The organism is Mediterraneibacter sp. NSJ-151 (assembly GCF_022487435.1).
GTDB classification, from domain to species: Bacteria; Bacillota; Clostridia; order Lachnospirales; family Lachnospiraceae; genus Schaedlerella; species Schaedlerella hominis.
Genome location: NZ_JAKVPP010000013.1, coordinates 1 through 57,671, shown reverse-complemented (window position 1 = coordinate 57,671; position 57,671 = coordinate 1). Strand labels below are relative to the sequence as shown.

Annotated in this window: 57 protein-coding genes and 1 pseudogene (1 of these 58 running past the window's edge); 30 read left to right on the top strand and 28 right to left on the bottom strand. The window is 44.0% G+C overall.

Annotation, left to right across the window (positions count from 1 at the left end):
• The 5 genes in view from LQE94_RS12390 to LQE94_RS12370 are tightly spaced (at most 34 nt apart) and all read left to right on the top strand, a layout consistent with a single transcriptional unit that may run on beyond the window.
• On the top strand, window positions 1-131 hold the final stretch of the coding sequence (locus LQE94_RS12390; RefSeq protein WP_201311772.1) for an ABC transporter permease. It extends 634 nt beyond the left edge of the window; 131 of the gene's 765 nt are visible here — the last part of the coding sequence; its start codon lies beyond the left edge, outside the window; its stop codon occupies window positions 129-131.
• A 5-nt stretch (window positions 132-136) separates the two neighbouring features.
• Complete coding sequence (locus tag LQE94_RS12385) at window positions 137-433, top strand: hypothetical protein (RefSeq protein WP_201311773.1); 297 nt, start codon at window positions 137-139, stop codon at window positions 431-433.
• A 10-nt stretch (window positions 434-443) separates the two neighbouring features.
• Complete coding sequence (locus LQE94_RS12380) at window positions 444-935, top strand: anti-sigma factor (protein WP_201311774.1); 492 nt, start codon at window positions 444-446, stop codon at window positions 933-935.
• Window positions 936-948: 13 nt separating this feature from the next.
• Entirely contained in the window at window positions 949-1,302 is a 354-nt protein-coding gene (locus LQE94_RS12375; protein WP_240577848.1) for a response regulator, read from the top strand.
• Window positions 1,303-1,336: 34 nt separating this feature from the next.
• Window positions 1,337-1,753, top strand: a complete 417-nt coding sequence (locus LQE94_RS12370; protein WP_240577847.1) for a winged helix-turn-helix domain-containing protein — start codon at window positions 1,337-1,339, stop codon at window positions 1,751-1,753.
• Between the two features lie 74 nt (window positions 1,754-1,827).
• On the opposite strand, the gene LQE94_RS12365 is transcribed toward LQE94_RS12370, so the two are convergent.
• Window positions 1,828-2,142: a type II toxin-antitoxin system RelE/ParE family toxin gene (locus LQE94_RS12365; RefSeq protein ID WP_087162295.1), complete on the bottom strand. Its 315-nt coding sequence runs from the start codon at window positions 2,140-2,142 to the stop codon at window positions 1,828-1,830.
• Window positions 2,123-2,395: a type II toxin-antitoxin system Phd/YefM family antitoxin gene (locus LQE94_RS12360; RefSeq protein ID WP_240577846.1), complete on the bottom strand. Its 273-nt coding sequence runs from the start codon at window positions 2,393-2,395 to the stop codon at window positions 2,123-2,125. The genes LQE94_RS12365 and LQE94_RS12360 overlap by 20 nt, the downstream gene beginning before the upstream one ends.
• 236 nt (window positions 2,396-2,631) lie before the next feature.
• Between LQE94_RS12360 and LQE94_RS12355 the strand changes: the two genes are divergently transcribed.
• A complete protein-coding gene (locus LQE94_RS12355) occupies window positions 2,632-3,147 on the top strand; it encodes a helix-turn-helix domain-containing protein (RefSeq protein ID WP_087317301.1) in 516 nt (171 codons plus the stop codon).
• A 59-nt stretch (window positions 3,148-3,206) separates the two neighbouring features.
• Here the strand turns inward: LQE94_RS12355 and LQE94_RS12350 are convergent, their stop codons facing one another.
• From LQE94_RS12350 to LQE94_RS12285, 14 genes are all read right to left on the bottom strand, one after another.
• Window positions 3,207-3,644 (bottom strand): hypothetical protein, encoded by a 438-nt coding sequence (locus tag LQE94_RS12350; RefSeq protein WP_087317300.1) that lies wholly within the window; start codon window positions 3,642-3,644, stop codon window positions 3,207-3,209.
• A 17-nt stretch (window positions 3,645-3,661) separates the two neighbouring features.
• Window positions 3,662-4,345: a cell division protein gene (locus tag LQE94_RS12345; RefSeq protein ID WP_240577845.1), complete on the bottom strand. Its 684-nt coding sequence runs from the start codon at window positions 4,343-4,345 to the stop codon at window positions 3,662-3,664.
• Window positions 4,346-4,365: 20 nt separating this feature from the next.
• Entirely contained in the window at window positions 4,366-4,941 is a 576-nt protein-coding gene (locus LQE94_RS12340) for a sigma-70 family RNA polymerase sigma factor (RefSeq protein ID WP_240577844.1), read from the bottom strand.
• Between the two features lie 15 nt (window positions 4,942-4,956).
• On the bottom strand, window positions 4,957-5,370 hold the full coding sequence (locus tag LQE94_RS12335; protein WP_240577843.1) for a DUF3268 family zinc-finger domain-containing protein: 414 nt from the start codon (window positions 5,368-5,370) through the stop codon (window positions 4,957-4,959).
• 163 nt (window positions 5,371-5,533) lie between these two features.
• Window positions 5,534-5,812 (bottom strand): hypothetical protein, encoded by a 279-nt coding sequence (locus LQE94_RS12330; RefSeq protein ID WP_087282307.1) that lies wholly within the window; start codon window positions 5,810-5,812, stop codon window positions 5,534-5,536.
• 492 nt (window positions 5,813-6,304) lie between these two features.
• Window positions 6,305-10,321 carry a VaFE repeat-containing surface-anchored protein gene (locus LQE94_RS12325; protein WP_240577842.1) on the bottom strand — a complete coding sequence of 1,339 codons (4,017 nt, stop codon included), beginning with the start codon at window positions 10,319-10,321 and terminating at the stop codon, window positions 6,305-6,307.
• Window positions 10,322-10,411: 90 nt separating this feature from the next.
• The gene (locus LQE94_RS12320) at window positions 10,412-13,720 is read right to left on the bottom strand and encodes a TraG/VirB4 family ATPase (protein WP_240577841.1); all 3,309 of its coding nucleotides are present in this window, start codon (window positions 13,718-13,720) and stop codon (window positions 10,412-10,414) included.
• Window positions 13,717-14,373, bottom strand: a complete 657-nt coding sequence (locus tag LQE94_RS12315) for a DUF5038 domain-containing protein (protein WP_240577840.1) — start codon at window positions 14,371-14,373, stop codon at window positions 13,717-13,719. The genes LQE94_RS12320 and LQE94_RS12315 overlap by 4 nt, the downstream gene beginning before the upstream one ends.
• A 10-nt stretch (window positions 14,374-14,383) precedes the next feature.
• Window positions 14,384-16,180 carry a lysozyme family protein gene (locus LQE94_RS12310; protein WP_240577839.1) on the bottom strand — a complete coding sequence of 599 codons (1,797 nt, stop codon included), beginning with the start codon at window positions 16,178-16,180 and terminating at the stop codon, window positions 14,384-14,386.
• The gene (locus LQE94_RS12305; protein WP_240577838.1) at window positions 16,181-17,098 is read right to left on the bottom strand and encodes a hypothetical protein; all 918 of its coding nucleotides are present in this window, start codon (window positions 17,096-17,098) and stop codon (window positions 16,181-16,183) included.
• Window positions 17,099-17,113: 15 nt separating this feature from the next.
• Entirely contained in the window at window positions 17,114-17,824 is a 711-nt protein-coding gene (locus LQE94_RS12300; protein ID WP_240577837.1) for a conjugal transfer protein TrbL family protein, read from the bottom strand.
• 21 nt (window positions 17,825-17,845) lie between these two features.
• Complete coding sequence (locus tag LQE94_RS12295) at window positions 17,846-18,223, bottom strand: fimbrial protein (protein WP_106789441.1); 378 nt, start codon at window positions 18,221-18,223, stop codon at window positions 17,846-17,848.
• 360 nt (window positions 18,224-18,583) lie between these two features.
• Window positions 18,584-18,838, bottom strand: a complete 255-nt coding sequence (locus LQE94_RS12290; protein ID WP_054352600.1) for a helix-turn-helix domain-containing protein — start codon at window positions 18,836-18,838, stop codon at window positions 18,584-18,586.
• A gap of 154 nt (window positions 18,839-18,992) precedes the next feature.
• Window positions 18,993-19,334, bottom strand: a complete 342-nt coding sequence (locus LQE94_RS12285) for a helix-turn-helix domain-containing protein (protein ID WP_240577836.1) — start codon at window positions 19,332-19,334, stop codon at window positions 18,993-18,995.
• A 133-nt stretch (window positions 19,335-19,467) separates the two neighbouring features.
• Between LQE94_RS12285 and LQE94_RS12280 the strand changes: the two genes are divergently transcribed.
• The 10 genes from LQE94_RS12280 to LQE94_RS12235 all read left to right on the top strand — a co-directional run bounded on the left by LQE94_RS12280 (window position 19,468) and on the right by LQE94_RS12235 (window position 29,153).
• Window positions 19,468-20,172 carry a hypothetical protein gene (locus LQE94_RS12280; protein ID WP_240577835.1) on the top strand — a complete coding sequence of 235 codons (705 nt, stop codon included), beginning with the start codon at window positions 19,468-19,470 and terminating at the stop codon, window positions 20,170-20,172.
• 96 nt (window positions 20,173-20,268) lie between these two features.
• Window positions 20,269-20,526 (top strand): helix-turn-helix domain-containing protein, encoded by a 258-nt coding sequence (locus tag LQE94_RS12275; RefSeq protein ID WP_227708683.1) that lies wholly within the window; start codon window positions 20,269-20,271, stop codon window positions 20,524-20,526.
• A 46-nt stretch (window positions 20,527-20,572) separates the two neighbouring features.
• Window positions 20,573-21,280 carry a hypothetical protein gene (locus LQE94_RS12270; protein WP_087314327.1) on the top strand — a complete coding sequence of 236 codons (708 nt, stop codon included), beginning with the start codon at window positions 20,573-20,575 and terminating at the stop codon, window positions 21,278-21,280.
• Between the two features lie 82 nt (window positions 21,281-21,362).
• Window positions 21,363-22,112: a GNAT family N-acetyltransferase gene (locus tag LQE94_RS12265; RefSeq protein WP_240577834.1), complete on the top strand. Its 750-nt coding sequence runs from the start codon at window positions 21,363-21,365 to the stop codon at window positions 22,110-22,112.
• A gap of 787 nt (window positions 22,113-22,899) precedes the next feature.
• On the top strand, window positions 22,900-23,730 hold the full coding sequence (locus tag LQE94_RS12260) for a class I SAM-dependent methyltransferase (protein ID WP_240577833.1): 831 nt from the start codon (window positions 22,900-22,902) through the stop codon (window positions 23,728-23,730).
• Window positions 23,731-24,233: 503 nt separating this feature from the next.
• Window positions 24,234-24,728: a hypothetical protein gene (locus tag LQE94_RS12255; RefSeq protein ID WP_240577832.1), complete on the top strand. Its 495-nt coding sequence runs from the start codon at window positions 24,234-24,236 to the stop codon at window positions 24,726-24,728.
• Between the two features lie 463 nt (window positions 24,729-25,191).
• Window positions 25,192-25,974, top strand: coding sequence for a non-homologous end joining protein Ku (gene ku / locus LQE94_RS12250; protein ID WP_240577831.1), 783 nt, complete (start codon window positions 25,192-25,194; stop codon window positions 25,972-25,974).
• Between the two features lie 32 nt (window positions 25,975-26,006).
• Entirely contained in the window at window positions 26,007-26,900 is an 894-nt protein-coding gene (locus LQE94_RS12245) for an ATP-dependent DNA ligase (RefSeq protein WP_240577830.1), read from the top strand.
• Between the two features lie 164 nt (window positions 26,901-27,064).
• The gene (locus LQE94_RS12240; RefSeq protein ID WP_240577829.1) at window positions 27,065-28,453 is read left to right on the top strand and encodes an ATP-binding protein; all 1,389 of its coding nucleotides are present in this window, start codon (window positions 27,065-27,067) and stop codon (window positions 28,451-28,453) included.
• A complete protein-coding gene (locus LQE94_RS12235) occupies window positions 28,446-29,153 on the top strand; it encodes a hypothetical protein (RefSeq protein WP_240577828.1) in 708 nt (235 codons plus the stop codon). The genes LQE94_RS12240 and LQE94_RS12235 overlap by 8 nt, the downstream gene beginning before the upstream one ends.
• 215 nt (window positions 29,154-29,368) lie before the next feature.
• Here LQE94_RS12235 and LQE94_RS12230 read toward each other — a convergent pair whose 3' ends face one another.
• A complete protein-coding gene (locus LQE94_RS12230) occupies window positions 29,369-30,745 on the bottom strand; it encodes an AAA family ATPase (RefSeq protein WP_240577827.1) in 1,377 nt (458 codons plus the stop codon).
• A gap of 280 nt (window positions 30,746-31,025) precedes the next feature.
• Between LQE94_RS12230 and LQE94_RS12225 the strand changes: the two genes are divergently transcribed.
• From LQE94_RS12225 to LQE94_RS12215, 3 genes are read left to right on the top strand one after another with little or no spacing between them, the layout of a single operon-like run.
• Complete coding sequence (locus LQE94_RS12225; protein ID WP_240577826.1) at window positions 31,026-31,892, top strand: MBL fold metallo-hydrolase; 867 nt, start codon at window positions 31,026-31,028, stop codon at window positions 31,890-31,892.
• Window position 31,893: 1 nt separating this feature from the next.
• Window positions 31,894-32,334: a hypothetical protein gene (locus LQE94_RS12220; protein ID WP_240577825.1), complete on the top strand. Its 441-nt coding sequence runs from the start codon at window positions 31,894-31,896 to the stop codon at window positions 32,332-32,334.
• A gap of 10 nt (window positions 32,335-32,344) precedes the next feature.
• Complete coding sequence (locus tag LQE94_RS12215) at window positions 32,345-33,052, top strand: hypothetical protein (RefSeq protein ID WP_240577824.1); 708 nt, start codon at window positions 32,345-32,347, stop codon at window positions 33,050-33,052.
• Window positions 33,053-33,125: 73 nt separating this feature from the next.
• Here the strand turns inward: LQE94_RS12215 and LQE94_RS12210 are convergent, their stop codons facing one another.
• From LQE94_RS12210 to LQE94_RS12190, 5 genes are all read right to left on the bottom strand, one after another.
• A complete protein-coding gene (locus LQE94_RS12210) occupies window positions 33,126-34,052 on the bottom strand; it encodes an RNA-binding protein (protein ID WP_240577823.1) in 927 nt (308 codons plus the stop codon).
• A 20-nt stretch (window positions 34,053-34,072) separates the two neighbouring features.
• Window positions 34,073-36,073 carry a VirD4-like conjugal transfer protein, CD1115 family gene (locus LQE94_RS12205; protein WP_240577822.1) on the bottom strand — a complete coding sequence of 667 codons (2,001 nt, stop codon included), beginning with the start codon at window positions 36,071-36,073 and terminating at the stop codon, window positions 34,073-34,075.
• On the bottom strand, window positions 36,063-37,169 hold the full coding sequence (locus tag LQE94_RS12200) for a hypothetical protein (RefSeq protein ID WP_330638942.1): 1,107 nt from the start codon (window positions 37,167-37,169) through the stop codon (window positions 36,063-36,065). Before LQE94_RS12200 ends, LQE94_RS12205 begins: the two co-directional genes overlap by 11 nt.
• 141 nt (window positions 37,170-37,310) lie before the next feature.
• Window positions 37,311-37,964 carry a DUF6100 family protein gene (locus LQE94_RS12195; protein ID WP_227060808.1) on the bottom strand — a complete coding sequence of 218 codons (654 nt, stop codon included), beginning with the start codon at window positions 37,962-37,964 and terminating at the stop codon, window positions 37,311-37,313.
• Window positions 37,965-37,985: 21 nt separating this feature from the next.
• Entirely contained in the window at window positions 37,986-38,510 is a 525-nt protein-coding gene (locus tag LQE94_RS12190; protein WP_240577821.1) for a DUF5697 family protein, read from the bottom strand.
• Between the two features lie 332 nt (window positions 38,511-38,842).
• On the opposite strand from LQE94_RS12190, the gene LQE94_RS12185 reads away from it, so the two are divergent.
• A complete protein-coding gene (locus LQE94_RS12185; protein WP_240577820.1) occupies window positions 38,843-41,281 on the top strand; it encodes a hypothetical protein in 2,439 nt (812 codons plus the stop codon).
• On the top strand, window positions 41,268-41,843 hold the full coding sequence (locus tag LQE94_RS12180) for a hypothetical protein (protein WP_240577819.1): 576 nt from the start codon (window positions 41,268-41,270) through the stop codon (window positions 41,841-41,843). The genes LQE94_RS12185 and LQE94_RS12180 overlap by 14 nt, the downstream gene beginning before the upstream one ends.
• A gap of 128 nt (window positions 41,844-41,971) precedes the next feature.
• Here the strand turns inward: LQE94_RS12180 and LQE94_RS12175 are convergent, their stop codons facing one another.
• Together LQE94_RS12175 and LQE94_RS12170 are read right to left on the bottom strand one after the other, a co-directional pair.
• Entirely contained in the window at window positions 41,972-42,502 is a 531-nt protein-coding gene (locus LQE94_RS12175; protein WP_240577818.1) for a hypothetical protein, read from the bottom strand.
• Window positions 42,489-43,823 carry a MarR family transcriptional regulator gene (locus LQE94_RS12170; RefSeq protein ID WP_240577817.1) on the bottom strand — a complete coding sequence of 445 codons (1,335 nt, stop codon included), beginning with the start codon at window positions 43,821-43,823 and terminating at the stop codon, window positions 42,489-42,491. The genes LQE94_RS12175 and LQE94_RS12170 overlap by 14 nt, the downstream gene beginning before the upstream one ends.
• A gap of 437 nt (window positions 43,824-44,260) precedes the next feature.
• On the opposite strand from LQE94_RS12170, the gene LQE94_RS12165 reads away from it, so the two are divergent.
• The 4 genes from LQE94_RS12165 (at window position 44,261) to LQE94_RS12150 (ending at window position 48,111) form a co-directional block, all read left to right on the top strand.
• Entirely contained in the window at window positions 44,261-44,491 is a 231-nt protein-coding gene (locus tag LQE94_RS12165) for a hypothetical protein (RefSeq protein WP_022075835.1), read from the top strand.
• Between the two features lie 465 nt (window positions 44,492-44,956).
• Window positions 44,957-46,909 (top strand): threonine--tRNA ligase, encoded by a 1,953-nt coding sequence (gene thrS / locus LQE94_RS12160; RefSeq protein ID WP_022075834.1) that lies wholly within the window; start codon window positions 44,957-44,959, stop codon window positions 46,907-46,909.
• 323 nt (window positions 46,910-47,232) lie between these two features.
• Window positions 47,233-47,628, top strand: coding sequence for a hypothetical protein (locus tag LQE94_RS12155; protein WP_240577816.1), 396 nt, complete (start codon window positions 47,233-47,235; stop codon window positions 47,626-47,628).
• Window positions 47,629-47,856: 228 nt separating this feature from the next.
• Window positions 47,857-48,111 carry a PRC-barrel domain-containing protein gene (locus LQE94_RS12150; protein WP_022075833.1) on the top strand — a complete coding sequence of 85 codons (255 nt, stop codon included), beginning with the start codon at window positions 47,857-47,859 and terminating at the stop codon, window positions 48,109-48,111.
• Window positions 48,112-48,234: 123 nt separating this feature from the next.
• On the opposite strand, the gene LQE94_RS12145 is transcribed toward LQE94_RS12150, so the two are convergent.
• A complete protein-coding gene (locus LQE94_RS12145) occupies window positions 48,235-49,263 on the bottom strand; it encodes a LacI family DNA-binding transcriptional regulator (protein WP_240577815.1) in 1,029 nt (342 codons plus the stop codon).
• 323 nt (window positions 49,264-49,586) lie between these two features.
• Here LQE94_RS12145 and LQE94_RS12140 point away from each other — a divergent pair, with 323 nt between their 5' ends.
• From LQE94_RS12140 to LQE94_RS12130, 3 genes and pseudogenes are all read left to right on the top strand, one after another.
• A complete protein-coding gene (locus LQE94_RS12140; protein ID WP_240577814.1) occupies window positions 49,587-49,829 on the top strand; it encodes a hypothetical protein in 243 nt (80 codons plus the stop codon).
• Window positions 49,830-49,868: 39 nt separating this feature from the next.
• Window positions 49,869-51,386 (top strand): annotated as a pseudogene (malQ, locus tag LQE94_RS12135) (4-alpha-glucanotransferase); the annotation flags it as partial.
• Window positions 51,387-51,576: 190 nt separating this feature from the next.
• Window positions 51,577-52,749: an iron-containing alcohol dehydrogenase gene (locus LQE94_RS12130; RefSeq protein ID WP_240577812.1), complete on the top strand. Its 1,173-nt coding sequence runs from the start codon at window positions 51,577-51,579 to the stop codon at window positions 52,747-52,749.
• A 56-nt stretch (window positions 52,750-52,805) separates the two neighbouring features.
• On the opposite strand, the gene LQE94_RS12125 is transcribed toward LQE94_RS12130, so the two are convergent.
• From LQE94_RS12125 to LQE94_RS12115, 3 genes are all read right to left on the bottom strand, one after another.
• Window positions 52,806-53,396, bottom strand: coding sequence for a 50S ribosomal protein L25 (locus tag LQE94_RS12125; RefSeq protein WP_022075824.1), 591 nt, complete (start codon window positions 53,394-53,396; stop codon window positions 52,806-52,808).
• 196 nt (window positions 53,397-53,592) lie between these two features.
• Entirely contained in the window at window positions 53,593-54,378 is a 786-nt protein-coding gene (locus LQE94_RS12120; protein ID WP_186865287.1) for a hypothetical protein, read from the bottom strand.
• A 197-nt stretch (window positions 54,379-54,575) separates the two neighbouring features.
• Entirely contained in the window at window positions 54,576-55,418 is an 843-nt protein-coding gene (locus LQE94_RS12115; RefSeq protein WP_240577811.1) for a LysR family transcriptional regulator, read from the bottom strand.
• A 129-nt stretch (window positions 55,419-55,547) separates the two neighbouring features.
• On the opposite strand from LQE94_RS12115, the gene LQE94_RS12110 reads away from it, so the two are divergent.
• Window positions 55,548-56,921, top strand: coding sequence for an MATE family efflux transporter (locus tag LQE94_RS12110; RefSeq protein WP_240577810.1), 1,374 nt, complete (start codon window positions 55,548-55,550; stop codon window positions 56,919-56,921).
• Entirely contained in the window at window positions 56,914-57,585 is a 672-nt protein-coding gene (locus LQE94_RS12105; RefSeq protein WP_240577809.1) for a GDSL-type esterase/lipase family protein, read from the top strand. The genes LQE94_RS12110 and LQE94_RS12105 overlap by 8 nt, the downstream gene beginning before the upstream one ends.
• Window positions 57,586-57,671 lie beyond the last annotated feature (86 nt).

Below are 57,671 nucleotides of genomic sequence, written 5' to 3'. Positions count from 1 at the left end.
TCCATGATTTTACAGCAGAAGCTTCAGACGCTGCTTTTTCAATGTTTCCGTTCCTGCCCTGCGCGATTATCGTGTTCGGTCTGTTTCTCGCGCTGGCTGTCACCCGATTTGGGAAAAAAGAAATGAGGTAAATACTATGGAAAAGAAAAAACTTCAATCAATCAGTATAGCTGCACTCATTGTGAGCATCCTGCCGCTGGCAACCCTTATCCCGTCCTTTCTGCACCTCTCGCTGTCGGACGGCATCCGAACTGTTTGGGCCGGAGCTAATATCGTTTTTGTTCTGCTGGGCCTGATTCTTTCGGTAATTTGTGTGCGTAACAGGGAAAGCCGCAGCGTTATCAATATCGTATCAACAGCAATCAGTGCTTTTTGGTTGTTGCTGATGGTGGGAATTGTTGCACTCGCTTTGTTCCTTACTTTCGTTCAGTGAGGAAATGGTTATGCACAAAATTGGAAAAATCTTTGGATGTTGTCTGATTGCTGTTACTTTGCTGGCCTGTACTGCCTGCTCCGGCCTCGAAAGATTAAGTGATAATTTGAAGGTCGGGGCAGAACAACTCAGTGACGATGTTGTGATCGGGAAAAGCAACGCGCTGATAACGCCTTATCAGTCCTTTAAGGGAAGCCGTACTTCGGATGGCGATGCTTTTCAGGCCAATTATAATGCTTCTGTAATGGGATTCGATGGACAGGATATTTTGGTAGCTGATACCGACCTCAAAGAAAATGAGTGTCGGGAAGTCAACATCCAATATAGTTTTGATGTTCAGTCTGGAAACTGCCAGCTCATTTACATTTCCCCAGAATTGGAGGAAAAAGTGCTTTCTGAATCCAACAGCGGGAGCGTTATCGTCCAACTTCAAGCGGGAGCTAACTATATTGGGATCATCGGTACGGACTATTCAGGCGTTATCCAGATTACCGTGGAATAGATGGCAGAAAGATATGAAACGAATATTAGTAGTAGACGATAACACGGAATATTTACAAGTCCTGTCAAATGTGTTATCAAATGATTTCGATACAATTAAGGCCACAGGCGTCAAGGATGCATTGGATATTCTTCAAGCAATTACAGTAGATGCGATATGTTCCGATTATAATATGAAGGATGGCACAGGATTGGAATTGCTCGAAGACATTCGTCAAAAAGGCATTAACGTTCCCTTCCTACTTATGTCCGGGGATGACGATTACCTGCTTGAACAAAAAGCGAAACTTTGCGGGGGAGTATTTTGCTCCAAGACCGATTGTGATTTGATTGGAAAAATAAAAGAATTGATTAACTCTGAAACGTAATAATGTCTTTCAACTCTTGAACAGGTGGTGAGTAATGGAGCAAATTGAAATCATCCTCCGAACCACGGATCCAACTGGAAAAGTGACGGAGCAGCTTCTGGCGAAATTCGATACAGAGAAACCAGCGACAGAGAGTGATGAGGTTCTTCAGTATTCGGATCTTTGTATTGATCCTGTTCAACATCAGGTTTCTTATCAGGAAAAGGCGGTTCCGCTTACGGAAACGTATGAATTTCAGACGTTTGTCTATCTTGCCAGTCAGCCAGGAAGAGTTTTCACGAAAGAGCAGATCTATCGGGCAGTCTGGAAGGAGGAGCCGGTGGATGTAAACAGTGCGGTATTCTGTATCATCAGGAATATCCGCCAGAAACTGCGAAAGGTAACAACAAAAGAATATATCCAGACCGTGTGGGGAGTTGGATACAAGTTTGTGGATATCCCAGGGGAGTGAGTCCCTGAAAAAGGAGACTGTAAAGCCAAGTACCCCGGTCTGTCTCATGGAATGAGAAGATCGGGGTACTGATCTTAAAGTTGTTCTTTCCAATTCCGGCGGTTATACAAGATCCGTCGTACTTCCATAATGTTTCCAATCACCACATAGAAAACGGTGAAGTTCCGCACCTGGATGCGATAATATGGATATTGACGTTCTCGTGCCGAGTGAAAAGGCTCGAAGGATTCTGCACAGGGAAGCCTTTCTAAAATGGCTGTTTCCACATCGTCCACCAGTCGTTCTGCTGCAGCGGGATTTCTCAGCCGATAGGTAATGTAGTCTACGATTTCATTGAGGTCATCTTCAAATAGAGGGAGAAACCGCAGGTCATAATGCTTTTCGTTCACGGATGCGCCTCCTCACCCGACCAAAAACCTCGTCGGCAGAATAGCGTGTGTCAGAGAGGTCAGCGGCGCGGTCCGCTTCATCCAACGCCAGCTCCACATCATTCGTCAGTTCTTCGTATTGCTCCAGACTGAGCAGAACCATAGAACCGTAACCGTTTTTGGTAAGAAAAACCGGTTCACTTTTGGACAGGACATCCTCTTCAACTTCAGAAAAGCGATTGCGCAGATCTGAAACAGGACGAATATTGAGCATAGTATCGCCTCCTTTATGGCGTTATTTTATCATAATTTTATCACAAAAGCAAGAAACTTATTCGTTGACTGCGATTCTTTTATCTTAAAGTGTAGCAGGAAGAATACTTATTTGGTATATTTGAGGTATCAATAGATTAACATTTGTAGTAATAATGGAAATGTTAATTTGTGTTGCTTGTGGCAACGGTGCTTTTGATATTTAATAGTTGTATCAAAACAAAGGAGGCACAGGTTATGCTGAATGAAAATATTAAAAATCTCCGAAAGGCAAAAGGATTATCGCAAGAAGAACTTGCCGTAAAACTGAATGTAGTAAGGCAGACGGTATCGAAATGGGAAAAAGGTCTATCGGTTCCTGACTCAAATATGCTCATTTCGTTAGCAGACGAATTGGATACTTCAGTAAGTATACTGTTAGGAGAAACCGTACAGGAGCCATGTGTGAATGAGTTGGATCTCAAAAGTATTTCTGAAAAACTGGAAAAAATTAACCTCCAATTTGCTAAAAGAAGTAAGATGAGGATTCAGACAATCCGCTATCTGCTTTTTGCGTTGTGTGCGGTTATCATAGTCGTATTTGTTGCTTTTGCAGCTATGCAGAGCGAATATTTGAACTGGGATTACAATGATCCGGAGCTTGCAGTTGCAGGGACCATCCTGCATGGCGTTGAATTTTTGTTTGTAAGACTGGCGCCATTCGCTCTTATTGGCTCTATCATTGGGATTATCTTCACCTATAAAAACAGATAACTTTCATCGCTAAAAAGTGTCCTGTACACCTGATTGATTCCAGTTGTACAGGACATTTTTTATTCTTCTGCAGATACTTCCGTCAGTTCTTCGTAACCGATCAGCGCCGGAGTATGTAGCAGATCCCCAGCTTTTTCTTCCAAACGGTTTTCTTTTTTAAAATAGAGCCGGTAGCTGTGGCCAGCCAGAAGCCGGGTGTGTTTTTCCAGGCTGAAACGGTATTCTTTTCCGTCCGAGGTACGGAACAGCACCTGCTGATTCCGAGTGAGGGGCGATTTTTCCCGCTTAACGCAGATACCCTCCAGAACCCGATAGTTCTCTGCTTTTACAGCCTGGTATAAAAGGAGGAAGCGTATGATGCAGCACACGCCAAGAAGCAGGCTCATGACCAGCAGGATGGTATCCTTCTGAGACAGGGCATAAACGCACCCAAACAGGACACAGAAAAGGCCGACTGCACAGATGGCAGCCAGCCGGGTAAATAATGGTTTCGGCATAGGTTTCTCCTTTCGGATTAAATCTTCTGGAATAGGATTTTCTGGTTCAGGTACAGGTTGCTGACCGCTTGCAGGACTGGATACTGGGCGTGAGTGATCTGCACGGTATCCGTAAGTGTGCTGCAGGTGTCTTCCGGCGAGGTGTAGAGCTTCTCCAGGATATCCTCTTCCTTGCGGATCAGGATGCCCCGCTCCATGCTGAGCAGCAGCTCTGCTGTGGACAGGGACGCTTTCCCGGCAAGAGCCAGGACTTCCCGCTCCGTGGGCGTGCATTTTGTTTTGCGCAGGAGCCGGGGAATGTCCTTTAGCTGCACCTGCCCTTTGGTGTAGAGCAGGAATACACTGGCAAGCCGGGGAAGAAAACGGTCCTCAACGGGTGTGATGATCAGCGTCCCCAAAAGCCGGTACAGGGCATCCACGGCGCTTACCCCCATCCCTTTTACCAGAAGCCCCCGCAGGAGCAGACGGTTCAGGTAATGGGACAGCGGCAGGGAGATGGACTGGCCAGAGGTTGCACAGTTTTTTTCAAACAGACGCTCCAGTTCCGGATAGGTCAGGATCTGGAAGGCCAGGCAGCTCCACACCAGAAGCTCCTCTTTGGACATCCCGTATTCCTTCTGATTATTGATCACATGGGGGACCGGTTTCCCGTTCACATTTACAAACTGAAGACTGCCGACAGCGGTATAGAGCGTAAGCATAAAAGTTCCTCCTTTATCGTTCAGGATAACAGAGCGCACAGCGCTGCATCCTGCTGTAAAAATCTGCGGGCTTTGCTCAGCCAGGCCCGGATATGGTTGGAAGGCACCTGGTAGTGAGCGGACAGTTCTTTGGTCGAGTAGCCTTCAAGCTGGAAGCAGAGGGCCTCGATGCCTTTTTGGATGGTGCTGCACTGTGAGGCTTTGAGTGTCTCCAGATAAGCACCTGCCGCCGTATCCTTCAGTGCCAGGGGCGCTGCATCCGGGCCGGTTTCCAGTTGCTGGCCAATCTGCAGGGACGCTGTAGCATCCAGCAGATCTTCCTGCAGCGGGCAGAAAAGATCTTTTTCCCGGATTTCGTGGCGCCAGAAGTCAAAAATGGCATTGCGGATCGCAGCTGCAGCGTATGGAGCGAAGGGAAACCCTTCCCCGCAGGAGACGGCTGCCCGGCACAGGGCCAGGTATCCGATCTGGCAAAGTTCCTGCCGCTGCTCGCTGGTTAAAGGGCTTCCGTTTGTCATTGAGCGGATGATCTTTGGGACCAGATCCATATGCTCTTCCGCCAGCTGCTTCTGGGCGGGCGTCATAGGCTTTAACATCACATTTCCCTCCCTTCAGAGTGCCGCCTGGAGGCGGGGCCGCTGGTGTGCCAGAAGTTTCCTGGACTCCCGGATCACCTGGTCGCACATATAGTTCCCGAACATCCCGATGTGCGCCTGCTCATCGGAGAGGCAGAACTTGTCCGCCATCCAGTGATAGGCGTCGGGGCGGCTCAAGATTCCCCTCAGCCAGATCTGGTCAAAGATCTGATGTGCCAGCATCCGTTTCTTCCGAAGTTCCTGGTCTGCCAGCGTGCCTTTGGGGATCCGGGTTCCGGGATGGACTCCTACATAGGCGTCGCACCTGGGATAGTTGCTGCATACATAAACCTTGCCGCCGTAGGACTTCTTCCCGTAGACGAAGGAAGCGTCCCGAAGGATGGCAGTGCCGCCGCAGTATGGGCAGCGGATGGATTTCTTCTGTTTCATAGTCTGTTCACCTCAATTTCATACGTATGGCATAAGTACGGCATACGTTTATCATTCTCTACGTATTGCTTACTTATAGTGTAAGGATAAAGGTGACAGATGCCCATAGGATGAATGCCGAAACTGGTCCCAGATCCGGACCAAATGGCACGTTTCACCATTTTTACGGCCAGTCAGAGTAAAAGATGGCCTTGATCAGCGGAAACAGGCCGCTGTCCGTGAAGCGCTCATAGTTGACTGGTGTGAAGATGAATCCGGCGCAGAAGATACGCACCAGAAACAGGATCACCAGAACCTTGCAGACCAGGTACAGCCGCATGGTGCGGGGCGTCCAGGGCTTTGTGGGGCGGAACTTCCGGTACAGGATATACAGCATGGGGAGAAAGATCAGGGTGGTAAATGTCCTGTCGATCCAGCAGATAATCAGAATCAGATAACTCATGTGATGCTCCTCCTTTCGTTTTCTTACTTATCCCATACGTAGAAGCCCCGCAAAACGCAACTTTACCAGTCATAGCAGGCTGCCTCCTGGAGACGCAGCAGTGCCTCCGGAAGACAGGGGGCTTCAAGCAGCCCTTCTTTTTCCAGATAGGGCCGGTACAGGGAGGTAAACTGCTCCATGGTCAATGCGCCGGCGCACTCGGTGGGCTCTGGAAGCCGAGCGAAAAGAAGCCTGGCATCCCTCATGAGGAGGACACAGGGCTTCCCCTCCGGATCCGGATGGTATAAAAAGTCCGGCTGTCTGAAATATCCCGGAGCTTTGCAGGAAACGCAGCGCACATATACGCACTGGTGCCAGTTCCCCTCACAGCAGTCCAGAAAATGGCGGATATGCTTGGCGTCCGCCGTACAGTGGGTTCGTTCCATATCTGTCACCTTTCATAGAAACAGGCGGCCCAATAAAAGGAACCGCCTGTCAGAGTCAATGTGTGGGTTATTGGTTATCCTTCTGTTTCCGTCTGTGCAGATACAGGACGGTCAGTGCTCCGGCAAGGACAAGAGCGCCTGCCCCGATGCCAAGGTAAAGAAGGATGGGTGCATCATCCCCAGTCTTGACCGGATTAGAAACGGAAGGTGTTTCCGTCGGTTCTTCCGGTACTTCCGGAGGATTTTCGGAGAGATGTACGGTCTGTCCCGCATCGTCAATATCCTTGTGAGAGCAGATCTCCCGCTGTGTCTCGTCTGCATCTACATAGTAGAGGGTTTCAAAGACAACCAGGGATTTTCCTGCAAGGGAGCTGCCGTCTAAGGTAAATACAACCTCTACGGAGCCGCTGCGCTCTTCCGGTGTAAATGCGGTTTCTGCAGTGACCGGATTTCCTTCAAGAAGCAGTTCTTCCCCGGTCTCCTGATCCATCAGCACACCCTTTAAGAGATAGGATGCTCCGGGAATCAGGTTTTCATAGGAAACCGTATCCTTAATGGTTACTTCACTGTCGGCGAGGATTTCCTGGTCCCCGTCCTCCCCGTCCGTGGCAGAGGTGCCGATCTGCGGGAAGTAGATACTTTGAGGTTCTGAAGAAATTTCCCTGTGTGACGCAACCACCTGATCTTTATAAAGGATTTCCTCGAAGACCACCAGTGTTTTTCCGGCCAGTGCCTCTGCGTTGAACGTAAAGGTCAGCTCGGTGGTTCCGGAAGTCTCCTCCGGGGTAAATTCGGCTTCAGCCGTCACGGGCTTGTCATCGATCAGCAGCTCTTCGCCGGTTTCCTGATCCATCAGCGTGCCGCGGATCGTGAAGGTTTCCCCGGCAATGAGGTTTGTATATTCGGCTGTATCCGTAATGGATGCTTCTGCTTTTGCAAGCCCGGTCTGGTTTCCAAGCTCCGGATTTGCTGCAGTGGTGCTGACAGAAGGCAGAACCAGCGTCTGCTCCGGTGAATCGAGATCCTGGTGGGAAGCGATTTCTTCCTCCCCATAATACAGGGATTCAAAGACAACCAGTGTCTTGCCTGCCGCTTCCGTGGCGTTGAAAGTGAACTCCACATCCACGGTCCCTTCCGTGCTTTCCGGTGTAAAGGTCAGCTCAGAAGTCACGGTTTCCCCGTCAATCTCCAATGCTTCCCCGGTTTCTTTATCCATTAAGATGCCTTTAAGTGTCAGTTCCTCTCCCGGCTGGACATTGGAATAGGACACCGTATCAATGAGTGTTACCTCTTCATCTGCGTGAGCCATCTGAAGGCCGGTTTCGGAATCTTTCACCTGAGTACCGATCTCCGGGAAGAAGATGGACTGGTCCTGATCCTCGATATCGGCGTGAACAGCCATTTTCAGGTCATCCTGCCACAGTTCCTCGAAGCAGACCACGGTGGTTCCGCCAAGGCCCGTAGCGTCAAAGGTAAATTCTACTTCCACGCTGCCGGTAGATTTTTTAGCCGTAAAGGTCGTCTCTGCCGTTATTGGTTTGCCGTCGATCTCAAAAGGTTCCCCGGTTTCTTTGTTCATGAGCGTGCCGACCACCCGGTACTCCACGCCTTTTTTCAGCCCTTCATACTCAACCGTGTCAACAATCGTTACCTTGTCATCGGGCTTTGCCATATGGGAGCCGCTTTCTTTATCCAGTGCGGTTGTAGCAATCTCCACCTTGTCATTGGTCAGCGTTCCCAGGTCGATGGTAACAGAGTCCCGGTACACTTCTACGTCAAAGGTAAGAAGGTTTCGGCCTTCATTGGCTTCACAGCGCTGTTCTTCGATGGTGTAAGTATCATAGATCAGGGCACCTTTGGAGTCATCCGGCTCGGAGGTGCCAAACCAGATGCCGTCTTCCGCAGTCTCACCCCGGTTGGTATTGGAGGTATGTTTGTTCCACTCTGCGGATGTGCTGGCGTATCCATTCTGGTCGGTCACGATGGTATGGCTCTCGCCGGTTGTTTTGGACGTAATGGTAAACGGTACGCCTGCGAGACGGGACAGATCCCCGTCACTGACTTTCACAAGCTCCAGATCCCCACGGATGACCTGGTTTTCAATGGATGAGCCGGTTTCGGTCAGTTCCACGATCTTGCCGTCTTCTGTGATGTCAAATTCCAAGGAGATACGGCCTTCGTTCAGATACCCTTCCGGAGCTTTTGTCTCATCCACCCGGTAATGGCCGTAAGGCAGGGCATCTTTCGCCGTGGAAGCCAGCCCCTTCTCATCCGTCACAAGCGTCAGGACGATTTCCCCGTTTTCGTAGGTTTCCCCGTCCACGATCACCGGATTGGCATTTAAGCTGGTGATGGTAAATTCTGCGCCTTCCAAGGTAGCACCGCCCTGAGCGGCAGCTTCCCCGGTTTCGATGTCACGTTTCTGCACTTTGACACCGCCCCGGATGATCTGGTTCGAGATGGAGTTGTCTTCTCCAGTCAGGTCCACCATTTCCCCGTTCTTAGAGATGGTAAACTCAGCGGAGAGGGTGCCTTCCCCTAAATAACCGGTGGGAGGCGTTACCTCATCGACACGGTAACTGCCGTAAGGCAGAGCGTCCGCAGCAGTGGATGCCAGTCCGGAGGCATCGGTCTTGATGGTCAGGACGACTTCATCCTTCTGATAGGTCGTTCCATCGACGACTACCGGGTTCTCATTTAATGAGGTGATGGCGAACTCTGCGCCTTCCAGTGTGGCGCTGCCCTGGGGAGTGGTGCCGCCGGTTTCCAGATCCCGTTTCTGTACTTTGACACCGCCCCGGATGACAGCATTCGGTACATCCGGCGCCTGGTAAGCAGAGACAGTTTCTTCTGTGCCGCTGCTGGAAATCGGCAGGACGAACACCGTTTCATTGAGCTGGTAGCCTGCTGGCGCTTTGGTTTCCTGGATGGTCACGGTTCCAAGAGGCACGCACAGCGTTTTGCCGTCGCTTGCATAGTAGAACTCATCCCCGCTGACCTTGTATTCTTCCGTAAAAGAAATTCTTCCATCGTCTCCTGTACGGAATACCCAGGTGCGGGCAGGCTCACTGCCGTCTGCAGCCGGATCCGTATCGGAGATGGTGGTGTAGAACTTCACGGTAAACTCCGCATCCTTCAGGCTGGCGGCACCCTGGGGAATGGCATCCTTTAAGTCCGCATCCAGCTTCTGAAGCACCAGGGAGAGCGGGTTATTCTGAGGGATTTCCTTGACCTCTGCCTTCACTGTCTCATCCGAAGAAACGGTCACATCATAGGCATTGGTATCCAGGGCGTATCCCGGAGACGGAGAAAGCTCTTTGATCGTATAGCTGCCGACCTCAAGATCTCCGGATTTGGCGTAGCCATTCTCATCGGTGGTCAGTGTCTCTACCAGGTTGCTGCCCTGATAAATGCCGTACTGGGCGCCTTTTAAGCTGTAATTGCCGTTCCCGTCAGAAACGGAGCTGTTTGCCGTGGATTTCTGGATTTCGATCCAGCCGTAGGGCTTTTCGTACCAGCATCCCGCTACGGTCTGGTTGCTGTCAGACGGGATGATAAAGGCACGGAAGGAGTCCGGCGGCGCAGGCAGGCCCTGGATCGCATTGGCGATCTCCACCGCCTTATCAATGTAGCTTTGGGGCGCACCATAAAAGGCTCCGCTTCCGGCGTCATAATTGCTGTACACATAGGAAGCCACCAGATGACCGATTACGTAGCGGTCATTTTCTGACCAGCCGCTTAAATAGGTGCCGGCGATGTTCTGCTCTTCATAGCCGTAACCGCCGGGCAGGTAGTAGAGCGCTTTGCGGAGCGCAGAGTCTTTTCCCAGCAGGTCGTACTGATAGCTGCCCGCCGCCGGCGTTTTCTTCATGGGCTGGACACAGTAGGCCGTGCCGTTGTTATCCACAGACATCTTTGTGGTGTAGTAATCGCCATAAGAGATCAGTTCACCGGTCTGGAAATTAAGGGTTCCATCCGCCGCATGGGCTGTCATGGGGCTTGTGATGGCTGTCCCCGCAAGGACGATGGCTGCCATCAGGAAAGCGAAACAGCGGCGGAGGATGTGGGTTTTGATTCGTTTCATAAGTCTCCTCCTTTTCAAAAGGTACAGGGGAATGAAAAAAGGAAGTGCCTGCCCTGCATCAGACACTCCCCATGGGTTGCTTTGGCATCGTTACCCGGCTGCTTTTTGTCTGTGCCGTTCCAGGATCTCCAGAAGTTCCTGCCGGTCAGTAGTGATCAGCTCTTTTTCCAGGGCGGATGCCTTAAATTCCACAGTAATGTTATTGTTATTCGTGGATATCAGACCATTGCCCCGCTGGAAGTGTGTAATGTTCATCACCTCCGTTTCCGAGAGATGCAGGATCTGTTTCACCCGCTGCGCCTCTTCGTCTTCCAGGTTCAGGACAAGTTTAGTCTTGCAGTTGTTTATGATTCCCTTTCCGTACTTGCCGTCGTCCAGGGCAAAAAAGTCGTTTAAGTCCTGCGTTGCAAAGACGGCAGAACCGCCGTATCCCCGGATGATCTTGGCGATCTCCAGGACAAATTCCGCAGCCAGATGGTTGCTGGACGCACCGATGAGCTGCCAGACTTCATCCACGAAGATCGCTTTTTCCTCCGTCCGGTTCTCCTTTGCGATATCCCAGACATAATCCAGGGCAACGAACATTCCCACCGTCAGCAGATCACCGGTCAGCTCGGAGATATCCAGAACCGTATACTTATTGGTCAGATCCACATTGGTCTGCTGGTTAAAAGAGGAAGCAGAGCCGTGGACCAGCCGGTTTAAGATGTGGGCCATGCGTTTCGTGTCATCGCTTTCCATCAGGATATCGTAGACATCCTCCAGGATCGGCATGGGTTTATACCGGTCCGGATGGGCCGGATCGATCAGGGATTCGTTTTTGTGTGTAATCCCCTTTTTTGCGTAGGTCTTGATCAGTGCCTCATCCAGAAGCTGCCGCTCTTCATGGGTCATGTCCGGGATGAGCAGGCTGAAGAAGATATGCAGTTTCTGGATCTTTCCGGCCAGTGCCGAGTTGTCCATGGAAGGACCGTCCAGCAGCTCATTGACGGAGTTATCCGTTTTCCGGATCTCCATGATGTTGATGCAGTTCCGGCTGGCGGGGGAAATCTGGATGAACTCCCCGCCGATATTCTTGCAGGCCCGGTAGAACTCATGCCCTTTCAGCGGCGCTATGATGAAGACTTTGATGTTCTTGCGCCGCATCCGGGTGGCAAAAAGCTGCATGGTAAAGGTTTTCCCTGCACCGGAGCAGCCCAGGATCGCCACGTTGGCATTTTTGTACTGGCGGGAATCAAAGATATCCGCAATGACAAGGCTGTTGTTATGCTTGTTGACACCAAATAAAATCCCGTTGTCATCACAGATGGAGTAGCTGACAAAAGGATAGCAGCTGGCCGCCCCGCTGGTTAAAACGTTCCGCCTGGAAAGCTGATACAGCTTCTTATCCAGGGATGCCAGGGGCAGCGTGGATAAAAAGCCCTGCTCCTGCAGAAAGTAGCAGGTTCTCAGGTCCATGTCCTGGGAGATCAGGAGCTTTTTCATCTCCTGTACCCGCCACTGCAGTTCCTCTAAAGTAGAGGCTGTGACGGTAATGAGAAGGCTCATGTAATAGAAGTCCTCATTATTCGCCAGCCCCTGTTTTAAGAAATAACCGGAGCGGATGGCGGAATCCAGGTCATCATAGTCGGTATTGGTATCCGAGGCGTCCTTGATCTTGGAACGGTTGATCCGGATCTGCTGTCCCAGCCGCTGCTGGATCTTATCCTTTGGCTGCCGGTGGAGATAAAAATCCACGTCAATGCCTTCCCCGGCGTTTACCAAAAGAGACAGCCACCCCGGCACCACCCGGCTTTTGTAGCCGGATGACGGTACGTACAGATAGGAGTGGTAGACCCCGTTGATCAGCACATAGCTGGAGTGCCGGAAATCCAGGGTTTCCGGAGAGAGAAATTCACTGATGCGGATATCCTCATCGGCACGGTTCTCCTTTGCGTACCGTGCCAATACGGAAGCAATGCGCTCCTGCAAGGGATGGGTGGTGCAAAGGGAGCGGTTTAAGAGGGTGTACAACACATCCGTGGTAAACTCATCCGGATTTTCATGTTCTGTCACCTCATTGCCGCACTGGTACAGAAAGGTCTTGGCTGTCTGAGCCGTCGTCTCTAGGGATTCTAAGATCTCCCGTTCCGTCACCTTCCGGTTGACGTTAAAAGGTTCATATTCCATAACAAGGAAGAACCGCCGGGAAACGGCCTCCCTGGAACTTAGGTTCCGGACAAACTTCAGGTAATCCTCCTGCAGCTCCCGGCACCGGGGATCCGTTTCATTTTCCAGCTCCTGTCTGGATTTCTCCAGATGCTGGTTGATGTCCGCCCGTTTGGAGATCATCTTGATCTGCAGCTTTACCGGGCTGATTTTCAGGTAGCTGATAAAGCTGTAGATGATCCCCATCTGCTCCCTGGCACTTCGGAGCAGGAAGTTGATGGGCTCGACTTCCAGGATCTTTACATACCGTCCATCCGTTGTGTAAATGACACCGTGGGCAATCTTTTCAATCGGAAGGTAGTCCTCTATAGTCTGTAGCTTCCGTTTCTTTTTCCTGGCGGAAGACTGGGATGCTGTCTGACGGGATTTTGAAGCACTTTTTTGTACAGCCTTATCATCCTGCGTCTCCTTTGCCTTTCGGGCCTCTGCCTTGCGGGCTGCTTTCGTCTGCCGTGCAGCAAGGCGGGCGTCCTGCGCAGCCTGTTTCTTTTCCGCACGGAGCTTTTCCTTCTCCGCCCGCTCTTCCCGGCGCTTTGCTATCTTTGCGCATTTCTGCTCATAGGCTAACTGCCGAATATCTTCTCTGGCCTGCCTGCGGATGCCCCGCCGGGTGGAGGTATCGAAGGATTTATGCTCACGAACCTTTGGCTCCCGTTTCTTTTTCCGTTTCGTTTTCCCAGAAGGAGTGGGGGAAGGGGAGCCGGACAGATCCTGCTGGGGCGCCTCTTTCGTGGGAGGTGCATCGTCCTGCTGACCGGCCCCCTCAAAAGGGGGAGAATCCTCCAAAGAGCCCTTTTTCGTTTTCTTCCGCCGTTCCCGTTTGGCAGGCTTTTTTGCTTCTTTCGTGCCAGGCTGCTTCTGCCGTTTCTTCTTTGGCTCCGGCATTGCGTCAGAGCGGTAAACCACCCGCCGGTTCTTCAAAAAGCGAAGGGCGTTCATAAGGAAAGCAGTGATGCTCTCTCCGCCGATCCCGATGAGGGATACCATGGCCGCCGGAAGGGCAGTCATGCACAGGATGATGATGCGGGTAGTCAGGGAAAACGGCAGGTGGACCACCGGCACCCCGATCAGCAGGGCGAAAATAATGGCTTCAATCGCATTGCGGATATCAAAGGTTCCATTTAAGATTTTCCCTTTTTCAATAAAGTTTGGCGGAATAAAGGAGGTCCGCTGCTCATCCGGATTGCTCATGGCAGCACCTCCTCTCCGTCCTGGGTGTTCTGTGCGGGATCCGCAGCATTTTCGGAAGCTCCGCTTTGCGTAGTTCCCGTTTCTTCTGTCCCGGTATCCGGTGCAGGTGATTCCGGTGCGGTCACATCCGCATAGCCGCCTTCCTGGCGCTGCTCCACTTCACTGCTGGAGACAGAAGGAAGGGTATCCACTACCGGTTTTTCATAGGTTTTTCCAGATGTCCCCAGCACCGTCCGCTCCTCTCCAAAAGAAAAAGCACCCGTCATGGTGTCATAGAACACTGGAAGGGTGCTGTCATCGGACAGGAGAAAATGTAGTTCAACTGTGGTAGTATCCGGATACCCGGTTTCATCCGGCAGATATTCTGCCGATGTAATGTCTGTCCGCCCGATAAGAGTAAGATATAGCGGAAACTGCTCCTTTAGGGATGCAGTCTGGGCGGAGGAGAAGAACTGGCTCAGTTCTTCAAAGGATAAAAAGTCCATCTCGGTCAGCTCCTCTGGCTGTGTTGTCTCTTCCTGGGTGGCGGCCTCTGCCTGTGCCTCTGGATCCGGTGTTTCCTTTTGTTCCCGGAGCTTGGAGGGAAGAAAGATGGCGACCAATAGGAGAAAGAGCATCAGGAGGATGGACAGGATCAGTTTTAATCTGCTCATAAGTGCTCCTCTATTTCTTCTCGAAAATCCAATACTGCGAGGAAGTCGCATGGATTTCCGTCATCATGTCAAATGCACGGTTCACGTAGTTCTTGGAGTCGCTATCATTGGGATCGTTTACCAGCACCTTCCCGTCCGCAGTCAGCCCCCTAAGGACGATAAAATGCCCCCCGGACGTGAATAATCCGGGACTCTGGGAGGAGATGACCGGACGGCCTTCTGATAACGCCTGCAGCACCGCATTGGCATCCGTGGTCTGGGTGACGCTTCCGCATCCGAAATGAGAAGCCGCCGCCTGGAAATAGGACCAGTAGGTGCCTTCCCCCGCCTTATAATAGGAATTGCCGCACCAGGCGACTGCATCCACCGGAGTAATGGTGCTGCCAGTCAGGTAGCTTGCTACCATGGCAAAGGCAGTAGGCCCGCAGCCGCAGTCCGCAATGGAGCCGGTGCCGTAAGGGATGTTTCCGTATTCCGTCTGGATGTAGAGGGGGATCTGCATCCCGTTCGCCGGGTAAGTGCCGCCGGTATTCAGTACCTGGTAATAGCGCAGGACATGATCCACGTACTCCTTGTCCCCGTAGATGGAATAGTTCCAGCCGGGCCGGGCGCACATCATGTCGGAGTAGGCAATGGCGTTTTCCTTTGTGTAGCCGCCGTCCCGTTCCATGGCCCAGTCGATGTAAGCGGAACCGTAATTATAGCCCTGGAGGGCCAGCTTGATCCGGTCCAGGTCCGTCGGCCCGGTGCATCCGGCTTTCTGCAGGACGTCCCGGAGCGCCTGGATGCCGCACTCAATGGAGTATTCCGGATCGGTGATCGTGCCGGGGCCTCTGGGGAACCGGGTATTGTATCCGCTTTCCGATGCCTGCATGGGATCGCTTCCCCGTCCGCCGGATTCCTGCATCATGACGGCCAGGATCAGCTCCACATAATCGCTCATCCCATACCGGGCGGCAATCTCGGATACCAGTGGCCGGTAGGCAAGCACCTCATCACTTAAGTTGATCGCCATAGCCGTGCCGGAGGCAGCGCCAAAGAAGAGTGTCAGGTTACTGGCGTAGTTTTCCGCCAGTTCCTTTTGTTCCTCGCTCAAGTAAAATACATGGTCAGCAAAATAGGCGTCACCGGCAAAGGAAACGGTATAGGTATAGCGGGTAAATGTAACGGTTTCCGTCTGAGGAGTTTCCCCTTCTGCGGCTTCCGTCTCCACTTCCACAGAAACGGTTTCTTCCGCTACATCATAAGAAAAAAGCCCGTCCTTGTTTTCCCGGATCAGGCTTTGGAGTTTGTCGATATTGATATTTTCATAATCATCCTGGCTGGCACAGAACTGGGAGATCAGCAGGTGGGCATTGACCGCTATGGTCGTCTCATAGGGATCTACGATCTGTACGGTGGAGCCCTCCGGAAGCGCTGCAATGGCAGTGTTGATCTCTTCTAAAAGATCCGCATGGCTTTCTTCCAGGACTTCCACAATCGCCTGCCTGGCGTTCTGGATATTTTCATTGATCAGGGCATTGCTGTTTAAAGCCCCAGTGTTTTCTGTCAGAGATCCAAAGATCAGCCCCGGCAGCATCAGGATGAATAGCACGGGAAGCAATAAAAACCCCAGGATAACGGCTCCGGCTTTCAAAAGAGTATGCCGGTTTGCGATGGCAGCACTGATGGCTGCCGTAAAGGGACCGGCTGCCGCACCCGCCACGGTCTTGGATAGATGGGCGGCGGTCTTCATGGCCTGTAAGTGGGAGGCTGCACTGGTGCCTACATCGACAGCTTCCCCAAGGCCGGAGCTTTGCTCCGCCATTTACATCCGGTCCTTTCGCTGCGGGGCAGGCGGCAGCTTCTGGACAATGGATTCGTTGTAGGCGACTTTTCCATTGCCAGCGTCATACGGTGTTTTCTCCACCGTATCCTGTGCGTACTGCTTATACCAGGCAGCACCGTCCACAGATTGGACTGTCTCAAAGCTGCCATGGGTAGGGGCTGCGTACTGGTCAGCACTGTAGAGGGCAAATTCCCGGCTGCCGGCATCCGTTTTTTCCACGCCGGTCATCCGTCCGCCGCCGATCTCCATGTTCGAGTAGGTGGCGGCATCCGGAGCAGAGGTGTCGATTCCCATGTAGGAGGCATAGGCTTTTGCCGCATCCTCCCCTTTGATGGAGCCGACCTGCCCGTAATTGCCCTGGGCGATATTGCTGATCACATTATTGGCAAAGTCTCCGCCTTTCTTGAGCGAGGACTGATAGAGCATATTCCCGACGCTGGGCCCTTCCGAATAGTGGGTAGCAGCATTGACGGCTTCCCGCTGTACCTGGCGTCCCACTGCACCGGCAAGCCCTCCGGAGAGAAAGCTGCCGCCAACGGCTGCGCTTCCGGGAGAGGATGCCCTGCGGTATCCGCCGCCACCACCATGCCCATGGAAGGCTCCGGCAAGGCCCCGGCCTGCAATGAGCAGCTCCGCCATCATGTTCCCGCCGGTGTTTCCTACATTAATCCCCAGGGATGCCATAAAGCTGTCGATCTTCTGGGAAACCTTGAGGAAAGCAATGGCACAGAGGAACCAGATGAACACATTTCCGGTCACGGCTTCCTTTCCCTGTTCTGCTACGGCTTCCTCCACCTGGGCTTCTGTCAGCTCTGCCGCAAAGACCGGCATGGAGCAGAACAAAACCAGGCAGGAAACCAGTACCAGGGCAGTGAGGATTGGTTTTTTGTATTTCATGGACTCCTCCTTTCATCAGAGTGATAACGGGTTTGCGAGGAAAGTGCCGACCATGCTGGTAAACAGCCGCAGGCACCAGGCGTTCATCAGTAGCAGGAAGAACTGCCCGCCCAGCATCCGGCACCAGGAATGGAAGATGTTCCCGGTGGACTGGGAGGCACCTGTGGCAAAGGCAACCGGCGCCGTGTAGACCAGCACTCCCAAAAGGATGTAGCGCTCCGCTGCCTCAAAGAGCAGCTTGATGTAATTCCACGCCAAAATCAAAACTAAAATCAGGGCGATAATCGCCACGGCTCCATTGGCGCATACACCCAGGATGACGGTGATGACTGAATTGAAGCTGGCAAAATCCAGGGAGGGAAGCTCCTCCGTTAAGATCCAGTCATAAGGCGTCCCGGCGATACCAAGAAGCAGGTTTACAATGTCTTCCGCATAAAAGGCCAGGAAGATAAAAAGAAATGAACGGATGGAAAGTTTCAGGGGATCCTCTGCTTCGATTCCGGCACCCATGAAGTAGTTCTTGAAAAGCTGCCACACCCAGTTTAAGAGGATGAGGCCAAGAGCCAGTGCCAGAAACACATCGTACATGGTTTCAGCTGCAGGAAAATAGCGCAGGAACGTGTCCATGGAGCAGCCGAGGGCGCCCAGGACTGAAGTGGTGATCAGATCCAGGATGTTCATGACCTGTTCTGCGATCCATTCCACGATTCCGTCCAGTATTCCCATGTGGTTTCCTCCTTTCCGGGCTTATCCGCTGTATGTGCCTCCGGCAAAGAACGGGGTAATGTATGCCATAATAAAACCAAGGCCGTTCAGAATCGCCCAGGTAATGATGATCCGCTTCAGCCAGGCACGGCTCTCATCCACGGTTTTGCCGGATTTCGAGAAATTCATCAAAAGCAGCGCCACGGATGCGGTCACTACGGCGGCAATGGTGGATATGAGGACAATCTGGTTATAAACATCCTTCATGATCTCATTGGCCTTGTCCCACATATTGGAAGCAAGCACCGGCTGGACATTCGCAGCGACAAGAGTAAAGAGCAGGAAGGCTGCGTATAGGTATTTCCCGTAGCAGACCGTCCGCTTTTTCTCCGGTGAAGAGTTTGCAGGTAACTGTTTCATGTATGACCTCCTTCATTGATCTTGAAAAAACGGACGGGATTGCTTTTCCCGCCCGTGCTTATAATTTCCTGCCTCAAAAAGCAGAAGCAGCCCGGTCAATGCGGAATGCTTCTGCAAAGCCATATGAAGTTGTTGAAGGGAAACCTCCTTTCCCTGCACGAAAAAACGCAGCCAATCCGGGCGGGAGGCTGCCGCCTTTGGATGCGCTGCGTTTTCGTTGCATATAATTTTGACAGTACCTATTGTAACATGGGGAAATTTACGGCACAATCGCAAAACCGTGCCAGTTTTGTGCGAAACCGGGAAGAATGTGTGCCACGGTCAGAACGAAGAGAAAGTGGGAAGATTTGGAGAGAAGAATTATTCCGAACCTGGGAGATGGACATCCCGAAAGAAGGTGTTATAGTCCACCTGAAAGATCTGGGCCAGGCCTGCAAGGACCGAGATGCGGATGCTGTAGGTACCGCCTTCAATCTGAGAGTAGATGCTCCGGGTGATGTCGAGATCCATAAGCTGCAGTTTGGAAACCACCTGGTCCTGCGTCAGTTTCCGCTCCATGCGCAGGGAGCGGATGGTTTCGCCAATCTGAATATCCTGTTTCAGTTTTTGTTCCATGAAAGAAGCCTCCTTTTTCGTGTTTCCGGGAGTATGCCGAAACCGATCTCGTGAATTTGCAATGTATTCATTGCAGTTTCCTTGATTCTACTGGATATTCCGAGTATAATTGCAATGTATTCATTGCAAAATCGCAGGGGCTTAGGCCCTGCGGTCAGTTCTGTTTCTCTACCAGGGAGGCTTTGGAGAGCAGCTCCTGGATCGTTTCGATGGTTTTGTTATCCAGGGAGCTGGCATATTGGATGAGGTTTAAGGCAGCCGGTGACATCCTGGAATCATGCGCCTGGCTTAAAAGCCAGCGATCCATGGACAGGCTGAAGGTTTTGGAAAGGACCATGGCAACTTCCAGAGATGGAAGTTGTTGTCCACGTTCAATCTTGGTATAGTATGAATAGGAAATGCCTGCTTTTTCTGCAGCATATTCCTGGGTGTATCCGAGCTGGAGCCGCCGTTCCTTCAGGATCCTGCCGATCCGACTGATTTCAGATTGTTCCATGTTCTTTACACCCCCTTTTCCATGTTTGCCTTTATGGTAAGACATAAATAGTGCCTGAACCACACACTATTTATGCTCATAACAGACACAAATAATACTTGTTGCAGACATAAATAAAGCGGGAGGAAGGACGATGCAGAAGGGAAAGTATTACCGGATGAGGAAAGAACTGGTATGGGGAGCGGGCATCCTGGCTGCCCTGCTTCTTTTTTTCACAGCTTTTGGGAAAATGAAAGATACGGCAGATATGCCGCAACAAGAAGAGTTCACTTCTATGGAGTATAAAGAATTGCCAGCAGTCCAGTCGGAGCTGTCGGATCCGGAGGGCTGTTATCTGTGCGGCACAGCAAAGGAAAGCCTGATGGGATATTTCCGGCAGTTTGATGATCTGGGGATAATCAGCGTAAATCCGTGGTATGTGCTGGACTTAGGCATCCTGCCTCATGAGAAGGATGGAACAGATACCAGCGGCACCAGGACTGCTATGACAGGCACAGGGGAAGGCGGAGATTTCTTCTCCAGTACACAGACACCCTCCCGTGGGATTTCCACAGTGGAAGTCAGCTATGGGGAAGATAGCATCCTGGATGTGGAGAAAGCAAAAGCTATTCTTTGCCAGGACTGCCTGGATAAGCTGCTCGCTGTCATGGAAACCTATGGACCGGAAGGGGAAGAACCAAAGCCCAGGGATCTCTGCCTGGTGGATTTTCAGACGCTGGAGCTGTATTCCCTGCAGGAGCAGTATATCAGCTACTACATCCGGGATTATTATGTGCGGCTGGATCAGACGGATGACGGGATGGAGGTGGAAGCGGTCTATGCGCCAGTGCGGGATTGACGGGAAATTCCATGGGAAATCAGGCAGGCTGCCACTATGCTATCCGGACCGCATATGGTATGATGAAAGTATTCTAAGGGAAGGGAGCGGGATGTGATGCAGGAGCAGGAATGTACGCTGGATGTAAAGACGATTGAGGCTGCAGTCGCCGGGGAAAAATGGGCGCTGGAGAAGGTGCTGGCGTATTATGCGGATTATATTGAAGAACTGGCGACAGTAGAAATCGAACAGCCGGATGGAAGCGTGAAGAAGATTGTGGATGAGGATTTGAAACAGCAGATCGGGCTGAAGCTGCTGGAAGAGATACCGAATTTCCCGCTGGAGGAAGCAAAGAAGGAAGCGGCGAAGGAATGAAGAGACAAATTGAAATTTTTGATGGAATTATTACTGGGAGGGGAAGATGGCAGGACAACATAATAAAATAATAAATGCAGCAGCCAAGAGAATACTCGCCCCTGAAGGACTTTTTAGAGTGGGATCTTCACGAACATGGATTGATGATAACGGGTATTTTGTAATACAGGTAGAATTTCAGCCCAGTTCATATGACAGGGGTTCATATCTGAATGTCGGAATCAGTTTCTTATGGGAAACCAGTGAAGGCTTAAACGAAACGCTGGCGTTTAATATCGGCTATCGTGTAAATAAAGTGGGATATGTTTCGTATAGAGGAAATGATGCTGCCTATGAGAAAAAGATGGAAGATTTTGCAGAAGCTGCCATGGAAAAAGTAAGGGAGTATCGTCAGTTTCGTGATATGGACTATGCAAAAAGACAGATGAAAAGTCAGCTTAATAACATACCGAAAGGAAGAGGATTCTGGGAGGTATACGAATTGGCGATGCTTTGCTTTCTAAAAAGAGATTTTGAAGAGGGAAAAGAATACTTTAATCGTTTTCTCCAGATACTCAAGGACTCCTTTTATGTAGGAGATCTGTATATTGAATGGCATGAAGAATTATATAATCATTGTATTGAACAGCTTTGTCCTGAATTGGAATCCGAAGAAACAGCATATAAAATGGTATGCGATATGATTGAACGCAGAAGGAATTTTTTCTCCAGTAAACCTTCATATAAGAAATTAAAGAAAGAATTTACCTTGTGAGATCATATCTTAAAAACATTACAAAGCCTAAGCGATAAGTCCTAAGTTGTAGAGCAGAAAATTGGAATTTGTAGGGATGGATATGAAAGCAATTATTAAAAGTAAAATTGAGGAATTATTGTCAAAGGAATTTTATTGTAGTGCAGACGAATTAAATGGAAAATCAGTAGTGTATTCTGTTAATTTCAATGCAAAAAAACCATATATTAAGATACTAGCCTATAGAAATTGTGTTGTGATTTGCACATCAGAAGATTTGTATTATAAAGTACGAGAACTTGTACAAAGTAAGAATAGAGATGAAATTTTTGAACTTCCGTTGGTTTATGGCCAGACAATACATTATGTTCCTAATGATAACTATACAAAAGACGCATCAGTATCGTTGAATTATGAGTGCGAATATCTTTTTGAAAGAGATATTTTGTCTCTTACTGGGTTGACTGGTTTTGAAAATTCCGTAGCATTTGATGAAAATGGTTCTACATCAACAAAAGCTGCTTACATTGCAAAGGACAAGAATAGAATTATTGGAGTGGCAGGTGCGGCAGAATCATCCGTAAATGACATATGGGAAATAGGCGTAGATGTTATGGAAGAATATAGAAATGCCCGATTGGGAACATATTTAGTGAGGGGATTAACGAAAGAATTACTGGCGCGAAATATTATTCCATTTTATTCTGCTTCTGTAACAAATATTGGTTCGCAGATGGTTGCCAGTAGGTGTGGTTATATACCATTTTGGATTGATACATTTGGAACCATTCTTGATGGAAGTTCGGTTTATAATGATATTACTAGAGGTTTATCAACGATATTTGTCGAATGACAAATCCTAAGTTGTCGGGCTAACCTGACCCGAACTTTGAAAAATAACCGCCTCCCACCGGCGGCACCACCCAGCAGGAAATCATTGAAAGGTTTCCTGCTTTTCTTATGCCATTTTTCAGAAAGGAGGGCCACCGATGACAAGTCTTAGGGACATGGTATCAGAGTATCAAGACGACCTGCAAAACGGCATTGCATGGCTGGCGTTCTGGAGTGTAGCGTAATGCTGTTCATGTTCGGAAAATGAAGGCCCTCAAAAAGCTCAAGTCTTTGTTGGAAAATTTATACAGAATTATTAATTCTGCATAGCGGAGAAAAAACTGATGACAATATGAGGGAAACGCCGGGGCAGGGCCAGCAGGCTGCTACATCCGGCGTTTCCTTGTGGACTTTTCTTCTATGTATTTAAAGATCCTCTCTGGCGGAGATTAAATAATTTGTCTCACAAAACCTGGCCATAACAAAAAGATTGAGATTTGAAAGGACAGGTAGAAATGATAGAATATCAACATTGACAAAAGATTCTTTCTACGGTATGATAAGTGCATAATTCGAAAGAAAAAGGTGATGAAGCTCCGGCGTATCAGGTGTTACATAATCGGTGACATGGATATGACTGGAAAAGAGTAAATAAAATCAACTTAATAGGTTTCAAACTGTATAATGCAGCCTTCTTTTTGTACCTATGTTTGATTTTATTTTACTCTTAACTATTCTTCATCAGTTGCAAGATTAGCCGTAGAGTAAAATCTACGGCTTATTTTTTTGCATACAGAAAGGAGAAAATTATGCTAAACAAAATTATCCAAAGTTTAGAAAAACCCCTGCTTTACCAAAAAACAGCTGGTGAGTTTTGGAATGACGAACACATTTCTAAACAAATGCTCAAAGCCCACCTTGACCCCGAATTTGAGGGAGCAAGCCGGAAACTTTCCTTTATAGATAAATCGGCGGCATGGATAAAAGATACTATACCGCCTACAAGTTATCCTTTGCTTCTTGATATGGGTTGTGGACCTGGGCTGTATGCTGAAAAATTTACTCAATATGGATATAAGGTAACGGGCATTGATTTTTCACATAGAGCCATAGAGTATGCAAGAAATTCCGCACTAAAACAAGGGTTACATATTAAGTATCTATTTCAAGACTATTTAGAAATGTCATTACATGAGACTTTCGATTTTATAACGATGATATATTGTGATTATGGAGCTTTATCCACGGATGACAGAAAAAAACTTCTACGAATAATATATCAGCACCTAAAACCGGGAGGGAAATTATTATTAGATGTTTTTTCAAAGGAAACATTTGACTCCTTTCGAGAGGGACAAACGTGGGAAAGCTGTCCAAGTGGGGGCTTTTGGAGAGAACACAGCTATATTGCATTATCCGGTCATTATAAATATCAGGATTTAATAACTTTGGAACAAACCACTATTATTTCTGACGCAGAGGTTGCCACATATTATATATGGAATACTTGCTTTACACAAAATTCTCTGATTGAAGAAGTTAATAAAAGTGGTTTTAACGTAAGTGGAATCTTTGAAAATGTTGCAGGGGAAAAAAGCCATCACAATAGCCCCACTATTGCAATTCTTTTAGAAAAGTGAATCTAAAATACATAACTTATAAAAATCATTAGCCGGTAGGTTGATTTGTTATGTTCTTTTCTCAAAATAATTGATGAATGGTGGTTTTGAAATAAACCGCCATTTCTTTCTTAATATTTGCATATTACCGATTTTCTGTTCGCTAAAGGAAATGACGGGATCAACCAGTTATCTCCTTATCCTTTTTCTGTGCTTCCAATCATCCCTATACAGACGAACTTGGCGTATTCCGCAGCGCTGTTCATACTCGGAAAACGAAGATCCTCAAAAAGCTCAAGTTTTTGTTGGAAGGCCCCATAGAGCAGCCCTGATTATCTCAAAGCCTATAAATACGGGCAAATCCCTGACCCGGCCCCCTGTCGGGCCGGGGATTTTGCCTATTGGGGCATATCCCAAACCCCTGTTCTCGTCCGGCAAGTTTACAATTTATCTATTCCAAAAAGTAAGTCCCCATAGTATAATAGAACCAACAACAAAAACAGGATTTACAAAGGAGTAAACAAATGCTTTTTGTGATAGAGTGTGTGATTGCTTGTATTATATTTGCGGCAATCATATTACCAACACAATATAAAAATCCTATCAAGTATATAATGTCATATCCACCAGAAATAAGAAAAAGAGTGGAGTCCTTACCGCAATATAAAAATACCATTAAGAGCGAAGAAAAAGAGCATATACTAAAGAAACTTATTGCTATTTTGGCATTCATTGTTTTTTTATCCGCAGTTGCTTATTTTTCCGGGGCAAAAACCTTTTCAACCGCATTTTTTCATGTGCTTATTTTATTTATTGCTGTAAATTTGTTTGATATGCTTGTACTTGATATTGGGATATTTTGTCATAGCAAAAAATTAAGGATAGCCGGAACCGAGGACATGGATAAGGAATACAAGAACTATTTATTCCATGTTAAAGGGGCTGTTAAAGGAATTATGCTGGGGGTTGTGATTTCACTTTTATCAGCAAGCATTGTCCAAATAGTATCCATTTTATAAAGTTCTGTGGTTTTTTCTTATCATTACACCAACCTGATCTAATCTTTCTAAACTGAATACCAGCCGCCCACCGGCGGCAATACCGAGCAGGAAATCTTTGTGAAAGGTTTCCTGCTTTTCTTATACCATTTTCAGAAAGGAGGGCCACCAATGGAGCAAACGAAGTAACGCAGCAAACATAGGAAGTGTAAGCTACACTTCCGGCAAATTCCTGATCCAGCCACCCCTGCCGGGCCGGGGATTTTGCTTGTTGGGGAAATCCCCAAACCCTTGCTTCTGTTCAGCAATTTATAATTCCTCTATTCCTAAAAGTGGCCGGTTATTGTATAATAAGGTCAACAACAAATCCTAATTTTTAGAGATATATTGAACAGTCTCCTGATTCTCTACTGAGCAGGCGGCTGTTCTTTTTGCATATTTCCTCCGCTTTTACAGATACTATCCCCAAAAACGAGGTGATGATATGGCGGTTGCACATAAGGGCAGCATCTCTATGGGGCTGGTGCTGATCCCGGTGGGGCTCTATAAAACGACGATAGACAATGATATCCATTTTAATCAGCTGTGCAAGGACAGCAAGGAGCGGATCCAATACAAGAAATACTGCAGGCACTGTAACAAAGAAGTGGCCAGCGATGATATTATCAAAGGTTATGAGTACGAAAAAGGGAAATATGTGGTCATGACCAATGAGGAACTGGAGAAGATCAAGACGAAAAAGGATAAGACTATCCACATCATCCAATTTGCCCGGATGTCAGAGGTCAATATGATCTATTACGAGAAAGATTATTATGCAGTTCCGGAGACTGGAGCGGAAAAAGCATACGAGCTTCTACGTCAGGCGCTTCTGTCACAGCGGAAAGTGGCCATAGCAAAAACCGTCATGGGAACCAACGAAAAGCTGCTGGTTCTGTATCCGACAAAAGACGGGATTATTGTAAAAACACTGTTCTATCAGGATGAGATCGCAGCTGTACCGAAGAACGTGCCGAAAATGAAGCTGGAAGAGAATGAACTGAATATGGCGAAAATGCTGATTGAAAACATGACAAAACCTTTTGAACCGGCGGCATTTCAGGACGAGTACCAGGCAAGACTGCGGGAGGCGATCCACAAGAAGATACAGGGACAGGAAATCGTCGCAGTGGATACCAGCGGCCCGTCCAATGTGATCGATCTGATGGAAGCGCTGCAGAAAAGCCTGGAGCTTTCCAGCGGTCAGCACCAGATTGGGAGTGCCTGATGGATCTGTTTGCTACCAGGAGTGCCAGCCCTATGCTGATTGGCCGGCAGGAAGAGGCATTTGATAATCCGGAGTGGATCTATGAGCTGAAAATGGATGGGTTCCGCTGTCTGGCCTACATGGACAATACAGGAGTGGATTTTAGGAACAAACGGAATATGCAGATGGATTCCCGGTTCCCAGAGCTGTCCGAGATATACCGAAACGTATCTGGGAAGTGTATCCTGGACGGGGAAATCGTGGTGCTGAAAAAGGGTGTTCCGGATTTTTATGCGCTGCAGAAAAGAACGTTATTGACAGACCGGTTTAAGATTGAACTGGAAGCTGCCCGGTTTCCTGCCTCTTTTGTAGCATTTGACTGTATCTATGCTGATGAAAGGGAACTGGTGTGGGAGCCGCTGATGCAGCGGAAGGATGTCCTGCAGAGGCTTGTTACAGAGAATGACCGGATTGCAGTGTCCCGCTATATCGAAAGACAGGGGATCGCATTGTATCAGGCTGCAGAACAAAGAGAACTGGAAGGCATCGTGGCAAAGCGAAAAGACAGTGCATATCTGATGGGAAAACGGAGCCGGGACTGGATCAAGTGCAAGCGGATGGCGGATGAAGATTTCATTGTCGCTGGATATATCAGGAAGGGAAAGCACACCTACAGCCTGATCCTGGCAAAATATAGGAATGGGCTTCTGGTATATAAAGGCCATGTGACGTCTGGTGTTACTTCAGAGGCAGTATCGGCGCTTACAGCAACTGGGCAAAATCCCTTCCAGCTGCTTCCTACAGGAAACCAGGATGCCGTCTGGGTAATGCCGGACCATGTATGTACTGTAGAATATATGCCGAATACCAGGCAGGCACTCCGCCAACCGGTGTTTAAAGGATACCGCCAGGATATTTGTCCGGATGAGGTGAAGATTTACAAGTGAAACAGAGATAGCATCTTTGACTGTAATGGTTTAGGATGCTATTTTTCTTAGCAGATAAACAATAAAAATAATATAGTTAAAAATATTAACGAAAACAGAATAAGAATTGACTTGACGGGAATCCTAACATATAATAAAAGAAAAAGCAAAGGGGGTACATTGTAATGCATCATATCATTCGTCTGGTAGCAATGGAAATAGAGAATATTAAAAACGTTGGATATGGCAGACTGGAGTTCTCCCAGGGAAAGAGCGGAAGTATCCTGGGGATCTACGGACAGAACGGTTCCGGGAAAACGGTGGTTGTGGACTGCATGGTACTCCTGAAATGCCTGCTTTCCGGAAGGCGGATACCGTCTCATTTTTATCACTATATCAATGCGCTCAGCAAGAGCGGCCATGTTACTTATGAATTTGAGGCCCGGTCAGATGAAGGTACGATGTTCGTACAATATGAAGTAGAACTGACAAAGAACGGGGAGAACAGCTTCTGCCTGAGCGGGGAAAAACTCAGCATGAAGAAGCTGGAAGAGGGAAAAAAGACACGTCTGACGCCGGTGTTTGATTATCAGAAAGGGGAGAAGCAACTTTTCCGCCCGTTGAAATACTATTCTGTTTTTGAGCGGGATATGGAAAGCATGGTAGCGCTGGGCGTGGCACAGCAGACTGCTGAAAATTTCAATGAGGAGAAACAGGTCCCGGAAATCGGTTCCTTCCTGTTTTCCAAAAAAGCGCAGGAAGTGTTTGAGAAGGTACAGGGGGAAGCCGAGAAAATATATACGCTCACAAAACCACTGCAGAATTATGGATTGTATGACCTGGCAGTGATCGAGAACGCACATTATGGGCTTCTGGCTCTGAACCTGGATACTATCCCTGTAAATGTAGACTGGCCGGATGCCATGAAACCGAAGATCACGGGGATTATGCTCAAACTGACGGACATCAATGTGGTGCCGAAAGAAATCTTTCCTTATGTAAAGAGCACCATTGAGCAGATTAATATTGTTATGAGAACCCTGGTTCCAAACATCCGGATTGAGATTTACAATGCATTTGAGAAACTGACGGAGAAGGGAAAAGACGGGATCCAGTTTGAAGTCATCACAATCCGAGGCGAGGCGCGGATTCCGCTGCTGTATGAGTCGGCCGGCATTAAGAAGCTGATTTCTATATGCAGCAATCTGGTGGCCTGCTATAACCGGGAGTCCTACTGTCTGGTCGTGGATGAACTGGATTCCGGCATCTATGAATATTTGCTGGGTGAGTGCTTAGAGGTCATGCAGGAGAAAGCAAAAGGGCAGCTGATCTTTACCTCCCATAATCTGCGCCCGCTGGAAGTTCTGCAGAATGAGTTCCTGATCTATACCACAGTCAATCCGAATAACCGCTATATCAAATCTGCCTATATCAAGAACACGCAGAACACAAGGCTCTCCTATCTGCGGAGCATCAAGCTGGGCGGTCAGAAGGAGAAACTATATGACGAAACCAATATCTATGAGATGGAACTGGCGATGCGCCGGGCCGGGAAGGTAGGTGCCCATGACTAAAAAGATTATCCTGCTTTTGGTAGAAGGCCCCACGGATGAAGACGCTCTGGCTCTTGTGTACTCCAAATTGGTCAGGGAGCATGATCTGGAGTTTGATGTTCTCCATACAGACATTACCGCCGGGGAGGACATGACGGTGAAATATATTGCGGATCGGATTCAGACGGAGGTGGCGGAATATTTGCGAAAGCACCCATATATCGTAAAGGAAGACATCCTGAAGGTCGTCCAGATTATTGATACCGATGGCGCTTTCATCCCGACCTCCCAGATCCGTCAGTCGGACACAGGGAAAACCGAATATTTTGATACATACATTGCGGCAAAGAATAAAGACCGGCTGATCCGGCGCAACATCAGTAAGAGGAGGATTGTCTACCATCTGATGAAATCGGAAGAAGTGGCAGATTTCCCATACGAAATTTATTACTTTTCCAGGAACCTGGAGCACGTACTCCATGATATTTCAGAGGACCTGGATGACGATGAGAAGGAAGATCTGGCATACGAGATTGCGATGCGGTACAAAGACCATCCGGAGGAATTTCTTCAGTTTTTGTATGATGACGCCTTCCATGTACCGGGAACCTATGGAGAAACCTGGGAGTTTATCATGGAAGATGGAAAATCTCTTGGGAGATATTCTAACATGGCGGTATTTTTTGAAAGGCTAGGGATCACAGTGGAAGAAACGGAATAGTTGTAAATTACATAGGAGCTCATAGTAAAACAGTCCGATGAATGGATGGTTGCCGATATTATGCCTATGATATTGATTGAATATAGATTATGCAAAAAGTAACCGTATTCCTGATCAATGTGAATCGGGAATACGGTTACTTTTCATAACGGTTAATTTGAACAAACGTTTATCGAAGTTCTTTTTCTATAATAAAGAATGGGGAACAGGATGATTTAGCTTCTATCTTTTTTTAGAATAAATTCCATTTTTTCTTCATTATAATTAGGAAGTACGTCACTCAAAGTACCATCAAACATTGCAGAATAAACCTTTTTGTCTGCACGAAGTTGGTATTTTTCTAGAGGATTGAGTATAGATTCGCCCTTTTTATTTTTTATCACAAAGCAAACCTCATCGTTTCGGAGGATATCTGTCGCTAATAATCGTGATTCATGGCTGGTAATAACAAGTTGAGTATTTCGTTGCTCTGCCATTTTAAGGAATAATTCTATCATTCGTGTAGTCATTGCAGGATGTAAGCAGCGATCTATTTCATCAATAACAAACACCCGATTATCAGAAACTTTTAAAAGAATTTCTATCAAATCCAAAAGCCGTGCAGTACCATCCGATTCTTCCTTCAAATTGAAGTAAACAGATTTACTCTCATGGCTAAATTCTATAGTCTTTATGATTAAATCGTCATTTTCATTTAATTCAAAAGTATAAAATTCTTTATATGAACGAAGCATGATGGAAGGACTGTGGTGCCTTCCCTTTTTGGCCGATTTTTTTTCGAGATCAGCCACTACTTTATTAAAAAGTTCTTCAGGCACTTTGCTCTTTATAATGTCTACAGGAACTTCAACAATTTTTAAGTCACTTATCCCTGTGCCTAATGCATTTAAGAGATTAGCAATTTCATTCAGGTTGGAACTCGAAAAATAAGGATATCCTGTTAGTATGCTGTCTGGATTGCTTACAGTTAGTAAATTGTTAAACCAAATATATACTTTACGAAGAATTTTTAACTCTGGATTGTCTTCGTACATTTTTTCTTTCCCGTGATTAATTATGGAAAGAAAAAGTAACTCGCTATCTGCGATACTGTCTTCGCCATACATATTTAATTTCTCAACAGCATTTTTATTCTTGAAATAATCTCCAGCTTCGAAAATACTACTTTTCAAATTGCGGTAAAAAATACTCTTTTCCTGATTTGAAGTAGTTAATTCATAAAGATGTTCCTCTTCAATAGAACCGTTCTTTAATAGGACAGAAAACTCATAAACGATATGTTTATTATCCAATAAAAGTTCTATTTTGAAGGAAGAAGGAATAGATTGATTAGCCGGAATTTGTCGGAAATACTTATTTGTGAAGCCTCGCGGCAGTCCATCAACGACCATATCTTGAACAAATTGAAATGCTTCTACCAGGTTAGATTTTCCCGAAGCATTGGCTCCGAAAATAACTTCACATTTAGTCAGCTTTATGTTTTTGTTCCGATAAATCCTTTTGGAGTTTTTGCGTGCTTTTCCAGCTTCCATTGAAAAGCATTGTTTGTCATTAAAGGAAAGGAAATTTGTTATCGAAAATTTGATTAGCATATTTTTAGCACCTCATGTTTTGTTGCTTTATTGTAACACATAAAAACGAATTTATCAATATAAATGTTTTATAGAACGAGGTTAACATGATGATAATGCGGAGTAAAAACGAAAAAATCGTTTAATCTTCAAAAATATACTTGACTTTCTTGGGAAGTGATGATATCTTGTTACTAGCAGATGCACGAGATGAGTGCTACTCCGGAGATGAAGTGGGCTAGCTACCCGTAGTAACTAATTAACAAGTGTAGTTTTTTGAAACTGAAAGGAGCAATATTTATTGACAGTTAAATTTTTATCATCAAAAGGATATACGGATCCAGGAGCAAATAATGGAGATTGTATACTTATTGACACCGGAAGCGAACTTGTGATTTTTGATTGCGGTTGTGAAGAACATGCTGACAGAGTACTCGATTATATGAAGAAAAGCGGTTACTCAAAAGCGAAATTGGTTCTTTCACACAACGATGGAGATCATTTTGATGGGATTCCTTATTTAATAGAGCAAGATAAAATTTCAGACATATACACGCTTTTGTTGCTCAAATATAAAGATGAGTTGTTGAAGAGGATAAATGATAAAAGAATAACTAGAGATTCTTTGACAAGAAGGATTTCTGAAATTTTTGAAAACATATATTCTCTTTCCGGATTAGTTAAATTGAGAGATATATTTACTGATACGCAAGTATGTCCGGGAGTTACGATAGTAGGACCGGATCAGGAATATGCATTGGACGCTGTTGCAAAACGTATCGACAATAGACAAGGCGATACCATTGATAAAGAAACGGTTGTAAATGCCGTGAGCACTCAAGTGAAAGTTAAGGTGGGAACTAATAATCTATTGTTATGTGGGGACAGTAGTTATGAAGCCATCAAGGATAAATTAGAGGAATACTCACTGATACAGCTACCACACCATGGGAAAAAAGAACAGGCAGATAGTATTTTTGAGCAGAAAGGATCTCTTGGGATTACATATTATGTATCTGATAATACAGGCAACACCAATGGAGGATCTAAAGATTTACCCAAACGAGGTTATGTTATCAAAAACACGAAGACTGGAGATCAGATTTGCACAGGATGGAATTCAAGCTTAACAAACATACCGGTTCGTTCGTATTTTAGGGGGCTCTGATTTGAAATACTTGGTTGCAGAAACTCAGGCATATGAAATCCCTGGACGACAGGAGTATCTTTATGATATATTTCATCTTTTCTTTATCCCTCAAAACACAATAGATGGATTCATTCCGCTTACGCCATTAGGCGTAGCGGAACCATCTATTTTGTTTTTGGTTGGGCATTATGATCAAATTGCAAAGTATTTGGCTCACAATGCTGACCAGATAGAGGAAAAAACGATAGTTTTCATTACCTGTTATGCCAATTACTTAAAAATATACAAGAAAAATAAAGTAAAGTGGTTTACGTCTTTTTCGAAAAATGAAATATCATACTGTTATGCAGGTGATAATTACGGCTTTGGATTTGAGATAACAGAATCTGAGTTGAATTTCTATAATTCAAAAGAAACAGACATTTTGAAACGGATTAAAGAGAATTTTAAAGCATTATGAGGAGGTGCAAATGGATATAAAAATTTTTGATTCTTATAACATTCGTGCAAGGGTATCTGTTTATATCATTATAATAGCACCTATCATTTTAACACTATATGTCGTTTATGAACCTGTTCGGAGTTTCACTTTCTCTGTTGTATTGGTAGCTATTATGACATCATTTTCGAATTACCTTTTCGCTTTGCAGAGATATAAGCAAAGAGGGGAAAAACGTAGAAATACTGCCGCAGAATTTTTATATATAGATGATGCACATATTGACGGAAAAACCAAGCAACGTTATTACAGAAAATTAAGTGAAATTGATAAAAGTTTTGAAGCCATGAACCAACCAGTAGATTCTGAAGAGTTCAGACAAACGTGTTACAGCGCCATACAATGGCTACGAAGTAATACACGCAATAATAAACTTGTACAAGAAGAAAATATGCTGTGTGGATTTTATAAAAATTTGATTAGCCTTAAATCCGTCGGAATTGCGTTTACGATTGTAGCAATTCTCATTCTGATAATCTCTTCAGTTCCCACAACACCTCTCTCGTTCGTTCAATCGAAAAGAAATATAATTTTAATTTTTGTAGATATAGGAGTGCTATTATTTTGGAGATTGGGAGTTAACGAAAAAATACATTCTGTTTTATGCGAAAAATATGCATATGCATTACTGGAAACCTTGGATACACTCCCAGATAGAATTAATGAAAATAAGTTATAAGAGCTAAATACAAATAATATTATTTGGCAGCACTATCAGACTTAATCGGTTGATAGCGCTGCCATTTCTACCTTTACAGGTTCTGCCGGATAATCCGGGTGATCAGGCCAACCGCTACATTGCGCTCCTCATCAATATGCGTAACGACAAAGGATACCTCATCCTTTTTCCCTACGGTACGGGGATCATAGCAGGAATGGGCGATGGCGTTGACGCCAATCGAGAGCCGGACGAATACGGTGCCTTTGTGGATGTCTTCCACCACACCGGCGTATTTGCCCTGCAACTTGCATTTCTTCATATTTTCCTTGCTGGTATTGCCTTCCACGCTTTTGACATCTGCATGAACCGTGATCTGTTCCGGAGACTCTGCCTTCACATCCAGGATCCGTACCAGGATGTGGTCCCCAACACGGAACCGTTCTCTGGCGTCTCCCAGCCAGTCAAAGGACAGATCCCTTGCCAGAATGGAAGTCTCCACGCCAAAAATTTCAGCCCGGACAACCTTTTCTGCCACAGCGATCACTCTGGCCTGCACGATCCGGTCCTCATAGACCTTTGGCTTCCCGGATGCGTCTGTATCCAGATAAAAAATCTGGCGTTTCTTCAGCATGGCTTCCTTCCGGCTTGCCACAATGCTGCGTGTCTTTGCATCCAATCCTTTCACAAGAAAATCAATCTCACACCCCAGCATATTATTGAGGATTTTATTCTGCCGCAGGGAAAGTTCGCCGTAATCGTGGGCGTTATCCTGGACAAGATTCAGCATCATTTCCGAGATGGGGATGACGGTACGGAAGTCCTTGTAATAGATAATGGCGATCAGACTGCCGACCTCCGTTTTCTCAATGCCGCCCAGCTTCCCGGTGAGGATTTTCCGGGTGCGGTAGGCGTTCTGGATCTCGTGCCAGATGAGATCCGCTTTGGACTGCGGTGTTTCCAGCTGAGCATCGGCGTCCAGGGTAAGGATAGATGTTGCATGGTTCAGTTCGTTTGGCATAAGCTGCCTCCTTTCAAAAATCAAGACATAATGGAATCTTTATCCAGCGGAACAATCTCCTCTGGAAACTCCGGAAATTCTTCCGGCAGGTCACTAAGCTCTTCCGGCTGCCCGGAAGGGTAAGCGTGCTTGTCCGGTTCCCGGCGAAGCGGTTTCTCCTGGGAGGGAAACGCAGGGCGTCTGCCGCTGCGGCCGGGCCGGGGCTTTTTCTTTAAATTCTCCGCAAGAGTCGGCGTATAGTCGTATTCTTCCTGCTCGGCTTTCGCCCGCCACTGGGGAACGTGGTCTGCCGCTTTTCTTGGGATCAGTTTTTTGGCATCCGGGTGGAGCGTATAATCGTATTTTTCTACTTCCAGGATCTTCTGGCCCCGCAGGATGATAAGCGCCTTATTTAAGGGCAGCCGCTGGATTTCATCCGGCGTTAAGAGCTTGCGCTTCCCGATGGATCTGGTCTGCCGGTACTCTGGCGTGTAGTCCGACACCCGCCAGGAATTGAGCTGCTTCGCTTCGCTTCTGACTCCAACCGTCACATCTCCGGACCGGTTGGATATAAAGGTGGCGGTCACTTCATCGGTACAGCCTAAGAATAACTGGCTGTCACAATTCCCGATAATTTCCTGCCACTGGTTTAGTGGATACCGGTTTTGCATCTGGGGCAAATTCTGGAAAATACAGGAAATGCTCAGGTTTCGACTTCGGATAACAGAAATCTTTTTATTCAGCTCCAAAATAGCGCCGGTATTGGCCAGCTCATCCGCCAGGATATGTACCGGAACCGGCAGCTTCCCCTCCACGCCCTCTTTATCCGCAAAGCGGACCAGCCTGATAAAGATAAAGGTCATGAACAGGGAGGAGAGAAAATCAAAGGTGCTGTCCTGGTCTGAGGTGATGCAGAAATACGCACATTTCTGCTTGCCCGGCAGCGTCAGGTCAATCTCATCATAGGAGGTGATCTGCCGGATCAGCTTATTTTGAAACACCTGCAGCCTGGCACCTAATCCGATGATGACACCGGAGCGCACCGTGTCACTGGCCTGCTTATAGATGCAGTAAGGCACTTTTGCCGGATGGGATACCGGAAGCAGGTCAAACAGGCTGTTCAGTTCTTTCTCGGAACTCATAGTCAGCAGCTTGTACACCTGCCCGATATTTTTGGCTTCCGGCGGAAACCCCTGGTCCACGTACAGAACCAGGGCTTTTAATAAGTTCATTTCCGCATTATCCCAGAAATGATCCCCTTTGGCAGAGCCGGTATTCTGGATAATGACATCGGCAAAGACCTGCGCCATTGTCTCAGAGCCGTTGATCTCCATGAGGCAGTTCCAACTGTCGGAGTTTTCCGGATTGACCAGGTTGAAGCATTTGACGGTATAGCCTTCCTTCTCCAGATACACGGACATACTTTCATAAAGTTCGGATTTCGGATCGGTTATGATCAGACTTTCTCCCGGCCCGTCAATCCCACGGGCCACGCTCTGGAAGATAGCGTTTCGGACATAGGCGCGGCTCTTCATGGAACCGCTGGAGCCATAGACCGCCACATTCCGATTCATATAGGTGTGGTAAGGCAGGCAGACAGCCTTGCCGTTCTGCTTGCCTAAGATGGTGCCTTTGCTCTTCTTTACATCAGAAGTCAGCTCCAGGACTTGATGCATTTCCTCCGGCGTCATGAAACCGGAGGTTCCATAGGTTCCTTTGGTCGAGTAGTTCAGGTTCCGTTCCCGGTCTGCGACTTCGCCGTTGCGGTCATAGCCCATCCGCATGAGCAAAAAAATCAGCAGCCCAAATACCACAAGGCAGATCCCAATCCCATACAGGTTATACGGAAAATCGGTGACAGCCTGGAAACAGGCTGCCGGATGCGGGGATGGCATCTGTGGGGAACTGCCATTGCCCGGCGTGTTACCAGCGGCAGTCCAGATGCGATAGTTTCGGATAAACTGAGCGATATAGCCGCCTGCATATAAGGTGCAGAGGCTGATGGGAAGCAGATAAATGAGCTTCCACCATTTACGGTTCATGCAAAAACCCCTTTCTAAACTTAGAGAGGTCAATACTGGAGAACCGAATGTCGGCGGTCAGATACCGTTTTAGACAGGGGATTTGGAAATCAAAGCAGATCATCACCCCCTTTCTGCCATATACATTCAGCCCGGTATTGAATCGGTTAATTCGGTGCAAGTCAAAATCATATGCAAGAACCGCAGGGTTCCCGGAAGCGTCCACCCCATCATGGTCGATGGGAAGGTCTGGCTGCCGGGAACCTAAATCGGATAACAGTAACTGGTCCAGCTGTTTCATGAGCCGTGGCCGGACCAGCAGTTTCAAAAGCGTTTCACCTTCCGGTGTGTTTGGCAGATAGTGAAAGTGTTCATAGGATGTATCCGCTACAAACAGACTCTTTTTGTATCCGCCGGTACTGGTCAGGAGCTGGTAAGCGGTGTCCATGTCCTTCCCGGTCAGGATCGCCCGGACTTTCGGATGTCCCGTATAGGGGAAATCCTGCAGGTAATGCTGCAGGAAGGCGTTCAGCCGTACCTCTGTCCGGTATTCCCACTTGAGTACATGGTCACCGGTGTTATACAGTGCATAGGCACAGTGGGGAGCAAGCAGCACCCCCATGCTCCGGGAATTTCTGATCTTGGTTGCCTCTGAACCGATGTGCTTAAACTCCCGTGATGAGTAAAAAAGGGGCAGGTTCCCCATAGTGAGGATACCGGCTTCGCGGCCTTCCCTGAAAATATCCGGTTTCTGGTCAGCAAAGAACGGGATGCCGGCGCCTAGGAGAGTCAGATAGGTTTCTGCTTTCTGGTACAGACGCAGCCGACGGGTTACTTCGCTTCGGACCTGATTGGTTTCGGTATTCCCGGTGAGGAAGTCACGGAAACGCTCCGGATTTTGAGCAAGGAGCATCTGTTTAGCCCGTCCGGTCAGGCGATAGCCCCTTAAATGATCCCGATAGTGAGTCCGCAGCAGTTTTTGTGCCTTTAACTCTGTAATGAGCTTTTCTCCATAAGAGGGGCTTGGGATCAGACGGGTAAGCTGGTCAGCAGGAAATTCCCCGCAAAGAGCGACCATTTCCAGGAGCCTGTATTTCTGGGAGGTAGAAGGATACAAAATCAGTCACCCCTCCTTCCGGTAGTTACCCATGTAAGTCTGTACTTGGGTAAAAAGTTGTGCTTCCCGGCAAACAAAAAAAGCAGGGATTTCCTGCTTTCAAAGGATGTTTTACCAATGTCGGATAAAATGACGGAAAAATCATGAAATTTCCGATATGGTTTCAATCTCGTTTTTTCGTCCTTTCAGCCACTGGGGAAACCGGGATTTTCCCATCACATAGATGACAGTATGATCCGTATCTCCCAGCTCCGTGGTGTGGTAGGAGTCGCAGTAAAGCCCGCTGTCATCCACCATGATATAGGTGGCAATCGTGTCCAGAAGCTGTTTGAACTCCAGGTTATCGTAATCACGTACCCGGTCAAATGGGCCGTTCCGGTCATAGATCTGGCTGAAGCAGACCACACATTCCCGGTACAGGGGAAGGGAATGGACCGTCAGGTAGTTCTGCAGCGCATAGTTTAGCGGCTCATGGAGAAAGGCAGCGTTGACGTGCTGCTTTCTTTTGGGAAGCAGGCCCGGAAGCGTAATGGAGATCAGATCTTCGTCCTGGCAGATCTCAATCCCTTGGGCATCTGCCGCTTCTTTTAAGTATCCGCTCCGTTTTTCCGGGGCGGCCAGACAGACCAAGTTCCGCATCTGGCAGGCGATCCGCTCAGCACGCAGCGCAGCGTTCATACTCAGATCCCCGTAGTTTTCCGGATATGTACGAATATCAGTGGTTTTCAGGGCAAAAACGGTGTTGTTGAGTTTCTGGATCTCTCCTTCCAGCTTCGCAAGCCGTTCATAGAGTATTTTCTGGTTTGAAATGGTGTATTACCTCCTTCCGTAGTAGCTGACAGAGCCGGAGTCATCCACGACACAGAAAGCAAGCACTCCTTCAATCGAGAGTTTCGCTGCCTGCTGGATATTTTCCAGCATCACAAGACGCAACACATCGTGGCGGGGAATGGATTTCATCACATGATCTACCAGAACTTCCTGTTCCAGCGGCACATAGAGGATTTCGTACTCCTCATTTTCTGAGAAAAAGTGGAGTTTCACTGGAAAATCTCCGCTGGTATGGAATACAATGGGCTTTTTAAAATCCAGTAAAACCCAGAAGGCGGCAATCGTACCTCGATCCGGGTTTTCAGCGGCCTCCGGGCTGTCACATAACAGGCCGGCTTCCTTATCATGATAAATCCTTCCCTGCTTGACCAGGCTGGTGATCAGTGACTTGATGGAGTCCTGGTTACCAAACATCTTCATTACCTGTTCATATTTCAGGGCATGGTAGGTGGTCAGGAAGCGCAGGAGCTTTTCTCCTTCTCTGTGGTATATCTGATCTCTTGTTTTCATGCCGGATTTCCTCCGTTCAATAGAATGTGCGTGTGCTGTACGTAGAGTATACGTAGAAATATCTACTTATTATATATGTAGGCTGTACGTACAGCGGTCAGCGTGGGTTTATGGGTACAAAAAAAGCACCGCCGAGGGTGCCGTAAAAGAAGAATACTATAAGCAATACCTATTGTAGCATGGGTAAATTTACCCTGCAATCGCAGAACAGGGACAATACTAAGCCAGTTTTAAGCCAAAATTTTGTTGATTGGTGTCTAAGACAGGGATAAAATAGAACTAGGATGTATGCATATTAATGTGCATTATAAAATATGTTAGTGAGGGAAATTATGGAAGAGAGAATTATTAATATGTTTAATACTATAACTGCGTCAGATTATTACATAAGCAATCCTTATTCATCTTCGTGTAATAAAGCGTTTAAAAGGATTTTTAAATCATCAGATTTTTTAAAGTATTTTTATTTATTATCAAACAAAACATACGAAAGATTAGCGACCATAGCCAATGTATCAGAGGATTCTACCAAGAATACTATATTTGTTACGGGATTTAGAGGATGTGGCAAAACATGTTTTATGAACCTATTAAACTCTATGATTAATTCTGAATATAACTTACCAGAATTTAAGGAGTGTAAAAGAATTGAAAAAGAACTTTTGGCTCAAACAGTTAATGACAGGGAAGATGATATAGAAAAACTTGAAAAACGATATAGAAAATCATCCCAAAAGATTTGTAATACTTTGCGGACACAAATGCACATAAATAAGATGGAAGTTAAAAATGAAAATTTTGCAACCTATCTTAATAATACATTAAAAGGAAAAAGTGTCTTCTTGAATTTTGAAAAGGGACGGGCTTCTAACGATGATCTTCCATTTGATAAAAAATTTGTGTTAAAGATAGAAGACGCCGTTGATGATATAATTCGGCTGAAAGAAAACGGAACAAGCAATAATATATTTGCTCGTATTATAAACTTATATAATAGATATACTAAAATATTTAATAATACATTTGAATATAAAAATACTTTATTAAACTTTTTTGAGTTTTGTAAAAGCAATTTATTAGATGCTTCAGAATTTAATTCTGTAAAAAGAAAGTTAGACGAAGTTCTCGATTGTCTGAATTTAGAGCAATTATTATTTTTGTTAGTTTTATTACATTCAGCTTTAGAAATAGAAGAGCATAATGATAATATACCTAAGTTATTTTTTATTCTTGATAATATGGACATTGTATATCGCCATAATATACTCGAAGAATCAATGCACGAATATTCTAATTTTATAGAAAATATGAATTCGTTTATGGAAATGATAGAAGGTAGCGATAATGACAAATGGAGTAAAATATATGATAATATAACTTTTATCTTTGCAATGCGTGAAACTACGGCAATGCAGATAGCAGATCATTTTATCGATGGAATGGAGTTTGTGGCCAAAAATTTCGACATTTCGATGGACATAGACAAAGCATTAGTTGTAGCAAAAAAATTTTATTTTATAAATAACTTTACGAATGAAATTGAAAATACAGATTTAAAAAAGACAATTAAGAGAGTTTACGATATATGTACGGATCCGTATATTAAAAGTAACATTTTTCCTATGTTTAATAATGATTATAAGAGAGCGATTACGTGCATAACATCTCTATGCGAAAAAAATGAGGAATTAATCGATCAAGAAATACGATTGGTTAATACTGGGGAGGACTATAATAAAAATGGTGCAAGAGGAATTATTTTCAGAGTCATTTTTGATGAATTTTTGGGAAAAAGATATTTTGAGAAAATAGGTATGGAGCCTCCAACAAATCATAATCAGGAATTTACTATTTCAAGGCCCATATTGACACTTCTGTATAATTTGTTACCAGAGTTTGATAAAGATGAATTTCATGATGATGATAATGATCGACTGACACCTGAAACGATTCCTTTAAGATATCTATATTCGTTATGTAAGCCTATAATGGAGAAAAAAAGATTTATCGATGCTTTGGTAGGAATGTTTGATTTGAAAAAAGCGCCAACCTGGAATCATTTAATTACTTTTGATAACATAAAAAGAGTTTCTTATCAAGAATTGGATAACTATTTAAACGATATAGATAATGGAATTGAAAAGGAATCAGAAATAGAAATAAGAATAACATGTGCTGGATCAAATTATATAAAGTTTATTTGCACTCATTTCGAGTTTTTTTCATGCCGCTATACTAAAAACACATATCCATTATTTGCTGAAAAAAACTGTAGATATTCAGAAAAATATAATAATTATAACTTTGAATACGTTCTAAAAAAAGTGTATGATGCAGTCGTGGTGTGTTGTAATAGACTAAAAAAATATAATAGTGAGGTTATAAAGATACAAGAAGAAAATGGAGGTGTTCCGCTTCTCGAATCTGACTATGTATTCCGAAGTAAAGAGGATAATGTAGGAAGATTACATGAGGAAAGGATTATTCATTGGCACATAAGATATATAGATAATTATAGAATACATATAATAAAAGACATATACCCTGATAAAATTGTTGATATGAATGAAAGAATAATAAACTATATAGAAAAATATGTACAATTGCTTAAAAATCCATTGTTTAGTAATATGAGTCATGTCCTATACAAAGAATTATCTGCTTGTATTAAATATATAGTAGATCAAAATTATAATGATAGTACAACGCAGATTTCAAGAAAATCATATAAGCAATTAGTGGAGGAAGAAAAGATAAATGGAGAATTATGAAATGCTAATATCATTTTGGACACTTGTTATTAGCTCTATCCTCAGTCTCTTGACAATAATTGTAAATATTATGCTGACGTTTAGTAATATGCATAATAATAATAGAATAAAAGCATATGATTTGCATAAAGAAGCTCTTATTAAGTATTATCTTCCAATAAAGTATGAATTAATCAAGTTGGAAAGCATATTAAAAGAAGACGATGGTACATATTTTGATATGTTTTGTTTGTATGCTAACGATATACAAAAACAGAATAAGCGATTAAAAATATTAGATTTCTATAAACAATTTATAGAAAATTTTAGATCAAAATCATTATATTTTACGAATGAAAAAATTGACCGAAATATAAGTAAAGTATACGAACATATGTTAGTGATTGTTTTGGGAAATGAACATATGTTGGGACTAAACAAATATAAAACAATGTATAATATACCGGATATAGATAATATAATTAATTGCATAGATAAATACTCTTTAGAATATGAAACGTATAATATTAGTAAGTGGCGAAGAAGAGTACGTAATATTAAAAGGATTTTACATTTTGATTAGTTCTGTCGCCCCGACAAAGGGTTCTTCCGCATTAAAGCCTTAAAGACATGGAGAGCGGGGCGAACAAAAAGTAGTAATTATATTTGTGATATCTAACATTGCGGAAGAACCGAATAGAAGAACATCATTCATTCTGGAAAAAAATGATTCAATTTGTCAATAGTCTCCTTGGCAGTATATCCCCATAAGATTGTACTGAGTGCTTCAATTGCCTGGTGGCGTTTCCTGTAGTATGTACGGTAAGAGATATTGGGAATATGCTGCTCCAGCTTTTCCAAGATCTCTTCCGTGTTCTTCAACTGCTGTGGGGAAAGAAAGGCATAGTAGAGGATCCAGTAATACTGCTCCCCGTATTTGTGGTTATTCCGCAGAAGATCCACAGAAGACTCCAACAGTTTCAGCATCCGGTTGCTCCGCTCAATGCTTTTTGCACGTTCCGCAATGTCACTGCCAGCCAGATCGGCTCCGGCCGCATAAATGGAGTCCAAGAACTCATCGATACTAGATCCATACTGCACCTTGAACTGGTTCTCCATCTGGTGAACGACCACTTTCAGGCTGTATGTCGCATCCCGGTACCGGCGCAGGAACTGGTACGTATCATGAAACCGGGGATTTTCTTCCGGTGTTGGGAAGTCCTGTCCTTTACGCTTCGGCATACAGATCACCTCCTTCCCGGCTTACGGCGTCCGTATCATTTGGCATCTGCGAAGGAAGATTCGACAGGTAGATTTCCGGTGGTTCCATCCGACTACTCCGATACGCCCACTGTTCTGTTCTGCCCTCTTTCGGAAAGGCAGAGTTCGGCAGTACGGTTTGGTTCTGCTGTCCAACTTCTTTCTCAGGCTCCAGATCTGCCCTGGGCTCTATGGTCAACTCAAAACGGTATTTTGCGGCTCCAAAGGGGCAGATAATATTTAGACTAATTACAGGTATACTATCCTCACAGTCTGATAAGGGAGATAATATATACCTGGTTCGGGGGCAGTGACAGCAGGAAATTCCTTGTGTATCCAGGAGTTTGGCGACTTTTCGGATCATGTAGCGGATGTGCGAAATTGGAACGCAGGGAATGGGATTTGAAACAGTAATCTGCTCATCTGTCACCGTTTCTGGTACGCACAATGTCTCTGGTTCCGTAGTTTCCTCTGTAGGTGTTTCTTTAGGAGTGTAAATCGGCAGTTTCATTTTCATGGCTATTTCCTCCTTGTCAATCAGTACGTCGCTGATGTTAAACATAATGGAAAGGTAATTGTTCAGGTAAATCATGCTCCCGTGATTTCCCCGGAAGGATACCAGGGTGATCAGGTTCATCTTCTCCATCTTTTTTAAAAGCCTGGAGACAGTAGGCTTGGAATGTCCCCAGCGTTCGCCTAGTGTCTGGAAGCTGGTCAGGGGAGTACCGGTATTATTCCGATAGTAGACGACAGGCCCGGTGTCAGAGCAGAGGACAGACGGATCATTGTATACAGCATGGATCCACAAATCGAGCAGAATGTCCATTTCCGAGCATTTGCCTGTCTGGATCAGTTTGTGGGCTTTTCCAATAGGGAAAAAGAAGAAACCCGTATCCTTTTTGCAGGGATAATTGTATTTCAGGGCAGTATTATCATTCTGCCAGTCGGTAATCTGGAATTTGACCAGGCGGTTTTTCTCCAGCAGGGAATAGGTAATGCAGCCTTCCTCCTGGAGATGCTTCAGGATGGAAATGGCCTGATGCTGAAACCGGCAGCGAAACCAATCCTGCAGTTCTGAAATGCTGCAGATCCATTCGCCCGGTGAGAGCGTATAAGTGAGCTGCTCCATGCGTCGGTTTGAATTGCTGTAATTGGCGTAGGAGCAGAGAACCAGATACCAGAAAAGAAAAGAGCCTCCGGTGGTTCGGATGCTCCTGTCGTTTAATAAGGTCTGTATGAAGTTGCGGTAGATCCGGCAGCGTGGAAAATCTACGATTTGTTTGAGTTCTAATTGGTATTCCATAAGTAAGCCTCTCTTTCTGAAATAAAATAGAGGCAGCATGATGATGCTGCCTCTAGCCAATCGTTCGGTTGAATGTCACCTTTTTTCTATTAATTCTGGATGTGAGGATATCCTGCCAATATCCCTCCATCATCCCTTTTGCATCGAAAAAGCCTTGCCAAAGTCAAAATCTTGATTTATACTGAATTTGCAAGAAATTTATCATCAGGCTGTTTCGAGCTGGTAAAAAATCCCCATTTTTCGGGACGCTAAGTTCCATTTCGTACCAAGACGTTCTGGGAAAATCGGTTGGCACTAAATGACTTAAAATCCCTCGGGAGCGATCCCGTGCCGGTTCAAGTCCGGCCACGCGCATTATATTAGAAGACTTAAGCTAATGCTTAAGTCTTTTTATATTTTATAAGACATTAGATTAAATATTACAGGAGGATAATGTCATGAGAAGAATGGAATTTACTATGGATAGACCAGGATTGGTTGAGATTGGACAAGAAGTAAATGTAATTGAAGGAAAATTACCTAGTTCATATTATTATACAATCGAACATGCAATTGCAATGAGCGGTAATTATCGAAGTTATGAAAGATTAAAAACACGTCATGGCAAAGTGGTAGATATCCAAATGGGATTGGAAGCAAACAGTGTTATTTTAGAATTTGATGAGTAAAAAGTTATAGTGAAGAATAAAAAGATTCCATAATATTTTAGATGAAAAATAGATGAAAAAATTGAAGAAATTGAGTTGACAAAGTTTATTTGAATGCTATAATGAGGGTCAGAAGATAACACGATGACGAGACGAGTAGAATGTGGAACGTTTCAGAGAGAGATGAAGATGCTGGAATCATCTTAACGGGAATCATTTGAAGACTACCTCCGAGTGGCCCTAATCCGGTCCGGTGATTCCGTTATAATCATGAATGAAGTGGTTTTAGATAACAAAGTAATTGTTATCATCTTGAAAACAAAAAGGGTGGAACCGCGGATATAAAAGTAATCAGACTTTATCCGTCCCTTGCATGTAAGTGCAGGGACAGATAAAGTTTTTTCTGTTTTAAGGAAAGAGTTTTTATAATATGTAAACTCCCTGTATTAAATGCTTGAAGTAAATATCAAAACAGGAGGAAGAATGATGATTATTACATTAAAAGATGGATCAAAAAAAGAGTATTCAGAAGCAAAAACAGTAATTGATGTTGCATACGATATTAGCGAAGGTCTTGCACGAGCAGCGTGTGCCGGAGAAGTAGATGGTGAAGTTGTAGACCTTAGAACAGTTTTGGATAAAGACTGTGAGCTTAATATTCTTACAGCAAGAGATGAGAAAGGTTTAGCTGCACTTCGTCATACAGCATCACATGTAATGGCAGAGGCTGTACAGAACCTTTATCCAAATGCAAAAGTTGCAATTGGACCATCAATTGATACAGGATTCTATTATGATTTTGAATGTCAGTCATTTACAAGAGATGATTTGGATGCAATTGAAAAAGAGATGAAGAAAATCATCAAAAAAGGTGCTAAGATTGAAAGATTTACAAAATCAAGAGAAGAAGCAATCGCATTTTTCAAGGAGAAAAATGAACCTTATAAAGTTGAGTTGATTGAAGATCTTCCAGAAGATGCTGAAATTTCTTTCTATTCACAGGGAGATTGGGTAGACCTTTGTGCAGGACCTCATTTGATGAGTACAAAGGGTGTGAAAGCATTTAAATTGTTATCATCTTCAGGAGCTTACTGGAGAGGTGATGAGAAGAAACCAATGCTGACACGTATTTATGGTACAGCTTACGCTACAAAAGACGAACTCAAAGAGCATTTAACACAATTAGAGGAAGCAAAAAAACGTGATCATAATAAACTCGGACGCGAGATGAAATTATTTACAACAGTAGATGTAATCGGTCAGGGACTTCCGCTTATTATGCCAAATGGTGTGATCATTATGCAGGAGTTACAGCGTTGGATCGAAGATGAAGAAAGCAGACGTGGATATGTTCGTACTAAGACACCATTGATGGCTAAGAACGACCTCTACAAGATTTCAGGACACTGGGATCACTATAAAGAGGGAATGTTCGTATTAGGTGATGAAGAGAAAGATAAAGAAGTATTTGCCCTTCGTCCAATGACATGCCCATTCCAGTATTATGTATACAAAGCAGAACAGCACAGTTATCGTGATCTGCCATTGCGTTACGGCGAGACATCTACATTATTCCGTAATGAAGATTCTGGAGAGATGCATGGTCTGACTCGTGTTCGTCAGTTTACAATCTCAGAGGGACATTTGGTTGTAAGACCTGACCAGATGGTAAAAGAGTTCAAGGATTGTATCGCATTAGCTCAGTATTGTCTGCAGGTACTTGGCGTAGAGGAAGATGTAACATATCATCTTTCAAAATGGGATCCGTCAAATAAAGAAAAATACATTGGTGAACCAGAAGTTTGGGAAGAAACAGAAGGTCATATTCGTACAATGCTTCAGGAACTCAATATTCCATTCGTAGAAGATGTCGGAGAGGCAGCATTCTATGGACCAAAGGTAGACATTAATGCAAAGAATGTATACGGAAAAGAAGATACAATGATCACAATCCAGTGGGATGCATTACTTGCAGAACAGTTTGATATGTATTATATCGATGAAAATGGTGAGAAGAAACGTCCATGCATCATTCATCGTACATCTATCGGATGTTATGAAAGAACACTGGCATGGCTGATTGAGAAATATGCAGGTATGTTCCCTACATGGTTATGTCCGGAACAGGTTCGTGTAATTCCTATTTCAGATAAATATCATGAGTATGCAGCCAAAGTTGAAGCAGAACTCAAAGCAAATAACATCCGTTGCTCTGTTGATCAGCGTTCAGAAAAGATGGGATATAAGATTCGCGAAGCTCGTCTGAACAGAGTTCCATACATGTTGATTGTTGGAGCAAAAGAAGAGGAAGAGCAGAAAGTTTCTGTAAGAAGTAGATATCTCGGAGATGAGGGCGCGAAAGAGTTGAATGTATTTATCGATGCAATCAAAGATGAGATTCAGAAAAAGACAATTCGTAAGATTGAAGTAGAGGACTAAGTTACTGTTTAGTTCATTAGATGGTGATACGGACCTTACAAAAAAATGATATAAGAATTCTTGCTCAGACTTCATGAGCGGAAGACACATAAGAGCGTAAATTTTTGCTAAAAGCAAATGAATTTGAACTAAAACTTGCTGCTACGCAGCTTCAAACATATTCGTTCAAATCCATTAATGCAAAAATTTACGCTCTAAGTGTCTCCAACGCTCACTCCATATTCGCTCGAATTTCTTATATCAATTTTTTTATAAGTCAGGTATCGGCTCAGTCCGTGAAGCAAATAGAACGCAAAGGATAATTTGGGGAGATATCTGAGATAATGGATTTGGGGGAATTGAAGATGCAGAATCTTGATGAGGAGTATCCGCAAGGCATTGAAAGAGTAGGTAGGATGCATAATTTTACTGGAGAGTATCTGCAAGGTATAGAAAGAGTAGGCTGGGGATGCGTAATTTTACTGAGGAGCATCCTTACGTTATCGAAAACGTGTGATGTAGATGCAAAATTTGCGAAGGAAGTATCCTCAAGTTCTAGAAAAGGCAAGATGCAGATGCAATTGTACAGGTCAGGCAGGCTGAAAAGTATCTGCAAGTTCAAAGAAGAGCAAGTTGCAGATACATTGGGCAAGGAAAGAGCATCTGCAACAGAGAATATCAAGGTAGTGCAGATACATCAGTTGCCAAAAGAATATCTGCAACAGCAAATAATCACATGATGTAGATACATCAGAAAAGTAAATCCTTCATCGCTCCACCTATTTCAATCATGGTACACCAAAAAGCAAGAAAAGACTATGCACTCCAACGAATCGGAGTCGGGCTTGCCCGACGAAGCTGAGCAGGAGTGCATAGTCTTTTTCTTGCTAAGAGACCGTCGTGAACTAAATAGCAAAACACTTATCGCTGCATATAATAATATAAGTGATATATGCAGGAGTGACACGATGCGCATATGTGAATTACGAGAAAAAGAAGTAATTAATACCTGCGATTGTAAGGTGTTAGGATGTGTAGTAGATATAGATTTTGACTTGTGCAGTGGACAGATAGAAGCAATTATCGTTCCAGGTCCAGGAAAAGTATGTGGGATATTTGGCGTGGACTCAGAATATATTATCCCATTTGCATGTATCAGGAAAATCGGTCCCGATATTATATTAGTGGAGATTCAGAAAGAAAAGTTTTTGAAGAAAATATAGCAGATAAGAGAGTTTTGATTTCTTTCACGTAAATCGAAACTCTCTTATCTTTGTTTATGTAGGCCAAGACACAAAGTCTAATAGGATGTGTATCTAATAAGGGGAGCATGAAAGTCTGAAAAATCATTCCCTAGAAATCTTACAGCAACTGTCTCTTTCTATCAAATGATGTGGCACGATAATCTTTGTCGCAACCAATCCCGGATTTTCAATATGATTAATAATCTGCGAGGCTGCTTCAATTCCCAGCTGGCATGAATTGATGTCAATGGATGTGATCTGTGGAGAAGTCAGTCTTGCAAATAATGAATTATTAAAGGAGATGATTGATAAATCTTCCGGAATCGACAGCTTGTTCTGCAGACATACTCGTTCCAGAGAAACAGCAAGAATATCATCACTTACTACAATTGCGGTTGGGGGTTCGGATTGTAATAATAACGCAGAAATTTCTTTGGTATTATTCTGCGATACATTTGCAACCTCTACACAGTATTCAGGTCGCATCGGAAGTCCATGTTTTGCGAGTGCGAGCTGGTAACCGGATTTTCTGTCAGCAGAGAAAATGAGATTGCTGTCAGAACCCAGATAAGCAATTCGGCGATGACCGAGCTGGTAGAGGTATTCAGTTGCTTCCTGCCCTGCAAGCAGATTATCATTATCAATATAGATACTCTGATTTGTGTATTGCGTAGCTTTTCCAATCAGACTGTATAGCAATCCTTCATTAAATAAATAGTCGATAACAGGATCATCTTTTCTGGAATATAGAACGATAAACGCATCTACTTTACCACTTCTCGACATGGAGCGGACTGCTTGTAATATTTCGTTTTCGTCCTGTCCGGTTACAATTGTTGTCATGTATTGTTTTTGGTTACAGTAATGACTGACACCGCGAACTGCTTCAAGATAAAATGAGTTTTCGTATACTTCACGTGCAGACGCAGGAAGGATAATCCCTATTGTTCGTGAATTTTGAGAAGCAAGGTTACTAGCTTGGAAATTTGGTTCATATCCAAGTTCGAGCATTGCTTTTCGAACCTTTTCTTTTGTTTCATTGCTGATAGAAGGGTTATTTTTACAGGTTCTGGATACTGTAGAAGGAGATACACCTGCCAAAGCTGCCACATCTTTAATTGTCACTGTCATAAATAAAGCCTTTCGTTTTCATGTATAAGTTATAAATAGTATTTTAAAGAAAGAAAATAGTAATGTCAAATGCATTGCATAAGAAATTGCATGAGTTATGCAAAAGAGCTGAAAATAAAAAGACGGAAATGTTGAGCAATAGTAACAAAAGCATAGAAAATAAATTGTATGATATTTCAAAACAACAAAAATGAAACTAGAAAAATGCACAAAAACAAGAATGGTAAATTGTGGAAAAAAGAGAAAGCAATGCGATATTAGAAAATAGAATTGAAATATCATAAAATTCTGACTATAATTAATGCAAACGGTTGCACAAAACGATGCAACAGGTACTTAGTGATGCAGAATTTGCAGAGAGTACAATATGGCTTATGGGAGATTTCAACAGTTTGGATAATGTAAAAGGAGAAGGTTACGAACTAATCTGTAACAGTGGATGGAAGGATACATATGTGTTAGCAGAAGAAAAGGATGACGGTATTACGGTGGAAGAAGAAATTGATGGCTGGCGTGAATCCGATGGCAGAAGCATCCGGTTGTATCCGATCACTATGGAGTCATGATAGAAGTTTAATAGCAGGTTTTAAAAGAAAGGGAGATTAAAAATGAATGAAAGAGCTGCAGGTATTTTAATGCCAATCAGTAGTTTGCCATCTGAATACGGCATTGGATGTTTTTCAAAAAGTGCATATGAATTTGTAGATTGGTTAAAGGAAGCCGGACAGAGTTACTGGCAGATACTTCCGCTTGGTCCGACCAGTTACGGAGATTCGCCGTATCAGTCTTTCTCTACATTTGCAGGGAATCCATATTTTATCAGTCTGGATGAGCTGATTGAGGAAAAAGTGCTGACTCGTGAAGAGTGCGATAAAGTAAATTGGGGGACAACAAAAAGTAAAGTAGACTACGAGAAAATTTATAAAGGACGCTACCCATTGCTTCGAAAAGCATATGAGAGAAGTAATATCAGCGAGAATCCGGATTACCAGAAATTTGTTGCAGAAAATAACTGGTGGCTGGCAGATTATGCATTATTTATGGCAGTAAAGGCAAGATTTGATGATGTAGAGTGGACGAAGTGGGCAGAGGATATCAGACTTCGTTGGAATAATGCAATGGACTATTACAGGGAAGAACTCTATTACGATATCGAATTTCAACAGTATATGCAGTTTAAATTTCATGAACAATGGATGAAGTTGAAGAATTATGCGAACAGCAAAGGTATTAAAATTATTGGAGACATTCCGATTTATGTTGCGATGGATAGTGCTGATGCATGGGCACATCCAGAACTGTTTCAGTTAGATTCTGAAAATGTTCCGGTAGCAGTAGCAGGATGCCCGCCGGATGGATTTTCGGCAACAGGACAGTTGTGGGGAAATCCATTATATCGATGGGATTATCATAGAAGCACCGGCTACGAATGGTGGATTTCAAGACTTCGCTATGTGTTCAATATGTATGATGTCGTACGTATTGACCATTTCCGTGGGTTTGACGAATATTTTTCTATTCCGTATGAAGCAGAAAATGCGATTGGCGGACATTGGGAAAAAGGACCGGGAATTGACTTGTTCCGTAAAGTAGAGCAGGCACTTGGATGGAAACCGGTCATTGCAGAAGATTTGGGTTATGTAACGGATTCTGTACGAGATATGGTAAGAGACAGCGGATTTCCTGGAATGAAAGTTCTGGAGTTTGCATTTGATTCCAGAGATTCCGGATGTGCGAATGATTATTTGCCACATAATTATCCGGTAAATAGTGTCGCATATACAGGAACTCATGATAACGAGACAATCGTTGGATGGTGGAGCAGTATTACGAAGGATGAACAGAAACTTGCAAGAGAATATCTTTGTGATCAGGCAACACCGGACAAGGAATTATACAAGTCTTTCATTAGCCTGATTATGAGAAGTAGTGCAAAACTTTGTGTGATTCCGATGCAGGATTATTTAGGACTGGATAACAAGAGCCGTATCAATACGCCATCGACAGTTGGAAAGAACTGGAAATGGAGAATTAACACAAGACAATTGTCTGTTAAGCTACAGAAAGAGATTTATGGAATGGTACTGAGATATGGAAGGATGAATTGGAACGATTCTATATAATTTTTTTAACAATAACGTAAACGCTTTTATTGCATAAGGCAGGAAAATCCGGTTGCCGTCTCCCTTCTTTATAGAGTATGATATTAACATAAATGTTTACGCTAGGATAGAGCAAAAAAGAAGGGGGATGTGACTTATCAATTTTACAAAAATATACTGTCGCATATATCAAAATTGTATGAAGGCTGCAATGTATATAATTCCTTGGCGTATGCCAAAGATATTAAAAGGCACGGGATCTATTTTGCAGCTTCCAGAGTTTTTAAAGAAAAAGAAACTATCTAATATTTTGATTGTGACAGGACCTAACATTTATAAACGAGGGCTGCTGGATGAATTAGAAAAAAGATTGCAGCAGGAAAATTTGTCATATTATATTTTTGATGACGTTTCACAAAATCCGACAGATACGGAAGTAGAGCGCGGCGTAGAGATATTCAAGCGAGAAAAGTGTAGTTGTATTGTTGCAGTCGGTGGTGGTTCTCCAATGGATTGTGCAAAAGCAATCGGTGCGAGAATAGCCCGTCCAAAAAAATCAATAAGACAATTGCAGGGGGTATTTAAGGTATTAAGACCTATCCCATTATTTATTGCAGTTCCGACAACTGCCGGAACTGGTTCAGAGACTACGATCGCGGCAGTGATAACAGAAGAAAAAACACATCATAAAGCAGCAATTAACGATTTATGTCTGATGCCAAAGGTGGTTATTTTAGATCCGAAACTGACAGTTGCATTACCTCCTTCTGTTACAGCAGCAACGGGAATGGACGCATTATGTCATGCAGTAGAAGCGTATACGAATGATAAATACAATACAGAATTTGAGCGAGATTTATGCAGGCAGGCTGTAAAATATATTTATGACAATCTGTATACAGCGTATCAGGATGGAGAGAATCTGACAGCCAGACAGAAGATGCAGCAGGCGGCATTTTATGCAGGAAGAGCATTTACAAGAGGGAGTGTAGGATATGTTCATGCAATAGGTCATACGTTAAGCGGGCTATATGATGTCCCCCATGGATTGGCGATGGCGATGTTACTTCCGCAGGTTATGAGGGCATATGGAAGTGCTGTGCATGAAAAATTAGCGGAGCTATGTGATGTCTGCGGTATCGAAGCAGAGGACGCTGGCACACAGTCAAAGGCAGAGGCATTTCTTCAATGGATTGATAAGATGAACGAAAAGATGGGGATTCCAAAATATCCGGATATGATTCAGAAAAAGGATATTTCAAAGATTGCCAGGTGGGCAGAGAAAGAGGGAAATCCTTTGTATCCGGTGCCGGTTGTGTGGAAAAAATCAGAGTTTAGCCGATTTGTAAATCAGTTATACGATGATAGCAAAGAAAATATATAAATATTTAGAAATATTAAGCGCAGGATAAATTACCCTGCGCTTAAATCTCGTATTTATTATTCAGCAGCTTCCTCATCTGCTTCTTCAGCAGCATCGGCAGCAGATACGTGAACCTCTGTAATTGTAACTACAGTAGCTTCAGCATCAGTCATCAAATCGACGTCTTTGTCCTGAGCAATTGGCAGATCGCATACACGAATCGTATCGCCGACCTTTAGGTCTCCGACATCAACTTCAACTTTTTCTACCAGTGCAGCAGGAAGTGCCTTGAATGAAATCTCATGTAGCATCTGCTGTGGAACACCGGCAGCAAGTTTCTCAAGATTGATCAGATGTACTTCAGCAGTAGAGTGAACTTTTTCATTACTTACTAATGCCTGAAAATCAATCTCATCGACATAACCTTTCAATGGGTTATAATCGACCTCTTTAATAAGTGCATCATAAGTCTGTCCGTCAACTTCGAGCATTACCTGACCACCTTTTCCTTCGTCTTTTAGAAGCTGGTCAACAGCACGTTTGTCCATCTGCAATGGAATGGATTCTGTCATCTCGCGACCGAACAGATTACCGGTTACAAATCCTTCGCGTCTAAGTTTTTTGGCTTTTGTTGTCATGTTTCTTTTTTCAGCTTTTAAAGTATTCATTTATCTTTTCCTCCAAATACTGAATCACGCTTAGCAGCCTTCAACTTTTTTTCTATAAGTAGGTTTTGTTAAGTTCTATTTCCTTGTTACAGTTTTATTATAGCACCGCGTGTCAAGAGAAAAACGTGGAAAACTGTGAAGAAAATGTGAAAAATCAAATATGATTTTGTGAACTCTGTGAATAATTAAAAATAACTTACAAGAGGAGTCGGAAAACTTTTGTTTTATCTAAAATATAGATAGAACAGATCATAAATAAATGTGCCAGTAAAGTACTGACAATTACTCCATTTGATGTGAGTAGGAATCCACTGTAAAACCCGAACCAGCAAATGAAACCAGAATATGCTCCCATTAATATCAGTAGAGGAAGTTGTTGGACAAAACCATGTATCGTACTTAAAAAATCGTGCATTGTAAAATCGAAGTATATAAAACGACCGACTGCGAGTGTAATAAAATACATCATGAGTGAATCATAGTTATCATCATTGTAAATGAATTTGATGTATAGCAAAATCAATATAATATAGAAGGTTGAAACCAGACGTATGGAAGCCTTCTGATCGGAATCAAGTTCTTCCAGAGGAACAAGTACAATATCAAGCCATCCGTTTAGGATGACAGAGAAGCAGAGAAACAGCAACAACAATAAATCCTGGTATTTTTCCCAATACACAGAGACTGCAGGAATTCGCTCATCAAGAATATAGTATAATGATAAAAAGATGAGAATTGAAGTGCTGGCAAATACCATTTCAAAAAAACTTTCGATAATAGTGAGCTCTTTCGCCTGATGTTCGCGATTTAAACGACGTATTTTACGAGTAGTTAAAGAATCATCTTGTAATTTTTTATGCATTTGCAATTTAGCAATACATAGGACAATTGTAATTACAATGATAAGTCCCAGAAGAGAGGCTAGCAGGTAGACTCCAATATTTTTGAAATTAAAATAATGTGTAGCATAGTATGTATTCATGAAAATTCCACCTTTCGCAAATATTATAACACAGTCGTGCAAATACAGAATAGAGTTTCTTTTACAGGGGGGTAAAAGAAAAATCATATTAAATATGAGCAATTCAGGATACCCTCTTGTAGAAATTGCAAAGATTACAGATATGACAGAAGAAAAAGTGAAAGAAATTTTAAAACATAATGACGTGAAATTGTAAGTTATTTTAATTCAGATAAAAATTTTTCTACCTCAACCGGAATTCGCTCATCTCTCCAGGCAAGGAGAATTTCTGTCGAGAGGTTCGTATTCTTAATAGAATAAGCATAAAGACAGGGGTTGAGTTCTCTCATGGAAGAAGGGAGGATGGCAACCCCTAAACCATGTTCGGCCAAAGTTATGGCGGTTCTGGCATCTTCACATTCGCAGTATATGTCACAAGTTAATCCATTATCTTCAAAAGCAGATATAATATATTTGCGATAGCGATGAGAAAGTATCAAGGATTTTTGTGATAGTTCTTTTAATGAAATATTTGTATATCCAATATCAAAAAAGCCAGAGATTGCCATTGCTACTAAATTCTCCTGTAGTAAAACGCTGGTGTTGCATTCATTTAACACAATTGGTGTTCTAAGTGTTGTAATATCTACCAGGCCATTTTCTAATTCATTTTTTAAAGCGAATGTAGAACCTTCATGTATATCAAAGTGAATATCAGGATATTTTGAAGCAAATCGAACTAAGTAATCAGACATAATGGAAACACTGGAAGGTGTCAGACCAATATGGAGAGTAGCAGACTGGCTTGCCTTAATTACTTCACGTTTGGTAATATCCGTCATAGTAAGCAGACTGGTGGCTCTGGCATAGAGCACTTTACCGGCTTCGGTTAGAGTAATTCTTTTTGTACCTCTGATAAAAAGCTGTACTTGTAATTCTTCTTCCAGCATTTTCATCTGGTAGCTTAATGGTGGTTGTGTCATGTGCAGAGCTCTGGCGGCAGCACTGACATTTCCCTCATCTACAATTGCATGAAAGTATTCTAATTGTTTGATTTCCATATAATTTTCTCCTATTGAAAAAAGATATATAAATATTATTGCATTGCTATATAAAAACAATATTTTTTATATATTTTAATCTGTGTTATACTTGGAGTCAAGGAAAGAAAGCAAAAAAGGAATGAGAGTATGAAACGAATTGATTTTGAACACGGAACAATTACAGGAAATATTTTAGGTGCGGCCTTACCGATGCTGGTGGCGCAGATATTGAGTCTTTTGTATAATATTGTGGATCGAATTTACATTGCCAGAATTCCAGAAGTCGGAACAACAGCACTTGGAGCGGTGGGCTTATGTTTTCCAATTATTGTGATTATCACAGCATTCAGTAACTTGTTCGGAAGTGGCGGCGCCCCTTTATTTTCTATTAATAGAGGAAAAGGAGATACAAAAAAGGCTGAAACAATTATGAATACATCATTTTCAATGATGTGCATTTGTGGAGTGGTATTGATGGTAATCGGCATGTTGTTTGCAAGTCCGATACTGGTATTATTTGGTGCATCAGAGGAAGGGTTATCTTATGCGTATCCATATATGATGATTTATCTGATAGGAACAGTACCATCCATGATTGCAACAGGGATGAATCCGTTTATTAATGCACAAGGTTATGCTACATCAGGCATGCTGTCTGTAACAATTGGAGCAGTTGCCAATTTAATTTTGGATCCATTATTTATATTTGGATTGCATTTAGGAATACAAGGAGCTGCAATTGCAACGATTATTTCACAGACTTTATCAGCAGCATATGTATTTTATTTTTTAAGAAAGAAATCGGATCTAAAAGTTCGAATGCTCTCCAAGGCAGAATGGAAAGTATGTGGAGCAGATGCAAAAAATATCGTGAGTCTTGGTAGTGCAGGATTTATTATGCAGCTGACAAATAGTTTAGTAACAATATGTTGCAACAGTGTGCTGTCAGGTATCGGAGGAGATGTTTATATATCAGTGATGACAATTGTATCAAGTATCCGACAGATGGTAGAGACACCGATTTATGCTATGAATGAAGGAACCTCTCCAATTTTAAGCTACAATTATGGAGCACAGCGTCCAAAACGTGTTAGAAAAGCAATTAGAGTAATGACTTGTATGATTCTTATTTATACGGCAATCATTTGGAGTGTGATTATTTTTGCACCGGAATTTTTAATCGGAATTTTCAGCTCGGATAAAGAATTACTGGTAGATGCAGTAGAAGCATTGAAGTTGTATTTTGCAGCATTTATATTTATGGATTTGCAATATATTGGACAGACGGTATTTAAATCATTAAATAAAAAGAAACAGGCAATCTTCTTTTCGTTACTTAGAAAAGTATTTATAGTCGTGCCATTAACATATTTGTTTCCATATACATTTCGCATGGGAACAAGAGGTGTGTTTTTAGCAGAACCGATATCAAATGTAATTGGAGGAAGTTTGTGTTTTATTACAATGCTGGCAATTGTGATGCCGGAGTTAAAGAAAATGAAGGAGAAAAATTATGAGTGAGTTAGATGTGATTCAAGGTTTTTTTGCAAAGGAGCAGAAAGAAAAAATTGACAAGTATCGTATTTTAAATGAAACGGTTATAAAGGGACAAATCCTTTTTACAGGGTCATCATTGATGGAACAATTTCCGATAAATGAATTGTTAATGACTGAGAAAATGGATTGTATTATTTACAACCGTGGAGTTGGCGGGTTCACAACAGATGATATGTTAGAAAACATGGATGTTCAGGTGTTTGGTACAGAGCCGTCTAAGATTTTTATTAATATTGGAACAAATGATATTAGTAATCCGTCGATTTCTTTTGAGGAAGCACTTACACATACCATGACAAATTATGAGAAGATCCTGGTGCAAATTAAAGAAAAATTGCCAGAAACACAGGTGTATATGATGGCATATTATCCTGTAAAAGAGGATTCTCCGATTCCGGATGGACCTTGGGGAGAAACGATGTTTAAGAACAGAAACAATACGAATATTCCGATTGCGAATGAAGCAGTAAAAAAACTGGCCGATAAATTTGGCTATACATATATTGATGTGAATAATGGATTGACAGATGCAAATGGAAATTTAAAAGAGGAGTATACGATAGAAGGTGTACATATGTATGCAAATGCGTATAGGTGTGTTTTAGAGAATCTTAAGAAGTATCTATAAGTTCGAGAGCCGGTTGGGGACGGGAGAGCCAGTTGGGGACGGGGTTTAGTGGCTTTTTGCAAGCAAAAAAGCCACTAAACCCCGTC

Coding starts and splice junctions, on each gene's coding strand:
- LQE94_RS12385 (WP_201311773.1), top strand. CDS start 137: ATGGAAAAGAAAAAACTTCAATCAATCAGTATAGCTGCACTCATTGTG.
- LQE94_RS12380 (WP_201311774.1), top strand. CDS start 444: ATGCACAAAATTGGAAAAATCTTTGGATGTTGTCTGATTGCTGTTACT.
- LQE94_RS12375 (WP_240577848.1), top strand. CDS start 949: ATGAAACGAATATTAGTAGTAGACGATAACACGGAATATTTACAAGTC.
- LQE94_RS12370 (WP_240577847.1), top strand. CDS start 1,337: ATGGAGCAAATTGAAATCATCCTCCGAACCACGGATCCAACTGGAAAA.
- LQE94_RS12360 (WP_240577846.1), bottom strand. CDS start 2,395: ATGCTCAATATTCGTCCTGTTTCAGATCTGCGCAATCGCTTTTCTGAA.
- LQE94_RS12355 (WP_087317301.1), top strand. CDS start 2,632: ATGCTGAATGAAAATATTAAAAATCTCCGAAAGGCAAAAGGATTATCG.
- LQE94_RS12350 (WP_087317300.1), bottom strand. CDS start 3,644: ATGCCGAAACCATTATTTACCCGGCTGGCTGCCATCTGTGCAGTCGGC.
- LQE94_RS12345 (WP_240577845.1), bottom strand. CDS start 4,345: ATGCTTACGCTCTATACCGCTGTCGGCAGTCTTCAGTTTGTAAATGTG.
- LQE94_RS12340 (WP_240577844.1), bottom strand. CDS start 4,941: ATGTTAAAGCCTATGACGCCCGCCCAGAAGCAGCTGGCGGAAGAGCAT.
- LQE94_RS12335 (WP_240577843.1), bottom strand. CDS start 5,370: ATGAAACAGAAGAAATCCATCCGCTGCCCATACTGCGGCGGCACTGCC.
- LQE94_RS12330 (WP_087282307.1), bottom strand. CDS start 5,812: ATGAGTTATCTGATTCTGATTATCTGCTGGATCGACAGGACATTTACC.
- LQE94_RS12325 (WP_240577842.1), bottom strand. CDS start 10,321: ATGAAACGAATCAAAACCCACATCCTCCGCCGCTGTTTCGCTTTCCTG.
- LQE94_RS12320 (WP_240577841.1), bottom strand. CDS start 13,720: ATGAGCAATCCGGATGAGCAGCGGACCTCCTTTATTCCGCCAAACTTT.
- LQE94_RS12315 (WP_240577840.1), bottom strand. CDS start 14,373: ATGAGCAGATTAAAACTGATCCTGTCCATCCTCCTGATGCTCTTTCTC.
- LQE94_RS12310 (WP_240577839.1), bottom strand. CDS start 16,180: ATGGCGGAGCAAAGCTCCGGCCTTGGGGAAGCTGTCGATGTAGGCACC.
- LQE94_RS12305 (WP_240577838.1), bottom strand. CDS start 17,098: ATGAAATACAAAAAACCAATCCTCACTGCCCTGGTACTGGTTTCCTGC.
- LQE94_RS12300 (WP_240577837.1), bottom strand. CDS start 17,824: ATGGGAATACTGGACGGAATCGTGGAATGGATCGCAGAACAGGTCATG.
- LQE94_RS12295 (WP_106789441.1), bottom strand. CDS start 18,223: ATGAAACAGTTACCTGCAAACTCTTCACCGGAGAAAAAGCGGACGGTC.
- LQE94_RS12290 (WP_054352600.1), bottom strand. CDS start 18,838: ATGGAACAAAAACTGAAACAGGATATTCAGATTGGCGAAACCATCCGC.
- LQE94_RS12285 (WP_240577836.1), bottom strand. CDS start 19,334: ATGGAACAATCTGAAATCAGTCGGATCGGCAGGATCCTGAAGGAACGG.
- LQE94_RS12280 (WP_240577835.1), top strand. CDS start 19,468: ATGCAGAAGGGAAAGTATTACCGGATGAGGAAAGAACTGGTATGGGGA.
- LQE94_RS12275 (WP_227708683.1), top strand. CDS start 20,269: ATGCAGGAGCAGGAATGTACGCTGGATGTAAAGACGATTGAGGCTGCA.
- LQE94_RS12270 (WP_087314327.1), top strand. CDS start 20,573: ATGGCAGGACAACATAATAAAATAATAAATGCAGCAGCCAAGAGAATA.
- LQE94_RS12265 (WP_240577834.1), top strand. CDS start 21,363: ATGAAAGCAATTATTAAAAGTAAAATTGAGGAATTATTGTCAAAGGAA.
- LQE94_RS12260 (WP_240577833.1), top strand. CDS start 22,900: ATGCTAAACAAAATTATCCAAAGTTTAGAAAAACCCCTGCTTTACCAA.
- LQE94_RS12255 (WP_240577832.1), top strand. CDS start 24,234: ATGCTTTTTGTGATAGAGTGTGTGATTGCTTGTATTATATTTGCGGCA.
- ku (WP_240577831.1), top strand. CDS start 25,192: ATGGCGGTTGCACATAAGGGCAGCATCTCTATGGGGCTGGTGCTGATC.
- LQE94_RS12245 (WP_240577830.1), top strand. CDS start 26,007: ATGCTGATTGGCCGGCAGGAAGAGGCATTTGATAATCCGGAGTGGATC.
- LQE94_RS12240 (WP_240577829.1), top strand. CDS start 27,065: ATGCATCATATCATTCGTCTGGTAGCAATGGAAATAGAGAATATTAAA.
- LQE94_RS12235 (WP_240577828.1), top strand. CDS start 28,446: ATGACTAAAAAGATTATCCTGCTTTTGGTAGAAGGCCCCACGGATGAA.
- LQE94_RS12230 (WP_240577827.1), bottom strand. CDS start 30,745: ATGCTAATCAAATTTTCGATAACAAATTTCCTTTCCTTTAATGACAAA.
- LQE94_RS12215 (WP_240577824.1), top strand. CDS start 32,345: ATGGATATAAAAATTTTTGATTCTTATAACATTCGTGCAAGGGTATCT.
- LQE94_RS12210 (WP_240577823.1), bottom strand. CDS start 34,052: ATGCCAAACGAACTGAACCATGCAACATCTATCCTTACCCTGGACGCC.
- LQE94_RS12205 (WP_240577822.1), bottom strand. CDS start 36,073: ATGAACCGTAAATGGTGGAAGCTCATTTATCTGCTTCCCATCAGCCTC.
- LQE94_RS12190 (WP_240577821.1), bottom strand. CDS start 38,510: ATGAAAACAAGAGATCAGATATACCACAGAGAAGGAGAAAAGCTCCTG.
- LQE94_RS12185 (WP_240577820.1), top strand. CDS start 38,843: ATGGAAGAGAGAATTATTAATATGTTTAATACTATAACTGCGTCAGAT.
- LQE94_RS12180 (WP_240577819.1), top strand. CDS start 41,268: ATGGAGAATTATGAAATGCTAATATCATTTTGGACACTTGTTATTAGC.
- LQE94_RS12175 (WP_240577818.1), bottom strand. CDS start 42,502: ATGCCGAAGCGTAAAGGACAGGACTTCCCAACACCGGAAGAAAATCCC.
- LQE94_RS12170 (WP_240577817.1), bottom strand. CDS start 43,823: ATGGAATACCAATTAGAACTCAAACAAATCGTAGATTTTCCACGCTGC.
- LQE94_RS12165 (WP_022075835.1), top strand. CDS start 44,261: ATGAGAAGAATGGAATTTACTATGGATAGACCAGGATTGGTTGAGATT.
- thrS (WP_022075834.1), top strand. CDS start 44,957: ATGATTATTACATTAAAAGATGGATCAAAAAAAGAGTATTCAGAAGCA.
- LQE94_RS12155 (WP_240577816.1), top strand. CDS start 47,233: ATGGATTTGGGGGAATTGAAGATGCAGAATCTTGATGAGGAGTATCCG.
- LQE94_RS12150 (WP_022075833.1), top strand. CDS start 47,857: ATGCGCATATGTGAATTACGAGAAAAAGAAGTAATTAATACCTGCGAT.
- LQE94_RS12145 (WP_240577815.1), bottom strand. CDS start 49,263: ATGACAGTGACAATTAAAGATGTGGCAGCTTTGGCAGGTGTATCTCCT.
- LQE94_RS12140 (WP_240577814.1), top strand. CDS start 49,587: ATGCAACAGGTACTTAGTGATGCAGAATTTGCAGAGAGTACAATATGG.
- LQE94_RS12130 (WP_240577812.1), top strand. CDS start 51,577: ATGTATATAATTCCTTGGCGTATGCCAAAGATATTAAAAGGCACGGGA.
- LQE94_RS12125 (WP_022075824.1), bottom strand. CDS start 53,396: ATGAATACTTTAAAAGCTGAAAAAAGAAACATGACAACAAAAGCCAAA.
- LQE94_RS12120 (WP_186865287.1), bottom strand. CDS start 54,378: ATGAATACATACTATGCTACACATTATTTTAATTTCAAAAATATTGGA.
- LQE94_RS12115 (WP_240577811.1), bottom strand. CDS start 55,418: ATGGAAATCAAACAATTAGAATACTTTCATGCAATTGTAGATGAGGGA.
- LQE94_RS12110 (WP_240577810.1), top strand. CDS start 55,548: ATGAAACGAATTGATTTTGAACACGGAACAATTACAGGAAATATTTTA.
- LQE94_RS12105 (WP_240577809.1), top strand. CDS start 56,914: ATGAGTGAGTTAGATGTGATTCAAGGTTTTTTTGCAAAGGAGCAGAAA.